Source organism: Bacteroidales bacterium (genome assembly GCA_013314715.1).
Classification (GTDB): Bacteria; Bacteroidota; Bacteroidia; order Bacteroidales; family GWA2-32-17; genus Ch61.
This window is the reverse complement of the sequence record JABUFC010000020.1, coordinates 1-56,230: the sequence shown is the minus strand read 5'-3', so window position 1 is coordinate 56,230 and position 56,230 is coordinate 1. Positions and strand designations below refer to the sequence as shown.

General features: G+C 33.6%; 37 protein-coding genes, 1 tRNA gene and 1 CRISPR repeat array. Of the genes, 18 read left to right on the top strand and 20 right to left on the bottom strand.

Translation table 11 applies throughout. The features are described 5' to 3' along the window. Nucleotides 1–23: 23 nt before the first annotated feature. From HPY79_06360 to rnr, 9 genes are all read left to right on the top strand, one after another. Entirely contained in the window at nt 24–6,557 is a 6,534-nt protein-coding gene (locus HPY79_06360) for a T9SS type A sorting domain-containing protein (protein ID NSW45417.1), read from the top strand. Between the two features lie 93 nt (nt 6,558–6,650). Further along, nucleotides 6,651–7,637 (top strand): NAD-dependent epimerase/dehydratase family protein, encoded by a 987-nt coding sequence (locus tag HPY79_06355; protein NSW45416.1) that lies wholly within the window; start codon nt 6,651–6,653, stop codon nt 7,635–7,637. 3 nt (nt 7,638–7,640) lie between these two features. Then, nucleotides 7,641–8,747 (top strand): DegT/DnrJ/EryC1/StrS family aminotransferase, encoded by a 1,107-nt coding sequence (locus HPY79_06350; protein NSW45415.1) that lies wholly within the window; start codon nt 7,641–7,643, stop codon nt 8,745–8,747. Then, on the top strand, nt 8,744–9,343 hold the full coding sequence (locus tag HPY79_06345; protein ID NSW45414.1) for a hypothetical protein: 600 nt from the start codon (nt 8,744–8,746) through the stop codon (nt 9,341–9,343). The genes HPY79_06350 and HPY79_06345 overlap by 4 nt, the downstream gene beginning before the upstream one ends. Nucleotides 9,344–9,504: 161 nt before the next feature. After that, entirely contained in the window at nt 9,505–10,701 is a 1,197-nt protein-coding gene (locus tag HPY79_06340) for an MFS transporter (protein NSW45413.1), read from the top strand. Nucleotides 10,702–10,765: 64 nt separating this feature from the next. Next, nucleotides 10,766–12,772 (top strand): urocanate hydratase, encoded by a 2,007-nt coding sequence (locus tag HPY79_06335; protein NSW45412.1) that lies wholly within the window; start codon nt 10,766–10,768, stop codon nt 12,770–12,772. Nucleotides 12,773–12,779: 7 nt separating this feature from the next. Next, a complete protein-coding gene (locus tag HPY79_06330) occupies nt 12,780–13,802 on the top strand; it encodes an FAD:protein FMN transferase (protein ID NSW45411.1) in 1,023 nt (340 codons plus the stop codon). A gap of 2 nt (nt 13,803–13,804) precedes the next feature. After that, nucleotides 13,805–14,233, top strand: coding sequence for a hypothetical protein (locus tag HPY79_06325; GenBank protein ID NSW45410.1), 429 nt, complete (start codon nt 13,805–13,807; stop codon nt 14,231–14,233). A 133-nt stretch (nt 14,234–14,366) separates the two neighbouring features. Further along, complete coding sequence (gene rnr / locus HPY79_06320) at nt 14,367–16,499, top strand: ribonuclease R (protein ID NSW45409.1); 2,133 nt, start codon at nt 14,367–14,369, stop codon at nt 16,497–16,499. Here rnr and HPY79_06315 read toward each other — a convergent pair. Beyond that, a complete protein-coding gene (locus HPY79_06315) occupies nt 16,471–17,913 on the bottom strand; it encodes a leucyl aminopeptidase (GenBank protein NSW45408.1) in 1,443 nt (480 codons plus the stop codon). The genes rnr and HPY79_06315 overlap by 29 nt on opposite strands. 244 nt (nt 17,914–18,157) lie before the next feature. Here HPY79_06315 and HPY79_06310 point away from each other — a divergent pair, with 244 nt between their 5' ends. Next, nucleotides 18,158–19,114, top strand: coding sequence for a glucosaminidase domain-containing protein (locus HPY79_06310; GenBank protein NSW45407.1), 957 nt, complete (start codon nt 18,158–18,160; stop codon nt 19,112–19,114). Nucleotides 19,115–19,116: 2 nt separating this feature from the next. After that, complete coding sequence (glmM, locus tag HPY79_06305) at nt 19,117–20,493, top strand: phosphoglucosamine mutase (protein ID NSW45406.1); 1,377 nt, start codon at nt 19,117–19,119, stop codon at nt 20,491–20,493. Nucleotides 20,494–20,496: 3 nt separating this feature from the next. On the opposite strand, the gene HPY79_06300 is transcribed toward glmM, so the two are convergent. Then, entirely contained in the window at nt 20,497–22,623 is a 2,127-nt protein-coding gene (locus HPY79_06300) for a cation:proton antiporter (protein ID NSW45405.1), read from the bottom strand. 263 nt (nt 22,624–22,886) lie between these two features. Beyond that, nucleotides 22,887–22,960 (bottom strand) — tRNA-Pro (locus HPY79_06295). Nucleotides 22,961–23,081: 121 nt separating this feature from the next. Between HPY79_06295 and HPY79_06290 the strand changes: the two genes are divergently transcribed. From HPY79_06290 to trxB, 3 genes are all read left to right on the top strand, one after another. Beyond that, nucleotides 23,082–25,439: a TonB-dependent receptor gene (locus HPY79_06290; GenBank protein NSW45404.1), complete on the top strand. Its 2,358-nt coding sequence runs from the start codon at nt 23,082–23,084 to the stop codon at nt 25,437–25,439. Between the two features lie 123 nt (nt 25,440–25,562). Further along, the gene (locus HPY79_06285) at nt 25,563–26,459 is read left to right on the top strand and encodes a DUF4249 domain-containing protein (GenBank protein NSW45403.1); all 897 of its coding nucleotides are present in this window, start codon (nt 25,563–25,565) and stop codon (nt 26,457–26,459) included. Between the two features lie 60 nt (nt 26,460–26,519). Continuing rightward, the gene (gene trxB / locus HPY79_06280) at nt 26,520–27,512 is read left to right on the top strand and encodes a thioredoxin-disulfide reductase (protein ID NSW45402.1); all 993 of its coding nucleotides are present in this window, start codon (nt 26,520–26,522) and stop codon (nt 27,510–27,512) included. Between the two features lie 97 nt (nt 27,513–27,609). Here the strand turns inward: trxB and HPY79_06275 are convergent, their stop codons facing one another. From HPY79_06275 to HPY79_06265, 3 genes are all read right to left on the bottom strand, one after another. Beyond that, nucleotides 27,610–33,690: a hypothetical protein gene (locus HPY79_06275; protein NSW45401.1), complete on the bottom strand. Its 6,081-nt coding sequence runs from the start codon at nt 33,688–33,690 to the stop codon at nt 27,610–27,612. Between the two features lie 103 nt (nt 33,691–33,793). Beyond that, nucleotides 33,794–34,198: a hypothetical protein gene (locus HPY79_06270; GenBank protein NSW45400.1), complete on the bottom strand. Its 405-nt coding sequence runs from the start codon at nt 34,196–34,198 to the stop codon at nt 33,794–33,796. Nucleotide 34,199: 1 nt separating this feature from the next. Then, nucleotides 34,200–34,838 carry an orotate phosphoribosyltransferase gene (locus tag HPY79_06265; protein ID NSW45399.1) on the bottom strand — a complete coding sequence of 213 codons (639 nt, stop codon included), beginning with the start codon at nt 34,836–34,838 and terminating at the stop codon, nt 34,200–34,202. Between HPY79_06265 and HPY79_06260 the strand changes: the two genes are divergently transcribed. Next, nucleotides 34,837–35,445: an NUDIX domain-containing protein gene (locus HPY79_06260; protein ID NSW45398.1), complete on the top strand. Its 609-nt coding sequence runs from the start codon at nt 34,837–34,839 to the stop codon at nt 35,443–35,445. The two genes, HPY79_06265 and HPY79_06260, sit on opposite strands and share 2 nt — an antisense overlap. A 7-nt stretch (nt 35,446–35,452) precedes the next feature. On the opposite strand, the gene mscL is transcribed toward HPY79_06260, so the two are convergent. The 14 genes from mscL to HPY79_06190 form a co-directional block, all read right to left on the bottom strand. Continuing rightward, nucleotides 35,453–35,878, bottom strand: a complete 426-nt coding sequence (gene mscL / locus HPY79_06255; protein NSW45397.1) for a large-conductance mechanosensitive channel protein MscL — start codon at nt 35,876–35,878, stop codon at nt 35,453–35,455. A 184-nt stretch (nt 35,879–36,062) separates the two neighbouring features. Beyond that, on the bottom strand, nt 36,063–36,431 hold the full coding sequence (locus HPY79_06250) for a CRISPR-associated protein (protein ID NSW45396.1): 369 nt from the start codon (nt 36,429–36,431) through the stop codon (nt 36,063–36,065). Further along, nucleotides 36,425–37,744, bottom strand: a complete 1,320-nt coding sequence (locus HPY79_06245) for a TIGR02221 family CRISPR-associated protein (GenBank protein NSW45395.1) — start codon at nt 37,742–37,744, stop codon at nt 36,425–36,427. The genes HPY79_06250 and HPY79_06245 overlap by 7 nt, the downstream gene beginning before the upstream one ends. A gap of 4 nt (nt 37,745–37,748) precedes the next feature. Beyond that, nucleotides 37,749–38,330 (bottom strand): NUDIX domain-containing protein, encoded by a 582-nt coding sequence (locus HPY79_06240; GenBank protein NSW45394.1) that lies wholly within the window; start codon nt 38,328–38,330, stop codon nt 37,749–37,751. Continuing rightward, a complete protein-coding gene (locus HPY79_06235; GenBank protein ID NSW45393.1) occupies nt 38,323–40,410 on the bottom strand; it encodes a hypothetical protein in 2,088 nt (695 codons plus the stop codon). The genes HPY79_06240 and HPY79_06235 overlap by 8 nt, the downstream gene beginning before the upstream one ends. Beyond that, nucleotides 40,386–41,498, bottom strand: coding sequence for a DUF1887 family protein (locus HPY79_06230; GenBank protein ID NSW45392.1), 1,113 nt, complete (start codon nt 41,496–41,498; stop codon nt 40,386–40,388). The genes HPY79_06235 and HPY79_06230 overlap by 25 nt, the downstream gene beginning before the upstream one ends. Continuing rightward, nucleotides 41,495–42,685, bottom strand: coding sequence for an ATP-binding protein (locus HPY79_06225; protein ID NSW45391.1), 1,191 nt, complete (start codon nt 42,683–42,685; stop codon nt 41,495–41,497). Before HPY79_06225 ends, HPY79_06230 begins: the two co-directional genes overlap by 4 nt. A 93-nt stretch (nt 42,686–42,778) precedes the next feature. Beyond that, nucleotides 42,779–44,353 carry a type III-A CRISPR-associated RAMP protein Csm5 gene (gene csm5 / locus HPY79_06220; GenBank protein NSW45390.1) on the bottom strand — a complete coding sequence of 525 codons (1,575 nt, stop codon included), beginning with the start codon at nt 44,351–44,353 and terminating at the stop codon, nt 42,779–42,781. A gap of 10 nt (nt 44,354–44,363) precedes the next feature. Continuing rightward, on the bottom strand, nt 44,364–45,359 hold the full coding sequence (gene csm4, locus HPY79_06215; protein ID NSW45389.1) for a type III-A CRISPR-associated RAMP protein Csm4: 996 nt from the start codon (nt 45,357–45,359) through the stop codon (nt 44,364–44,366). Between the two features lie 19 nt (nt 45,360–45,378). Then, nucleotides 45,379–46,074: a type III-A CRISPR-associated RAMP protein Csm3 gene (gene csm3 / locus HPY79_06210; protein NSW45388.1), complete on the bottom strand. Its 696-nt coding sequence runs from the start codon at nt 46,072–46,074 to the stop codon at nt 45,379–45,381. A 47-nt stretch (nt 46,075–46,121) separates the two neighbouring features. Further along, nucleotides 46,122–46,607 carry a type III-A CRISPR-associated protein Csm2 gene (gene csm2, locus HPY79_06205; GenBank protein ID NSW45387.1) on the bottom strand — a complete coding sequence of 162 codons (486 nt, stop codon included), beginning with the start codon at nt 46,605–46,607 and terminating at the stop codon, nt 46,122–46,124. A gap of 20 nt (nt 46,608–46,627) precedes the next feature. Then, nucleotides 46,628–47,365: a Fic family protein gene (locus HPY79_06200; protein ID NSW45386.1), complete on the bottom strand. Its 738-nt coding sequence runs from the start codon at nt 47,363–47,365 to the stop codon at nt 46,628–46,630. Beyond that, a complete protein-coding gene (gene cas10, locus HPY79_06195; GenBank protein ID NSW45385.1) occupies nt 47,355–50,012 on the bottom strand; it encodes a type III-A CRISPR-associated protein Cas10/Csm1 in 2,658 nt (885 codons plus the stop codon). The genes HPY79_06200 and cas10 overlap by 11 nt, the downstream gene beginning before the upstream one ends. After that, on the bottom strand, nt 50,005–50,688 hold the full coding sequence (locus HPY79_06190) for a hypothetical protein (protein NSW45384.1): 684 nt from the start codon (nt 50,686–50,688) through the stop codon (nt 50,005–50,007). The genes cas10 and HPY79_06190 overlap by 8 nt, the downstream gene beginning before the upstream one ends. A gap of 55 nt (nt 50,689–50,743) precedes the next feature. Between HPY79_06190 and cas1 the strand changes: the two genes are divergently transcribed. From cas1 to cas2, 3 genes are read left to right on the top strand one after another with little or no spacing between them, the layout of a single operon-like run. Next, entirely contained in the window at nt 50,744–51,739 is a 996-nt protein-coding gene (cas1, locus tag HPY79_06185) for a CRISPR-associated endonuclease Cas1 (GenBank protein NSW45383.1), read from the top strand. 23 nt (nt 51,740–51,762) lie between these two features. After that, complete coding sequence (locus HPY79_06180) at nt 51,763–52,755, top strand: hypothetical protein (protein ID NSW45382.1); 993 nt, start codon at nt 51,763–51,765, stop codon at nt 52,753–52,755. 2 nt (nt 52,756–52,757) lie between these two features. Beyond that, nucleotides 52,758–53,210 carry a CRISPR-associated endonuclease Cas2 gene (cas2, locus tag HPY79_06175; GenBank protein ID NSW45381.1) on the top strand — a complete coding sequence of 151 codons (453 nt, stop codon included), beginning with the start codon at nt 52,758–52,760 and terminating at the stop codon, nt 53,208–53,210. A 246-nt stretch (nt 53,211–53,456) separates the two neighbouring features. Then, nucleotides 53,457–56,179: direct repeats of the CRISPR family, unit length 37 nt; unit sequence GTCGTAGTACATTGTCCATTAAAACAAGGATTAAGAC. Nucleotides 56,180–56,230 lie beyond the last annotated feature (51 nt).

Below are 56,230 nucleotides of genomic sequence, written 5' to 3'. Positions count from 1 at the left end.
ATTATTAACTAAACTAAATGAATATGAAACGTTTATTTTTTACAACCATGATGTTGCTCTGGGTAACCTTTACCTTTGGGCAGCTTACGGGAACCAAAACAATTCCCGGCGATTATGCAACCCTTGCGGATGCGATTACCGATTTAAACACTCAGGGTGTAGGTCCTGGCGGAGTTACTATTGAGCTTACTGCAGGCAATCCCGAAACCGCTCCATCGGGCGGGTATTCAATTACTGCTTCCGGTACTCCTAACAGTCCTATTTTAATTAAAGGTAATGGGAATACCATTACATCGTCTGCCTCATTAACTGTAGGTGCTTTAAACGATGCTTTCTTTAAGATTATTGGTGGCGACTACATTACCATCGATGGTTTTGTTATGCAAGAAAACGCTGCTAATACAACAACAACAGCATCAAGCAATAACATGACTGAATTTGGTGTTGCATTGTTTTATGCATCGACAACCGATGGTCCTCAACACTGTACCATTCAAAACAACGACATTACACTTGGTGCAGCCTATCAAAATGCTTTTGGTATTTATGCTAACAGCCGCCATACATCAACAAATATGACAAGTACAGCTGACATTACAGCTCAAACAGGTGCTTTTAGCTATTTGAATATTAATCATAATACCATTTCAAGCGTAAACCTTGGTATTGTTTTAGTAGGCTCTCCAACAACAGCATACATGGCTACTGATGTTCAAGTAAATAATAATACTATTACCTTTGGTAGAACAGGAACATTTTCTTCTTATGTTTCAGTTAGTGGATCGGTTAATGGTATTTATATTAATAATTGCTTAAATGTAACTGTAAACACCAATACCATTACTTGCAATGGTACAAGTACGGCTGGTACACTTCGTGGTATTTATCATAATAATACCGGAACTTTACCTACAACCGGAACTTATGTAAATACCTACAATTATAATACTATAAGTTTAACAAATGGAACAAGCACAGCCACTTATGGTATTCATTTAGACAACTTAAATGCACAGTTCACTACCAATGTAAATGGAAATACTATAAATTACTTAAACAGTACTGTTGCAAGTTCAGCTGTTGCTTATGGTATTTATCAACAAAGTGCTTCGCTTAATGAATATTTCAATGGAAATATTTTTCAACTAACTCCTAATACAACCGGTACTGTAGCTGCTATTTATGCTAACAATACCATGCCAACCTCCGGTACTGTAACTGCCAATAACAACGATATTCAAATAAACAAAAACGTTGCAGGTGGTACGGTATATGGCTATTACAGTAATGCCTCAAGCCCTGCAGGTGTGGTAAAAACATTCGATCATAATATATTTCATAATATAAGCTTAACAGGAGCTACGAGCTTTTATGGCTTTTACGACGCTGATGGAGGCGCTCCCACAAAAATCTATTCGAACAATTCATTTCAGAACATAACCGGTGGAACAAGTGCTATTACTTGTATTTATACCGCTTATGGCATTCACCATATTTTCAACAATATTTTACAAACCATTAGCAATGGTGCTGCGATTACTGGGATCACAGCAGGTGGTACAAATTCTACATTAGCAAATACTTACAATAACTTTATTGCTGCATTATCTACATCATCAGGCTCCATTAACGCTATTAACATTACTGCTTCGGGAACCAATGCTGTTTCTAATGTTTATAATAACATCATATCGGGTATAAGTGCTGGTGGTACAAGTTCAACAGTAGGCGGTATTTCAATTTCAGCAGGTACAAATATTAGTGTATATAACAATGTAATTACCGAATTATATACTCCCAGTGCTTCATCTACTACACCTTCGGTAGCCGGTATTGCTGCTATTAATGGTACTAATGTAAATTTATATTACAATACTATTTATTTAGATGCAACCTCAACCGGAGTAGATTTTTCAACTGCTGCCTTGTATGTTTCAACTACCCCTGCCAATGTAAAACTTGTTAATAATATATTTGTAAATAATAGTACTCCTAACGGTACTGGACGCTGTGTAGCTCTCCAAAGAGCCGAAACGGCTTTGGCTAAATACGTTCCTCAAAGTAACAACAACTTGTTTTATGCAGGTACTCCCTCTGCCAATAATTTAATATATTACGATGGGACCAATGCTTACCAAACCATTGGCGATTTTCAAACAGCCGTATCACCTAGAGAAACAGCTTCAATAAGCAATATGCCACCATTTGTAAATACCATTACTCATCCTTACGATCTACATATTCAAACAACTGTAAGTACGGGGATTGAAAGTGGTGGTCAACCCATTCCAGGTATTGATACCGATGCAGAAGGTGATATTCGTCAAGGTAGTACTGGATATGCAGGTACGGGTATTGCTCCCGATATGGGTGCTGATGAGTTTAACGGAGTAGCTAATTTTACATGTACCACTCCCACACCCGGCAACACTGTAGCTAGCAATACCAGTGTTTGTTTTAACGACGCTATTAACTTAAGTTTAGAAAATGCAGTTCCCGGAACAGGCATTACTTATCAATGGAAAAAATCGACTGATGGTACAAATTATACCGATATGCCATCAGCCACAAGTGCTACCGTAAACAACTATACCATTACCGAACCCACCTATTTTATGTGCGATGTAACTTGTGCTAACGGACCGGTTACAGTAAGTTCGACCCCTATTTTTGTCGATTTTGCTAACAAAATTTTAACCACAACCCCCGATGCTATATGCGGAGCAGGTCAAGCCAATTTAGAAGCAACTGCCACAGCAGGCTCAACGATCAATTGGTACGATGCACCAACCGGAGGCAACTTAGTAGGAACTGGTTCGCCCTTTACTACTCCTATTATTGCTTCAACAACCAATTATTATGTAGCTGCTGAAACCACAAATCCAGCAGTTGCTACTGTTGGTACTGGCTCTACAACTAGTACAAGTTATGAAAGTCCATTTTATCATTTTTATGGTGGTCTAAAATCGCAATATTTAATTCTCGCTTCAGAACTACAAGCTGCTGGATTTTCTGCTGGAACTATTAATTCATTAGCTTTCGATGTAGTAGCCAATGGCACAACCTATCAAGATTTTAATTTTAGCATCGGTGCTACCAGCAATAATGCTTTAACAACTACATTCGAAAGTGGCTTAACCAATGTATATTCAAACCCGGCTTATACGCTTAATACTGGCATTAATACAATAACTTTTACAACTCCTTACAATTGGGATGGTATATCTAATTTAGTAGTAGAATTTTGCTGGAGTAATAATAATGCTGGAGGCACAAGTGCTACTGTAAAATACGATAATACTACTTATGCTGCTCAAGCTTATTATAGAGTTGATAATACCCCTGCAAGCACACTTTGTGCTACAACATTAGCAACTGCAACGCAAAACAAGAGACCTAAATTTATAATTAACGGTCAAGCAATTTGTTCTAGTCCACGCATTGCTGTTACAGCAACTGTAAGTTCTTCTACTCCAATTACCATTACATCCGATGCTACGGTATGTAATAACGAAGTAAAATTACTTGAAGTAACTGCCGGTGCAAGCAATTATAACCAATTTACATGGTTACCTAACACCAATCTATTTACTGATGCAGCTTGTACAAGTCCTTATACGGGTGGCAATAACCAACAAGTTTACATGAAAACTAATGTAGCAGGTACCTATCAATTTGTTTGCAATGCTTACAACACAACTACCGAATGTGGTGCTACCGATACGGTTTACATTACCGTTTTACCTGCCAGTGTAACTTTAACCGCGAGTCCCTCTAATATTTGTCTATCCGGAAGTACCGTATTAACTGTAACGCCCACCACAGGTTTTGGAACTGCAACTTTCCAATTTGCTGAATCTGCCGATGGCAACTCCTATACTGACATATCAGGTGCAAATGGATTTACTTATAGTTCAGGCATTTTAAATAGTAATACTTATTACCAATGGACCGCTTCGGTTGGTGGTAATACTTGTATTCAAGAACAAACACTCGTAATGGTAAATAATCCGACCATTACCTCAACCACACCTGGAAGTGCTTGTGGACAAGGTACCATTACGCTTAGCGCAACTGCCAATAGTGGAAGTACTATTTTATGGTACGATTCATTAAATGCAGTATATCCAATCGCTTCAGGAAATTCATTTATTACTCCTTTATTAACCGCAACTGAAGATTATTATGTAGAACCTATTATTGAAAATTTAACCTTCAATTTAGGTCCTATCAGCGATATACCTTCTGCTTTTGCTTCTTATGGAAATTATGGAATGTACTTTGCTACAACAAGTGCTGCTGTTATTAATTCAGTTGATATTTATCCTTCAACTGCCGGCACACTTAATGTTGTGCTTGTTAATAATCTAGGGCAAGTAGTAAACGGTCGTTCGTTTACTATTACAAGCGGTGATATTTCTACAACAACTAAAAAGACATTAAATTTAGATTTCTTTGTTCCAGCTAATGCAACAGGATGGATGCTCTATTACGATTTAGCTATATACAGAGGATCTGGTACATATGCATATCCATATAGCGCTAACGGTTTTAGCATAACAGGTAATACTTTTAACGGCAACAACATTACTGGCGGTACACGTATGTATTTTTATAATTGGGATGTAACTACATTCTGTTCTGGTTCACGCGATCAGATTGTAGCAACCATTACTCCTGCACCGCCTGTTTCTATTAACAGCTCAGCAAGTGATGTTTGTGCAAACAGTGCGGTTACCCTAACAGCCAATAGCTCAAACAACGATTATACTTATGCATGGAGTACAGGCGACAATGGTCAAATAATAACCGTAAATCCTCCATCGTCTGCTACTTTTGTAGTTACTGCTACCGACCCAAATACCGGATGTATTACTACTGCTGAAACTTTTGTTAATGTTTATCCGTTACCTGTTGCCACAGCCACTGTTGATAATGCAACCATCACCTGTGGACAAACGGTGCAACTAACTGCTGGTGACTTATATTCACCTGAAATATTATTAGAAAACTATAATGGTACAACTCACAGCATGACTACAGTTAATACTTCTACTGGCGGTAATCCTGCTGCTGCTGCTTGGACGTTAAGACCCGATGGTTATGTTTATAGTTCAAATACTTTCCATAGCCCTGACAATAGTCAATTTATAATGTCTAACTCCGATGCTCAAGGAAGTGGTGGAACTACTCATACCGAATTAATTTCTATGCCTTTCAGTTCTGTTGGTGTTGATTCTGTTACTATTATGATGGATCATTTTTATAGACATTATACAAATGGTACAGCTAAGGTTGAAATATTTGATGGTACACAATGGACAACACTCCAAACATGGACATCAGATCAAGGCAATTTTACAAACTTTGCACACGTAGTTCTTCCTTTAAATAATTCTTATTTAAACAATCCTAACTTACAAATTCGTTTTGTTTACGATCAGTCTTTTGGTTATTATTGGGCTATTGATAATGCCGGTATTAACTTGTACCATGCTAATACTTTAACCTGGACATCAACCCCACTAGGCTTTAGCTCAAACATATATAACCCAACCGACGCTCCTACAGCAACAACCGAATACAACGTTGTAGTAACCTCATCTAATAACTGTACCAACACAGCGTCTGTAACAGTTACGGTAAATAATCTTCCTGCTCCAATAGTTACAGTTAACAATCTATGTGGCGTATCAGAACTCATTGCTTCCAATTATACAGGAACATTATTATGGAGCACCAATGAAACAACTGATACCATTACAGTTACAACCAACAACCCCATTACAGTAACCTATACCGATGGTGCTTGCACCAGCGATGCTGCCACCGCAACTCCTGCTCCTATCGAAATTCCAACTATTCCAACTGTTGCTCCCGTTACTGCTTGCTTTGGCGAAACCGTTGATGCTTTTGTGGCAAGTTCAAACTATAACGATTTTGTATGGTATGCCGATGCTGGTCTCACTATTCCTATTGGAAACGGAAACACCTTCCAAAGCCAAGAAACCAATCCAGGCACTTATACTTACTATGTTGTTGCCTTGAATGGAACTTGTGCTAGCGACGCTGCCACAGCTATGCTAACCATTTTTGCTACTCCTACAGTTACCATTACTCAAAATGCAGACACATTATACTCTTCGTCCAATAGTGGTAACCAGTGGCACAATTCACAAGGTCCCATTGCAGGAGCAACTGATACATCTTATGTTGTAACTACAGAAGATGATTATTATGTAGTTGTAACCGATGCCAATGGTTGCTCGGCTATGTCGAACTCCATCCATGTAATTCCAACGGCTATTGCACAAAATCAGTTTGCTTCAATGATTTCTGTAAGCCCGAACCCTGCTCATAACTACACTGTGGTTAATTTGGGATCGTTGAACAACGCAAAAATTGAAATTGTAGCTGCTGACGGAAAAGTAGTTTACAACGCTTCTGTTAAAAAGAATATCGAAACCATTTCGCTTAATGGCTTTGCTACCGGCTTATATACTGTAAAAGTAACTACAGACGGAAAAACCATTCAAAAGAAATTAGTTGTTGAATAATAACTTACATCCCTTTACAAAGAAAGCTGTCAATTTTTGACAGCTTTTTTTGTTTTTATCGAAAATAACTACCTTTGATAAAATAATGGAAAAATGAAAGCATTGGTAATGGGTGGCTTAGGCTTTATGGGCTACCATCTCGCAAAAAAATTAAAAAACCAAGGACATGACGTAGTTGTGGTTGATGCTATGATCAACTATCTTCCAAATAATTTTGACACATGGAATTTTTACATTCAATATCGGAAAAACGAATTAGAAAAGATGAGCGTTTCCTTTATTATTGAAGACATCCATACTGCCAATTTAAAACAAATCATTCATCAAACCAACCCTGAATGGATTATAAACCTGGCCTCTATGCCCATCGCTCTTTTGGCAGACCTTAATCCTCAACATGCCAAAAAAGATATTTTCGATTCGAATTTTAATCTTTTAGAAGTATTAAAAAGCTTCAATAAAAATATACTTCGTTATGTTTACATTAGCTCATCCATGGTTTATGGAAATTTTGAACGAGACGAAAAAGGGGATATTATTCCTGCTACCGAAAATCAAGCATGTAAGCCCATTGATACCTACGGAGCATTTAAAGCCGCCAATGAGCTTTTAATTCAACAATATGCGTATCGCTATCAAATCCCATTTACCATTATCAGACCTTCGGCAGTATATGGTCCTACCGATGCAAATCTAAGAGTAACCGAGATATTTATTAAAAAAGCCATAAAGGGTGAAAGCCTTACCCTGGATAATGGAGGACAGCACCAACTCGATTTTACCTATATCGACGATTTAATCGAAGGAATCTGGCTCGCACTCATTTCAGCAAAAGCAAATAACGAAATCTTTAATATAACCTATGGCGAAGGACGAAAAATTGCCGATTTGGCCCATATTGTAAAACAATACTTTCCAAACATAACCATTCAAAATAACGAGTGTAAACCTTATAGACCGAATAGAGGAGCATTAAATATTCACAAAGCTCGAACATTATTAGGTTATTCGCCTCAATACTCACTCGAAAAAGGGATTGCTAAGTATATCGATTTCATTAAACAAATTGAAACCGTTTAAATTATGAACTTACCTATTTCGTTTTACGGTTTAGAACGTTTTTATCAAGAACATAAAGAAATTATTTTAAATTTAACCGATAGGGCTTATGCAAAAGGTTATTTTCTCGACTCAGACGAAGTAAAACAATTTGAGCAAGAATTAGCACAATATATTGGAAGAAAATATGCAATTGCCGTTTCGAGTTGTACCGATGCTTTGTTTTTTTCTCTAAAGGCTTTAGGCATAAAAAAAGGCGACGAAGTTATTGTGCCAGCATTTTCGTTTATCGCTTCGTTGAGTCCTATTTTACATTGTGAAGCCATACCGGTTTTTGTCGACATCCATCCCAATAACCTAAGTCTCTTTGTTGAAGAAATTGAACAAAAAATAACATCAAAAACAAGAGCTATTGTTGTGGTTCAACTTTTTGGAAGTGTAAATCAGTTTGATTCGTTAGAAGCGATTTCGAAAAAACATCACATTCCTATTATCGAAGATGCTGCACAGGCTTTAGGTGCTGCTTATCAACAACGCAAAGCAGGAACTTTGGGTGAACTAAGTTGTTTCAGCTTTGACCCTTCTAAAATTGTTCAGGCTTTTGGCACCGGTGGAGCCATCCTTACCGATGACGAATGGCTTTATCAACAAATAAAACGCATGCATTATCATGGCAAAGAAAAAAACAATTTTGTCGAAGCCGGATATAATAGCCGCATTTCGTCATCACAAGCTGCATTACTACGTTGGCAAATGGCTCAAATCGATAAAATAATTGAAAAACGAACTCAAATAGCTCATCTTTATCAAGAAAAATTATCCGAAGTTTCGTCCATTACATTACCTCAATATCCATTATCGGTTGTTTCCAATTATCATAAGTTTGCCATATTTGCTGAAAGACGAAACGAATTGAAAAAATATCTAACCGAAAAAGGTATTCAAACCAACATTCATTATGACCGACTTTTATTTGAATACGAACTTATTAAAGATAAACCTTATAAAGCAGAAAATATAAAACATGCCCATTTGATAAAGCAAAAAGAACTCACATTGCCTCTTTATCCACAGCTAACTAACGAAGAAATACATTATATTTGCCAAACCATAAAATCGTTTTATGTATGATTATTGTAGGTGCAGCTAATTTAGGTTTAGAGGTTTTATCCATTCTTTTAGCTAATCAATATGCGGGCAAGATTGTTTTCTTTGATACCGACAAGTCAAAAGAAGGACTGCTTTTTAATCAATTCCCCGTTATTACCGACGAAGAACGCATAAAAAACGAGTTGAAGCAAAACAACGATTTTGTGGTAGCCATTGGTCATCCTCGTTTACGCGAACGCATGTACAAAAAAATGCTTCACTGGGGAGGAACTCCTACCAACGTTATTTCAAACCATGCTCATTTATTCACTTTTCTTAAACCCTTCAACGGTTGTATTATTGAGCCGGGAGCTGGTATCTCACACAGTACCGAACTTGGCGACGGTTGTGCTATTCATATCAACTGCACCATTGGACATGCTGTAAAACTAGGCAAATTCGTAAATGTAGGTCCCGGAGCCAATATAGTAGGTCCCTGTATCATTGACGATTATGCCTATATTGCAGTAGGTGCCATTGTATTACCCCATTTGCATATTGGCAAAAATGCTATTATTTCGGCCGGTGCTTTGGTTAAAAATAATATTCCTGACAATGACACTTTTGGTTGGATTTAAATCATTGAACCTCCGATAATAATTTTTTCTTTTTTTAGTCTCTACAAAATATTTTTACTTTTGCAGCCAAAAGCTATTACAACTTTTCAAATTTAAAAGCAATTGTTTTATCTACTAAAATTATATTGTTTAAAAAGTTATATCTAAATAACTAATTTAGCATGAATATTTCGAGCCGAAACTTTTATTTACTTTCTCTGATTAAGGTATCCCATTGGTTCATGCTCGTAATGCCCATAATCGTTCTATTTTATCAAAGCAACCATCTTAGTATGCACGAAATATTTATTCTTCAAAGTATTTATTCTATATCGATTGTTGTTTTTGAAATACCTTCTGGTTACATTGCCGATGTGATTGGCCGAAAAAAAACCATCCTCATTGGTGCATGGCTCGGCTTATTAGGTTACATTATTTATTCCTTTACAGAAGGTTTTTGGAGTTTTGTTTTTGCTGAAATAACTCTTGGTATTGGACAAAGCATGATATCCGGAGCCGATTCTGCAATGCTTTACGACAGCTTAAGAGATGACCAGAATGAAAAAGCATACCTAAAGCTCGAAGGGCGTATTATTTCTATAGGCAATTTTGCCGAAGCTATAGCTGGAATAATCGGAGGTTTGCTGGCTATATATAGCCTTCGATATCCGTATTACGGTCAAGTAATAATTTCTGCAATAGCAATACCTGCTGCTATTTTATTAAAAGAACCTCATTGTAGTAATATCCGAATTGCATTAGGATGGAAACAAATATTTAATGTTGTTAAATACTCTATTAAAACACAAGTCTTATTTTGGAATATCCTTTATTCTTCGTTTATAGGAGTATCAACATTAACTATGGCTTGGTTTGTCCAGCCTTGGTTTATTATGAATACTGTTCCTGCTGCTTATTTTGGTATTTTGTGGACGTTACTGAATCTAACTGTTGGCATAGCATCGTTATTCTCATATAAAATACAACATACTTTTGGTGAAAAAAAGGTACATTTATTTTTTAATTTTATTATCATTATCGGATTTTTAGCTTTAGGCTGGTTACCTTTTTGGTCAGGAATAATTTTATTGTTTATTTTTTATATCGCCCGTGGAATAGCCACACCTATTTTAAAAAATAACATAAATCAATTTACGCCATCTAATATTCGGGCTACAGTACTTTCAATTCGCAACTTTTTTATTCGTATTGTTTTCTCAGTTGTAGGACCCATATTAGGCTATTTATCAGACAAACTTAGCTTAAAATATTCGCTCACCATCGGAGGTATTATTTTAGGATTTGTCATTATCTTAAGCTTTATTTTCTTTTTAAAAAACATTTATTTAAAACTTACTAAAGAAGTTTTTGAATATTGACAAAATATCTTCAAAAACAATATTTGTTTTTTATATCTTTACACCCAAAATTGAAGAAATTATGATTTCAAAAGAAGAATTTAAAAGACTTATTCGTCAAGGAATACCAGACAACCTACCAGAACCAAAACCCTACGATCCTAGCATCAATCACGCTCCTAAACGTAAAGATATTTTAACTAAAGATGAAAAAAAATTAGCCCTTCGAAATGCTCTTCGATATTTTCCTGAAAAATTTCATGCCATTTTAGCCCCCGAATTTCTAAATGAATTGAACACCTATGGGCGAATTTATATGTATCGTTTTCGACCCGATTACGAAATGTATGCACGCCCTATCGACGAATATCCTCACAATTCAAAACAAGCTGCAGCCATCATGCTCATGATTCAGAATAATCTCGATAAACGCGTAGCGCAACATCCACATGAGCTTATTACCTATGGTGGCAATGGAGCTGTTTTTCAGAACTGGGCACAATATCTGCTTACCATGAAATATTTAAGCGAGATGACCGACGAACAAACATTAGTAATGTATTCGGGACATCCTATGGGATTGTTTCCATCACACAAAGACGCTCCCCGTGTAGTGGTTACAAATGGCATGATGATTCCAAATTATTCTTCAAAAGACGATTACGAAAAATTCAATGCACTTGGTGTAACTCAATACGGACAAATGACAGCAGGTTCGTATATGTATATAGGTCCTCAAGGTATTGTTCATGGCACCACCATTACCATATTAAATGCAGGTAGAATTATAAGCAAACATGGCGAAAATTTATCGGGTAAACTTTTTGTTTCTAGTGGTTTAGGTGGCATGTCGGGAGCTCAACCCAAAGCGGCTGTTATTGCAGGCGCTGTTGGAGTAATTGCAGAAGTAAATCCAAAAGCAATTGAAACCCGCTACACTCAAGGATGGGTCGATGAAGTTTACGACAATTTAGATAACTTAATCCCTCGAATTGTAAAAGCTAAAAAAAATAAAGAAGCTATTTCGATTGCTTACCATGGCAACATTGTTGATTTGTGGGAACGTTTGGTTAACGAAAATATTGATGTTGAACTAGGTAGCGACCAAACTTCATTACATAATCCTTTTGCAGGAGGCTATTATCCTGTAGGCTTATCGTTCGAAGAATCGAACGAAATGATGGCAAAAGAACCCGAACAATTCAAAGAAATGGTATATGCGTCGCTGCGTAGGCATGTGGCAGCCATCAATACACTCAGTCAACGAGGCATGTATTTCTTCGATTATGGTAACGCATTTTTGCTCGAAGCCAGCAGAGCCGGTGCCGATATTTTAAAAAGCGATGGTTTGTTTAAATATCCTTCTTATGTTCAAGATATTATGGGACCTATGTGCTTCGATTACGGATTTGGACCATTCCGCTGGGTATGTACATCGGGCAATCCCGACGACTTAGATAAATCAGACCAAATAGCGGGCGACGTCATCGAAAAACTTGCTAAAACTGCCCCACAAGAAATTAAACAACAAATGCTCGATAACCTTAAATGGATACGCGAAGCGAAGAAAAACAAATTAGTGGTAGGTAGTCAAGCCCGCATTTTATATGCCGATGCCGATGGACGCATCGAAATAGCTAAAGCATTTAACGAAGCAATTAAAAACGGTATAATTTCAGCTCCTATTGTTTTAGGTCGCGATCATCACGATGTTTCTGGTACGGATTCTCCATTCCGCGAAACATCGAACATATACGATGGTTCTTCGTTCACCGCTGATATGGCTATTCAAAATGTTATTGGCGACTCATTCCGTGGAGCTACCTGGGTTTCTATTCACAACGGAGGTGGCGTTGGATGGGGTGAAGTAATAAATGGCGGATTTGGAATGGTGCTCGATGGTACACCCGATGCCGACCGCCGTTTAAAAATGATGCTTCACTGGGATGTTAACAACGGTATTGCACGCAGAAACTGGGCTCGTAATAAAGGAGCTATTTTTGCTATAAAACGTGCAATGGAAAAAGAACCCCTTTTAAAAGTTACTTTACCTAATTTTACCAACGATCAACTCATTGATAGCTTATTTTAACATATTTATGCGCAAACTCATAACGTTTTGTATTTTTGGTTTAACATTCATTATTATTGGTTGTAAACAGCCCAATAAAGAGTATATTTTTATCGAGGGCTTTACACAAGGCGGAAGTTTTCATATAAAATACCAACCTAACCCCGATAGCATTCCTGTTCAAGAAATTTATAAATTATTAAATGCTATTTCGGCTTCGCTTTCTATTTACGACTCATCATCTATAATTAGCCGTATCAATAGAAATGATTCTACCGTTGAACCCGACCGATATTTTATTGAAATATTCAGAAATTCATATAAAATATATCAACAAACCGATGGAGCTTTCGATATTACCGTTGCCCCTTTGGTTCGATATTGGGGATTTTTACCCAAAGATACCATGATAAAAAATAGCCAAACTATTGATAGCCTACTGCAATATGTAGGTATGCACAAAGTTCATTTAAAAGAAAACAAAATCATCAAAGACTACCCACAAATTCAGTTCGATGTTAATGCTATTGCCCAAGGTTATACCGTCGATAAATTAGCCATGCTTCTAGAATCAAAAAAAATTAAAAATTATATGGTTGAAGTAGGTGGCGAGGTTAAAGTAAAGGGCGTTAACCCCAATGGCGAAAAGTGGAAAGTTGGCGTTGATAAACCCATTGAAAATAGCGATGAAACCAATCGCGAATTACAAACAATTTTATCCATAACCGACATATCATTAGCTACAAGTGGTAGTTATCGCAAATTTGTTGAATTAAATGGTACCAAGTACTCTCATACCATTAACCCTCATACAGGATACCCAACGCATCATCACTTATTAAGTGCAACAATCCTATCTAAGTCTTGCACCGATGCCGACGCCTTAGCGACTGCTATCATGGTTATGGGATTAGAAAAAGGCAAACAATTTATTTTAGAAAATAAACTTAGTGCATTTTTGATTTATTCTGAAGATTCTGGAAAACTCAAAACTTGGATGACAAACGATTTAAAAAATAACATAGCTTCCATAGAATCACAAAAACCATAAATATGAGAACCATTATTTTAACACTATTCGTAATATTGATTATTCAATCGGTACTAGCTCAAAAAACACCAGACGAAGTAGCAGATTCGTTTTTTATTTATTTTAAAACCAAAGGAGTAGAACGCAGTTTAGAATATGTCTTTGCTACAAATAAATACTTAAAACAGAATCCTGAAATCGTTACCAGTTTAAAAGCTAAGTTCGATAAGGCTTTGCCCATTATCGGCAATTTTTATCGTTACGAAAAATACATGCACAAAGAGGTCAACAATACATTGGTACATATGGGATATTTGATGGTTTTTGACCGACAACCTATTAAAATTGTTTTTACTCTATACTTCGCAACCGACCATTGGCAAATACAAGATTTACGTTTTGACGATAAAATTGATGATGTTATAAAAGAATTACCCAATAAAATCAACTAATCAACAAAAAAACAGCAAATTATTCCTATTTCAACTTTATATTAAATAAAAGTTAATATCCCTTATTTAGCGGAATAAACATTTCTTTCTGTTACTTAAAACAGTTATCTTTGTTAAATTAATAATCATATCAATGGCATCAAAAAAACGACAGAATTCTAATATCATAAATATAGTTAAAGGATTCTTTATTAACAACCCTGGACGTAGTTTAAATTACAAGCAAGTTAGCAAACAGCTTCAAATAACAAATGTTGTCGAAAAACACGAAATATTACACGCATTAGAAGAGCTCGCTCGTCAGGATTTTCTTGAAGAGGCTCAACGTGGCAAATATCGCTTAAAATCTGAAACAGGAACCGTAATTGGCATTATGCAAATTAACCCACATGGCATTGGAACTGTTATTGACGAAAATACAGGCAAAGAAATTACTATTTACCCACGTTATTTAAACAAAGCTCTACCGGGCGATAAAGTTAAGCTTCGCCTTTTTGCTCAAAAAAAATCGGACTTTTTAGAAGGAGTAGTAGTTGAAATAATCGAACGTTCGCAACGTACCATCGTTGGAACCATTGAAATATCACATTCTTTTGCATTTTTAGTTACTGATGCCAAAATTTATCCTTACGATATTTTTATACCACTCGAAAACTTGCACGGAGCTAAAAATGGTCAAAAGGTAATTGTTAAAATAGTAGAATGGGCAGAACGAAGCAAAAATCCATTAGGCGAAGTTGTTGAAATATTAGGTAAAGCTGGCGAACATCAAACCGAAATGCATGCTATTTTAGCCGAATTCAATTTACCCATTCGATTTAACGAAGAAGTAGAAAAAGCTGCCGAACAAATTCCAGACGAAATTCCAGCTGAAGAATATAAAAAACGTCGCGATTTCAGAAATATACTCACTTTTACCATCGACCCTGCCGATGCCAAAGATTTTGACGACGCTCTCTCAATACAAAAAGTAGAAAATAATCTTTGGGAAATAGGAGTCCATATCGCCGACGTCAGTTATTATGTTCAGGAAGGCTCAGTTCTTGATTTAGAAGCATACAAGCGTGCTACATCTATTTACTTGGTCGATAGAGTGGTCCCCATGTTACCCGAAAAACTCTCTAATAAAGTTTGCTCATTACGCCCTAACGAAGAAAAACTCTGCTTTTCGGCTGTTTTTATAGTTGACGACGAAATGAACATCAAAGACGAATGGTTCGGTAAAACAATTATTAAAAGCAATCGCCGATTTAATTATGACGAAGCACAAGAAATAATCGAAAAACAAGAAGGCGAATTTGCTACAGAATTATTAACCCTCGATCGCTTTGCCAAAATCTTACGCCAACAACGTATGAAAAAAGGTGCAATGGCTTTCGACAAAATAGAAGTAAAATTTAAGCTCGACGAAAAAGGGAAACCCATTGGTGTTTATTTTAAAGAAACAAAAGATTCGAATAAACTAATCGAAGAATTTATGCTCCTTGCCAATCGGAAGGTAGCTGAATATGTCGGAAAACGCAAAGGTCAAGAAAGTGCCAAAGCTTTTGTTTACCGAATCCACGATAAACCCAATCCCGAAAAACTTCGTCAATTTAGTATTTTTGCTAAACAATGGGGCTTTGAAATTAAAACCCGCTCACAACAGCAAATTTCAAACTCGGTAAATCAAATGCTCGAACAAATTAGACTTAAACCCGAACGCGATATTCTTGAAAACATGGCCATTCGAGCAATGGCTAAAGCTGTTTACTCTTCTAAAAACATTGGACACTATGGCTTAGCTTTCGATTATTATACACATTTTACATCGCCTATTCGACGTTATCCCGACCTTATGGTTCATCGGCTACTCGAACGATATTTGAATAAAGAAAAATCGGTACATGCCGAACAATTAGAAGTTAAATGTAAACATTCGTCAGAAATGGAACAATTAGCCGCCGATGCAGAACGTGCTTCTATTAAATATAAACAAATTGAATACATGTCTGATAAAATAGGTCAACGATTCAAAGGATTTATTTCAGGCATGACAGAATGGGGAATTTTTGTTCAATTACCCGAAACTAAAGCAGAAGGCATGATTGCCCTCCGCGACATGGATGACGACTTTTATATCTACGACGAAGAACGAATGGAAGTGTACGGTAGAAAATATAAAAAACGCTACCGCATGGGCGATACTGTTACTATCGAAGTACTAAAAATCAACCTCGAAAAACGTCACCTCGATTTTAAAATGATTCACTCATCATTTTCTTAAAAAAGTCATAAACAAGCCGTACACCAACCGCAGTGCCTCCTACTCCACGATAACTATCTTTTTTATCGAGAAATGCGGGACCTGCAATATCTAAATGTATCCATGGATATTGAGTAAAGCGTTCTAAAAACTTAGCTGCTGTTATAGCTCCAGCATGGCGATTACCAATATTTTTGCAATCGGCAATTTCAGATTTTAACATCTCAGCATAATCGTCCCATAATGGAAATCGAACTATACGTTCCCATGTATTAAATGCCGATTGTTCTAGTATTTCATAAGTTTTTTCATTAGTTTTAGCAAATGCAACCGTCGCATTTCTTCCAACAGCAGCGCTGGCTGAACCAGTAAGCGTAGCTATATCGACAACTAATTTGGGCTCAAATTGCTTGGCAAAGTGAAGCGCATCGGCAAGTATCATTCTACCTTCGGCATCGGAATTAAGCATTTCAACCGTACTACCATCCATCATGCGAATAATATCGCCTGGTGCAAAAGCATTAAACCCCGGACGATTATCGGTCGAAGGAATTAAACCTATAACATAAACCGGAACTTGGTTTTTGGCTAATGCCATTAAACAACCTAATACAGCAGCAGCTCCACTCATATCGCTTTTCATACCATCCATACTATCGCCAGGCTTAAGATTTAAGCCTCCCGAATCGAAAGTAATTCCTTTACCCACAAAAACAAAAGGCTGAGTATTTCTAGCATTCTGAGGCTTATACGTTAAATGCATAAAAATAGGAGGATCGACACTACCACGATTTACAGCAAGTAATCCTCCCATACCCATGGCTTCAATTTCTTTTTTATCGAAAACTTTTATTTCGATGCCGTTTTCGTTTGCCATTTTTTTTGCTTGTTCGGCTAAATATATAGTGTTTAAAGTGTTAGGAGGTTCGTTTATCAAGTCACGAGAAAAATAAACAGCCTCGGAAATATTTTTTAGCTCGTTTATGCTTCCCCATTCAATATTTTCATCGTAAACCATAATTTTTTGGAGCATCCAAGCCGATTCCTGTTTCTGGGTAAGATATTTTGTAAAAGAATATTGTCCAAGTAGAAGCCCTTCGATGAATGCAAGTGTGTGCTGAGCATTATTTGTAACATTAATGAGTTGAATCGTACTAATTCTTTGTTCTTTAAGAATATTAAGCAAAGAAGCTGCTTCTCGACGTATTTTTTCTTTAATTTCATTTTTTTCGATATCAGACTCAATAACCCTAAAGAACATCCATCGATAAAAGGCGTTGATATTAATTGACCTTTGTTTAGATTTAATTTGTTGCTGAAAATAAGTTTGTTCGGTTTTTGTCAACGAAACTTGTTCTATTTCACTATGTTCGTTCATTAGGAATACCAAATGAACATCTGGTAAAATACTGGTTATTTTATCTATTTGTGTCATATTTTTTTCTGCAAACCTAATCATTTTTATGAAATAATTGAAAGATAGAAAAAATGAAATTTCTATAAACTTAAAAATTTGAATTTAATATTTTTACTACCTCATATTAAAATTTATGGATTCGTTAAATCATAGCGTTACTTCTACAACTTAATGCAAAAGCCCCAATTGTTTCATTTCTTTTACTAATTCTATATAAAACCTAAAATTTTTCATGTAAATTTGAAGGCAAAAAAATATTTATATGAAGACGTTAGTTACACTTGTATTTATAACACTATCATTATTTGTTTACAACCAAAATAAACGAACAACACGCCTTGAATACATTGAAAAATATAAACAAGCTGCTATCGACGAAATGCGGAAAACGGGCATTCCGGCTAGTATAACACTTGCTCAGGCATGCCTCGAAAGCGACGACGGCAATAGTTGGCTAGCAAAAGAAGCCAACAATCATTTTGGCATTAAATGTGGTATGAATTGGAACGGCGAAAAAGTTTATAAAGACGATGATAATCCCAACGATTGCTTTCGCAAATACAACTCAGTAAAAGAAAGCTTCGATGATCATTCTTCATATTTAACCACAACCAAGCGATATGCAGGTTTATTTCAACTCGACACACGAGATTATAAAGGATGGGCAAAAGGGCTCAAAGATGCCGGTTACGCAACCAACCCACAATATGCCGACTTGCTCATAAAGATTATCGAAGATTTTCAGTTGTTCCAATACGACGAAGACATAAAACTTAATGCGCACAACAATAATCAAACTGCTTCTCAAGGCAAAACAGCTTCTGACGACTGGAATATTCAGCTTAATAAACACGAAGTCAAGAAAAATAACGACGTGCTATACATTATTGTCAAAAACAATGATAGCTTCGAAGGAATTGCCAAAGAATTCGATATGTGGGAAAAACAATTATATAAATATAACGATTTAACGAAAGATAGCACTTTACATGTTGGACAGGTACTTTACATTCAACCCAAACGCAACAAAGCAGAAGTCGGTAAAGAAAAACATATCGTAAAACCTGGCGAAACACTTTATAGTATTTCGCAATATTATGCAGTAAAGCTAAAAAAACTGCGTTATCGAAACAATCTCATGTCTGACGAAGAAGTAAAGCTCGGTGACGTAATCTATTTAAGAACTAGACGACCATTAACTCCTGAAACTATAAAATAAATATGACTTTAATAAAATCTATTTCGGGTATTAGAGGTACCATTGGAGGCAAAATCAACGAAAACCTCACACCCCTCGATGTAGTTCTTTTTACAGCATCGTATGCAGCATGGTGCAAACAACATGTTAATAAAGAAAATATTATTGTAGTAGTAGGACGCGATGCTCGCATATCAGGCGAGATGATAAAAAATCTCATTATTAACACGCTGGTTGCTTGTGGTGCAAATGTTATTGATATCGGTTTAGCCACTACACCTACCACCGAAATGGCCGTCATGGGCGAACATGCCGATGGAGGCATAATTGTTACAGCAAGCCATAACCCTGCACAATGGAATGCGCTAAAACTACTCAACCATCGTGGAGAATTTTTGAGTGCTGCTGACGGAGCCTCGGTACTTGAACTTAGCAACAATTTATCGTTTGAATTTGCCAAAATACATCAACTTGGTCAAATAATTACTAAAGATTATCTCGATTATCATATTCAAAAAATACTTGCACTTCCTCTTGTTACGCCTACAGAAATAAAATCAGCCAACCTAAAAGTAGTAGTCGATGCCATTAATTCTGTGGGTGCAATGGCTATCCCTGCTTTACTCAAGCAACTCGGCGTTAACGATATAATTTTACTAAACAGCGAAATCAATGGACAATTTGCTCATAATCCTGAACCGCTCGATGAACATTTAAGTCAAATAAAACAGACAGTAGTAGAAAACCATGCACATCTTGGCATTGTGGTTGATCCCGATGTAGATCGACTTGCTTTTATTTGCGAAGATGGTACCATGTTCGGCGAAGAATATACCTTAGTTGCTGTTGCCGATTATGTTTTATCTCACACCCAAGGCAACACTGTTTCTAACCTCAGTTCTTCGCGTGCATTAGATGATATTAGTGCTAAATTCAACAGTCAATGCTTTCATTCGGCTGTTGGCGAAGTAAATGTCGTTCAAATGATGAAAGAAAAAAATGCAGTAATTGGAGGCGAAGGAAACGGTGGCGTCATTTACCCTGACTTACATTATGGCCGCGACGCTTTAGTCGGTGTCGCCTTGTTTTTAAGCTATTTCACAAAAAAAGGACTTTCAATGTCGCAATTAAAAGCTACATATCCACAATATTATATGGTTAAACATAAAATAAACCTTCAACCCGGTTTTAATTTCAACATCATCAAAGAAAAAATCGAAACCACTATTCCCTATCAATCAAAATCAACCATTGACGGTCTTCGCTTAGATTTTGCCGATGGTTGGGTACACATTCGACCTTCAAATACCGAACCCATTATTCGCCTTTATGCCGAAGCTCCTAACAAAGAAAAGGCATGGAACCATGTAAATAAAATTTTAAAAATTATTTCCAATTGATACTTATTTTTGCTTTTTAAAAATATAACTAATTCCTTTCCCCACAAGCCGTACAGTTTTCATTCCTGTTGGAATATTTTCGTAACTTAAATTTAAATAATTATTCGACGATTGTTGTGGAAAAACAACTATCTTGTTGTTTTCATTAAAATATTTATCCATTTTAACAGGAATATTTTCTAATTCGTTAATATAAGAAACACTTCTTTTTCTTGCCGACACTAATACTATTAAATCATTATTTTTGATATATTTTGAAAGTATTAAAAAATCTTCCCATTCATTAAAAGGAATAAATGTAATTGGTAATGAACTATTTTTCTTTTTATATTCATCAGAAATCGCATCATAGGTTTTTATATCGCCAAAATGAACAATAGAAACAGTTAGTTCGTTAGCAATTTTCAAAATTTTTGTTCTCCAAAGATTAAAACCATATTCTTTTTCCGCTAATGGTGGAGTAATAAGTATAATCCGCTTTATACTAGTAAAAGGTTTTTCGAAATGAGCTAAAAAAATATTTTTATCAAGTTCAGTAATAAGTTTTTCTATATTATCGCCTAATATTTTATCAAAAATATCTGCTTTCTTTGGCCAACCTATTAAGAGCATATTGGCCATAATTTCTTTTGATGTTCGTAGTATGCCGGCTATAGCATTATGGTCAATACTTACGATAATATTAACTGGAGTTTCTGTCGACGAAGCAGTTTCTAAATATTCTTCCAATTTTTTTCTCGATTTGATAATATTTACCTCTGCTTCTAAATCATTTGGAACAATCGTTAGTAAAGAAATCGGGTTCGGCGATTTTTTATCTTTTAGCAAAATAGCAAAACGTAAAATCTTTTCTAAATTCGTCCAATTTACAATTGGAATAAGAATATATTCCCAAACATTTAAACCTAAATTATGTATTTTTGAATCACCTTGAATAACTAATTGTTTGGCTGCTTTCTCGGTAACAAATGATGAGACTATGCAAGTAATCAAAATTAATATAATCGTTCCATTAAAAACGGTATCGTCAATAATATGAGCCTTATAACCAACCAAAATAAAAGCTAATATGGCAGCCGCATGAGCACTACTTAAACCAAAAATAAGTTGTCGTTGAGTAGCTGTATATTTAAAAATAAATTGAGTGAATAATGCAGCAAGATATTTACTAAATAAAGCAATAATAATAAGAATTGCCGATATCAATATAGTTGTAGGACCTTGAAAAATGACGCTGACGTCTATTATCATACCTACCGAAATTAAAAAAAACGGAATAAAAAGAGAATTGCCAATAAATTCTATTCTGTTCATAAGAGCACTGGAGTGCGGAATAACCAAATTCATAGCTATTCCAGCCGCAAAAGCACCAATAATAGGCTCTAAACCCGATAATTGAGATAAAAATGCAGATAAAAAAAGAATAAATAATACATATATGTAATGCGAATATTTTTCACTCTCTAACTTCTGAAAAAACCACTTTGTAATACGCGGAATAATAAAAAACATTATTATTAAAAAAATGATCAATGAGATGGTTAAGGCAATCCAAAAGGTATTGTCAGTAGTAGCTGCGTTAATATTTTTTATAATGGCCAAATTTATTAAAACAGCCGTATCGGTAAAAATTGTTCCACCTATAGTTATAGCTACGGCTTCATTTTTTGCTACACCAAGCTTACTCACAATGGGGTATGCCACTAATGTTTGAGTTGCAAACATGCTTGAAATTAAAAAACTTGCAATTATATTATAACCAAGCCAATAATAACAAATTGGGAAGCCTATTCCAATAGGTATAGCAAAAGTAAGAAAACCAAAAATTATACTCTTTTTCCTATTGGCTATAAATTCATTCAAATCTAACTCTAAGCCTGCAATAAACATAATATATAACAATCCGATAGTTGAAAATAAATCAACTGCAAAATTTTTTTCAAGTAAATTGAGCCCATGAGGTCCAATAATAACACCAGAAATAATTAAACCAATGAGCGAAGGTATATTTAGTTTTTTAAGAATTATGGGAGAAAACAAGATTATTAACAGTATAAGCGCAAAAACTAAAATCGGATTTTGTAAAGGAATTTTAAATTCCTGCAACAAAAGCTCATTTATGGGCAACATAAAAGTTTTTTCAGTAATGCAAAGATACGATATTTAATATATAAAACACTGCATATCCATTCAAAATAAATTTAAACATAAAACATCGTTTCTTAAACAAACTAATATTATCTGTTAAACCTAAGTTACATTTTTTTTATGCGTAATTGATAAATTAAATGAAGTTTATTCAAAATTGTGCAACTTAAACAATCAATAAACTAATTTTCAAAACATTGAAAAAAAAAGACTGACTCACATTTGAGACAGCCCTTTTCATATTGTCGGGGCGAGAAGACTCGAACTTCCGACCCCTTGCACCCCATGCAAGTGCGCTAGCCAACTGCGCCACGCCCCGAATATTAAAAATTTTACAGTGCAAAGTTAATTTAACATTTTTACATTTGCAAGATATTTTTATGTAATTATCTTTGAGCAGATGAAAATTGAGCAAACTTTTTATTTAATTAATTGATTTTATGATATATTTTAAATACATCATTGTATTAATTTTGGTAGGCTTAAATATATGGAGTATAGGACAAAAATATACAATAAGTGGCTATGTTCGCGATAAAAAATCGGGAGAAGATTTACCTGCAGCAAATGTTTTCGTTGAAGAATTAAAAAAAGGCACTTCTACTAATAATTATGGCTTCTTTTCGCTAACACTCTCCAAAGGCACTTACACATTAAAAGTATCGTATATTGGCTATAGCGATGTTACCAAAAAAATAACCCTCGATAAAGATCAAAAATTAAACTTCACACTCGATCCAACTGTTATTCAAGCATCAGAAATTGTAGTAACCGGTGAACGTACTAATAAAAACGTCGAAAGTGTTGAAATGAGCACCTATAAATTGCCAGTCGAAACCATAAAAGAAATACCTTCGTTTATGGGCGAAGTAGATGTGTTAAAATCAATACAATTATTACCAGGTGTACAATCATCGGGCGAAGGCAATAGTGGCTTTTACGTTCGAGGAGGAGGTCCCGATCAAAATTTAATTCTGCTCGACAATGCCGTTGTTTACAATGCCGGACATTTATTTGGCTTTTTCTCTATTTTCAATGCCGATGCGATTAAAGATTTAAACCTTATTAAAGGTGGTGCACCTGCTAATTACGGAGGTAGGTTATCATCTGTATTAGACATTAGCATGAAAGAGGGCAACAATCAAACCTATCATATCGATGGCGGTATTGGTGTTATTGCATCGAGAGCTACTGTACAAGGTCCTATTAAAAAAGACACCTCATCTTTTTTAATATCGGGTCGTAGAACTTATATCGATATACTAACTAAACCTTTTATTAAAGGTAAATTGAAAGGAAGTGGCTACTATTTCTATGATTTAAATGCAAAAATAAATTATCGTTTTTCAGAAAACAATCGACTATTTTTAAGTGGCTATTTTGGACGCGATGTATTTTCGTTTAAAAACAGCCAAGATGGTTTTGGTGTCAAATTCCCTTGGGGAAACACAACTTTATCGACCCGGTGGAATCATGTTTTTAACCAAAAGTTATTTCAAAATTTAACCGCAACTTTTAGCGATTATCATTTTATATTCGATGCCGAACAAGACGATTTTGAATTTAAAATGTACTCGGGAGTTAAAGATTACTCTCTATCGCTCGATTATACCTTTTTGCCCAATGTTTTACATACTATAAAATTCGGAACTCAATATACCTTTCACGACTTTGAACCAGGAAGCGCCTCTGCCCGTATTGGAAACACTCACTTCGATACAGGCAAAATTATTCATTATTACGCCAACGATGCAGCTATTTATATCAATGACGAATTTGATATAAGCGAAAAAATAAAGCTCTCAGCCGGAATCCGTCCTACTCTTTTTCAACATGTAGGTCCTTTTACACGCTACGAGTTAGATCAAAATCGACAAGCAAGAGATACTTTAACTTATGCGTCTATGGAAAATATTGCAACCTATAAAAACATAGAACCACGAATTTCATTCCGATATTCTATCAATAAAAGTACATCGATTAAAGCATCGTATTCTCAAAACTATCAATATATTCAATTAGCAAGCATGTCGTCAGCTACACTACCAACCGACGCATGGATTCCTTGCACCGATAAAATAAAACCACAATTTGCTGTTCAATATGCTGTTGGTTTCTTTAAAAACTTTAAAAACGACACTTACGAAACCTCTGTAGAGTTGTATTATAAAACAATGGATAATTTAATTGACTACAAAGAAGGTTTAACGAGCGACGATAACATGGCAAATAACCCCGATAATAACTTTACATTTGGCTCTGGAAAATCGTTTGGCGCAGAATTTTTTGTCAAACGACGATTCGGCAAACTCAATGGATGGATAGGATATACCCTTTCTAAAACAACACGACTTTTCGAAGAAATAAACAATGGTAAAGAATACCCTGCCAAATACGACCGACGTCACGATTTATCAGTTGTTTTAACTTACGATTTAAACGAAAAATGGAACTTCGGAGCAGTATTTGTTTATGCAACCGGCGATGCAACCACACTCCCCATATCACGATATTTTATTGATGGAAGAATAGTTAGCGAATATGGCGAACGTAATTCGTTTCGATTAGCACCTTATCATCGAGCCGATATTTCAGTCAATTATAACTTTCCCCAAAAAAACAAAAAATGGAAATCGTCGCTCAACTTTTCGGTTTATAATGTTTACAACCGCATGAACCCTTACTTTATCTATTTCGACACTAAAACCGATCTCGAAAACTATTCTATTACCACTAAAGCCAAACAAGTATCTTTATTTTCAATTTTACCATCGATTACCTACAATTTTAATTTTTAAAACAATACAATAGCCATGAGAACAAATCTACATCAACACAAAATGAATTTATTCGTTACTAATATTGATTTCTATTTGTTCAAAAAGCTTATTCCATGTAACATTTATTTAATAAAAATACAGATGAAAAAGTTTGTTAACATTGTTTTAATTAGCTTACTATTCATTTCATGTGAAAAAGAAATTACAGTAAATATGCCTACCCCCGAAAATAAAATTGTAATTGAAGCAGCCATTGAAGATGGGCAATACGCATGGGCTTTTATTACTCGAACTGCTGCTTACTTTGCCCCCGTCGATTCTGAAATTATTATGAATATGATAGTTAAAAATGCTACCATTGTCGTATCAGACGGTATCGAAACAGATACCATGCAATTAAGCTTAGACCCTTACACTTTTCCTTATCTTAAATATATAGGAACAAAAATTAAAGGACAAGCAGGCAAACAATACTATTTAACCGTTATGGTTGACGGCAAAACCTACACCGCCCGTACTACTATCCCTCATCCCGTTGCATTCGATAGCTTAAAATTCAAACCAGATGTCAATAAAGATACTTTAGGTTTTATTTGGATATATTTAAAAGACCCCGATACCCTCGGAAATTATTACCGTGCTTTTACAAAAATTATTGGAAAAGATAGCGTATTTCTACATCCCTATCCATCTGTAGCAGACGACCGATATTTTAACGGACAAAAGGCAGAATATCAACTATTTAGAGGACGAAATCCCCTTGAAGATAATTTATACGACGACCAAGGTTTAGATTCAGCTGGGGTTGCACGTTGGTATTTCAGAACCGGACAAACAGTTGTAGTTAAACTCTGCCAAATTGATGTACAACATTACCGTTTTTGGTACTCAGTAGAACAACAATTTATGACCGATGGAAATCCATTTGCAACACCCACATCGCTAAAAACTAACATTGAAGGAGGTGCTATTGGCATTTGGGGAGGATATGGAGTATTTATCGACACGTTAAAAATTCCTAAATATGTAAAATATTAGATATTTTCATATAACTTTGCAAAATAGTTATTTAAGCGAAAAACATTAAAATTTTATTATATGGGATTATTTTCAACATTTAACTCAAACGAAAAAAACGATTCAAATTTAAACAAAGAATTACCCAAAGAACAAGTAAAATGTTTAATTATTGGCAGCGGACCTGCAGGGCTTACAGCAGCTATTTATGCTGCTAGAGCAAATCTTAAGCCTGTTTTATACGAAGGATTACAACCTGGTGGCCAGCTTACAACAACTACCGAAGTTGAGAATTTTCCAGGCTACCCCGAAGGTGTTACCGGTCCGGTTTTAATGGAAGATATAAAAAAACAAGCACAACGCTTCGGAGCCGACATTCGGTTTGGCATGGCAACCAAAGTAGATTTTACCGGACCCATTCATAAAGTTTGGATCGACGACGAAAAAATAATCGAAGCAGAATCGGTTATTATTGCGACAGGAGCTACTGCCAAATATCTAGGGCTACCCTCCGAAGAAAAGTTCAAAGGACAAGGCGTATCGGCATGTGCCACATGCGATGGATTTTTCTATCGCGGACAAGACGTTGCAGTAGTTGGTGGTGGCGATACAGCTTGCGAAGAAGCTACCTATTTAGCTGGAATTTGTCGCAAAGTATATTTAATTGTACGTAAAAATTATTTAAGAGCATCCAAAGCTATGCAACAAAAAGCAATGAATACTCCTAATATCGAAATTTTATTTGAACACCAAACAAAAGAAATAGTGGGAGATGATAACGGCGTTAATGGGGTCATTCTTACCGATAAAAATGGTAACGAAAAAAGAATAGATATTTCAGGATTCTTTGTCGCAATCGGACATCATCCAAATTCTGAAATTTTTAAACCATATATCGAAACCGACGAAGTTGGTTACATTATTACAAAACCAGGTAGTACACAAACCAATGTTGCAGGTGTATTTGCTTGTGGTGATGTACAAGATAAACTTTTTAGACAAGCCATTACAGCAGCAGGTTCAGGTTGTATGGCAGCTATCGAAGCTGAACGATATTTGTCAAATAGAGAATAAAATATAAAAATACACCACCCATTTTTATTGATCCGCAATAATTTTTTTTTTCTTTAAAAAATGAAATTCTTGTATTTCCCGAAAAAATATTCTTGTTTTACTTTACTTTTATCAACATGCCTTGTGCGTGGGCATTAAATTCGGGAGCATACATACATTGCAGTGTAGATATTCCTGTCGAGAATTTGCCTTTCTGCGATACGCGTAAACTATATTCCAACACATATTTGCCCCGTGGCATATAATCAAAGAAAAAGTTGTACGATGCATCTTTGGTTTCGCCATAATATCCTAAGCCATCTTTATAAAAATATCCCGATAGAGTTTGCATAGGCTCAAACGACGAGGGACGCATATCTTTCAAGTGTACATATTCTAAATTACGGTCGCATTCAAGAACCAAACGGACAATAACTACATCGCCAATTTTTAGGGTACTTCCGGGATTGATGGGTTCCAAAACTTTTCCCGATGGCGTTATTTTTTCGAGGTAATATTCGCGTTTTAGCGACATATAATTGCTTTCGTAACCCGAAATTTTATCGAGGTTTTCAAAATATTGCCAATGAATGGCACCCCACGAAATGTCGTTCCCTTTATTTTCAACATTGATTTGAGCATACGAGTCGCTGATTTTATCTCGTTCAATTTTTTCTTTGATATGACCCGTAGCTACTTCAACATTAGACTTAGATATTTTTACAGGCTTATTACCCCAGATAATTTCTGCATCAAAAGTAGTAGTCATTTCAGTGGTTCCTGTAAATAGTAAAGCGTGAATAGCATCGGCAGTGGCAGTTGTAGTTTTCCAGTTTTGTGTTTGCTTTTGGAGTAACAACCACAATTTAAGCTCATTAACTACTTTATAGTCTTTTGAAATTTCATTAAACGCTTCGATCAATAGCGAGTGAGCTTCGATAGGCGATTCGTACCACGATAACCCACGACTGATGGTCTTCCAATACATTCCTTGTTCTTCGCTTTCGACCGTGCGTTCTTGCAATGACTTGATAATAGTTTTTGCCGTTTCAATGTCGTTGCTTCTGTTCATTGCTAAAGCAATCATTCCTTGCATGTATTCCGACATATTTATCCAGTATTTCTTAGCCTGCCCATAGAAATATTGATACGCTTCCGATTGCAAAAAGCCTTTATTCTTATTTAAATAAAAGCTTCGGGCATATAAATAATGAACTTGAAAATAGCTGATATGATACTTATCCAGATCTTCTTTTCGGGTATATCGTTTCAATTCGTTATAGTCCTTTTCTATTTGTCGGTCGAGGTAAACAATCGCCTTACTCATAGCATTTTGTAAATCAGAATCGATTTGATACGACTTTTCGAGACGTCCATTCGAAGCTACGATGTATTGTGTAATGTAACGACTTTCGGGCATACCGGGGAACCAACTCCACGAACCATTGGGATATTGATTCTTTATTAGTTTTGATGCAGCTTGCCTCAATTCGTTGTTGATTCTTTTTTTGTCGAAGTACAAAGCAATATCGTGTCGTTGAGATGTTTCGTCCATGCTTTCTTCAACCCAAGGTGTTTCGGCTAAAACAACCGATTTTAATTCTTGGTTTTTGCTTAACGGTGAGTTGAGCGGATTATTTACGGTGTCTTTGAGCCATTCGTTAAAAACATTGTTGAAGTTAGGAATGGCATTTACAATATATTGCGAAAGCTTATTGGCATAATAACGATTAAACAACTGTTCGTTGCATTCGTAAGGGAATGAACGTAAATATGGAATTGCCATAACGGCATACCAAATAGGGTTAGCGGTATATTCTAATGTTAATGATTCATGGGTTAAAGTCGAGCTTTGTGATGCTTCTTTTATGCGTTTAAAATCAATTTGTTTTTGTTGTTTACCCCGTACATAAAAAGGCAACGATTCGGTAACAAGCATTCTGTTGGGCAATACAGGTAACATTACTTCTTCGCCATCGCTAAAGTTGACTCCCTGTGCCAACGATGTAACTTTTACTAAAGCTAAATGAGAGGGTACATTAAAGGTAAACGAAACCACATCGCTGCGTTTAGGTTTTATCACAATATCTTTTTCGTCTTTTAGCACAAGATTGTTTTGGTTGGCTAAAGCATTTTCGATATGCAGACGAACCTTTATTTTTTGTTCGTTATCGCTTAAATTATCAACTTTTATGAATATTTGTAAGCTATCACCTTCTCTAAAAAATCGTGGTAACTGTGGTGTAACCATCATTTCTTTTTGAGTGATACACTCATTTTGATAGAATCCATATTTCAAATCTTTTGAAACGGCAAAAGACATAAATTTCCAGGTAGTTAGTGCTTCGGGTGCATCAAACGAAAAAACAACATTTCCATCAACATCTGTTTTTAAATCTGGTAAAAAGAAAGCTGTTTCATTTAGGTTTTTACGAATTGTTGGGAGTGTTGTATTATTTTCTATATCTGACATCATTCCGCCCTTTTCTTCTTGTTTTTTGCTATTGTCTTTTTCTGTTGCAACCGTTTGTTCTGAAAGGGATTTAGCTGTTGCAGGCAACATAGCATCTACGACTTCTTCAGCTTCTTTTGTATCTGCTTTACCAGGGCTATCCATTAAACGTGAAGTTGTATAGCGTGCACTTTTATGACCACCATTGCGGTAAGAACCATAAGAATAATAAAAACCAAACCAATCTAATTGAGGATAGGTAATAGATGGAATATTGGTATAGTTTTTATAGCTTTGATAACAATTCCCCGATAATAGCGAAAATTGGTCTGCTGCAAAATACATATTTTGATAGAAATATGGATAAGGATTAAAAGACCAATTGTGACCGATAAAAGCATCTAACGATTTATCGTACATCGAAGCCAGTAATTCTGCATTTACTTTTTCGCCTTGTGGTCCGGTAATTTTTAATCTCCAAGTTTCTTTTTGACCTGGGTATATTTTAGAACGGAAAGTCTCGGTGGTGATTTTAAGTTCCTTGTTGTCGAATGGTACATAAATAGAAATATTTTGCTGATATACGCGGTTGTTTTGAATCATAAGGAAAGATAAATATACATTACCGCGATGTTTTTCTTCAATTGGTATTTCAATTACGGTTTGTTGTTTATTTTTTAATGTAATCCAACGATAGGTTTCGGGGCTATCAAAATATGACATTCCCATTAAAACCTGAGCTTCATCAAAAGCACTACCTAAAGTTATATTAGCCGTTTCGCCAGGTTTGTATTGTTGCTTAGAGGCTTTAATAAATAAGGGCACAGCCTGTGGAACTTGCTTGCCTTGTTCGGGAGCAAAAAGGGTAAAATATTCTTTATGATGAACATCTTTGCCTTTGCTGTCTTTGGCGGTTAATTCAATTACATAGGCTCCGGGAAGCCAAGTGCTTGCCAATGGAAAAGCTAAAACGGTATCGGTTTTTGTGTCGAAGGTGCCACTATAAAGCGTTTGCAGTTCTTTGTATTGATAAATAGTAAGAGGGTTATCGTATTCATTATGAGGGAATATTTTTTCCCATTCTTCGCGTGTATAAAGTTTTTTATCGGGTACCGTCCACAAACGATTTCGATTAAGTGTAACAGGGTCTTGAAGTTTAGTTATTTTATAGCTCCCATTAGCCTGAATTTTTATTCCATTTGAATTTTCAACTTTAAATAATATTTTTTCAATCTCTTTATGAGTCATTATATCGCTAACTGCAAGATTGAAAAACAAGCTAACTGCACCTGCCGATACGGTAACCGAAGAGGATTGGGTTTCGTTATTGATATCAGTGGCATCTACGGTTACTTGGTAATTGTAAAAGCTCGATTCGTTGATCGGATAATGATTATCAGGAATTGCTTTAAATGTAATAAATACAAAACCACTATCGTTGGTCTTAATGGTTCCGCTAGCGATTTCTGTGGGTGGAGTTTGTGGACGATACCAATACCAATAGCCCCTCCAACGTGGAACACGAATTACACGAAACTTGACGGGAATACCTTGCAATGGAACACCAGCATAGCTTTTTACACTGGCTTTTACAGTAATCGAATCTCCCAATACATATTCAGTTTCGTTGGGTTCAACAGTAACAAAGAACTTGGGTCGTTTATATTCTTCTACTCGAATATTAATGCTTCCTTCGTTGGTATGCAAAGTAAACATTCCATTAAGCAAACCTTCAGGAATCTTAAATGAACCGCTAAAAGTGCCAAAATCATTAGAAATTTTTTGTATTTCATCAACCACTTGATAGTTAACATCTCGTAACGAAATATTCACAGGATAGTTCGGGGCAATTTCTCTGCTTTTACCTTTGCTTGTAATTACGATACCTTTAAAATAGACAGTTTGCCCTGGGCGGTAAATAGCTCTATCGGTAAAGAGTGTAATTTGTTGGCGAGCCATATCATCACGTTGATTGTAGTAATAGGAGTAAAAGCTTTGATTGGACATCAAACTTTCGTTGTCGGTTTTGATTTCGATATATAGACTGCCGTCGTTTTTCTTTCTAAAGGGATCGTCTGGTGTTAGAACAGTTACCATACCATTGTTGTCGGTAATATAGGTATTCCCTTTAACATAATGATCTTTAGTTTGACCATAAACATATTTGTACAAAATGACCTGAGTATTGGGAATAGGTTTTCCACTTTCGCGATTGGTAACAACAATTTTGTAAGAACCATCTTCTTGGCGGTTGGATATCATTGCCAAATTGGTAACCACTAATTTCTGATAGCATCGAGTAGCATTATTGTCCATTAAATTTTCGGAGCCCGAAACAATAACAACATAATAACCTTGGGGTAGTCCGCTTAATATTTCTTCTACGCTATGGGTATTAAAGTCTTTGTCGTCGGGGAAAACCGTTGTTTTTTTATACACCTCTTTTGATTCCTGAACCAGGGTATTGATAAGTTTCTCGCCATATTCTTTGTAAACAAGCTCTTGGTATTTATTTTTATCAATGGAGCGAACCGAAATAAATGCTTTTGTAATGTTGGTATAAGTTAATTTTATAGCAAAGGGTTTATTGGGAATGGCCGTTTCTTCTACTTCAAAAATAAGAGTTTGATTTTCCAATCCTTCCATAAAATTTTTTAGATGTTGACTGTATAAAGCTTTGGGATGTCGGTTGATGCATTCTTGGGCAAATTGATAGGCTTTGGTTTTATAGGTTTTGAACATATAAGTGCTGCTGTCGAAGGCATTGTATTGTTGCGACATAAGCGACCATTGTAAGCACAACTGATATGCAATGGCATTGGAATATGGAAATGTTTTATAGTTTTCAAATAATTGTTGCAGTGCATTGATATAGAGTTGGTCTTTGTTTTCGAGAATGGTGTTTTTGTACACAAAATCGAGGCGGTTTAAATCGGCATCAATAAAAGCATCGGGTTGAGCATCGTTGATATGAAAGGCTAATATATCTTGCAGTATTTTTATTCCATAAAATTGGAGCGATAACGTGTCGTTTGATTTAATTTTTTGTTGTATAAACGATTGGGCATTGGTAAAATAGGTGCTGTCATCAAGTTCAAATGCATCGATCGGTCGCGACAAGGTTAATTCTTTATTGGTAAAAAAGGTAACAGCTCTAAATGCTAAAAAGTCGTATAACGTTGGTCGAAGATTTTCAGAATTTTCTCCATAAGTTAATATCTCCTGAAAATTTTTTAATGGCGTTTTTTGAAGTTTTTCTTTTTCTTCAAGCGATTTTAAATAATGCTTAATAGCTACATCGGTAAGATGTGTCAAGCTCCATGTCCGCATATCGTTGCTTTCGTCGGACGAATAGGTTCGATTGTAAAAACGATAACGGTTATTTTGGTAATATTGCCAGTATAATTCGGCACACAAACTATGATATAAAGACGAATAAGGAAAGGGTGCTTGGTACGATTCGTTGCTCATTTCGGTTAATATTTTTTCGAAAGCATCTTCTTCGATGATGTTTCGATACTTCAACTGATAAATGCGTGTTTTGACAACCTGTGCCACATTGTTTTCTGCTTTTGCGTTTTTTTGAATTTGTAAAACCAATTCTAAAGCAGATTTTACCATGCCTTTGTTTTCGAGACTATCTACTTTTCGCCATTGATTTTTGTAAAAAGATGGTTTAGGTTGCGAAAACGAAAAACCAGCCAACAAAACAATTGTCAGCAACGAAAAAACATGTTTATGTGTCATAATGAATAATTTTTGGCAAAGCAAGTTAACACAAATTGTGCCAATATAAAAATATTTAAAAAATTATTGCATAAAATAGGGTAAAAACACTCTTGTTAAATAATTAATTATTCCCCATAGAAGAGATACGTTCCATCATTTCGTTGAGAGCTTTTTCAATTTTCCCTTTTACAAAAGGTTGAGCTATAAGCGGAATGTCGAGATGAATGGTTAACTTTATTTTAGTTACATAAGGCTCTACTTCTTTCATTTGAATCCAGAAAAAGAACTTTACAGGACTTAATTCGCCACTGCCAAATTTGATAAAGTTTTGAGGCTCTTTATCAATAATAATGATCTCCATTTTTTGTCCTTCTACGGTAAACGAACACCGATCTTTTTCAACTAATAAATCTTTAATTTGATCTTGAGGAATATAAGAAATAAAGTTTTCAAAATTACTTAAAAGTTCGTATAATTCCATTGAACTTCGACGAACCGTTCCTATTTTACTTTCTATTTTTAGCATATTACTCTTGTTTCCAAGTTCCGGGTGATTTTCTCCATTCCGATAATGTTTCGAGATGATGTTGCTCTACATAGTTCATCTCAATAGCAATATTTATGAGCGTTTCGTAGTTGCTTAATGTATAATAATCGCATTGTTTTTCGTTAAAAGCATTGATGGCAGTATCGAATTGATATGTAAAAATTGCAGTAAGACCAAGTACATTGGCTTGGGCATCGCGTAAAGCCTGAACAACTTTTAAACTGCTGCCGCCGGTCGAAATTAAGTCTTCAATCACCACCACTTTTTTGCCTTGTGGATTTTCGCCCTCGATAAGATTTTCTAAACCATGCTTTTTGGGCTCACTGCGTACATATACATAGGGTAAATTCATAGCTTCGGCAACTAATGCACCATATCCAATCGCACCGGTTGCCACTCCGGCAATAACTTCAACATGGGGAAATTTTTCTTGTATAGTCTTAACAAAGCCTTGAGTAATGAGTTTTCGCAATTCGGGATAGAAATAGGTTTTACGGTTATCGCAATAAATAGGCGACTTCCAACCCGAAGCCCAGGTAAAAGGTTGTTCTACATTCAATTTTATTGCTTTAATTTGTAACAAATTTTTAGCAATTTCCATTTTTAATTCTTGACTCATGAAATATTCAATTTATAATGTTAACCATGAACTTTTGATTACCGATCATTTACCGTTATCTGGCGACAAAGATATATTTTTTTACGAACCTTTCGATTGGAATAAAATCATTTCGTTGTTCAATGAAAAATCGATCGTTCTTATAACTAAAAAACCTGAAGTTGCTTTCAACGAATTTCAATCGAACTATGAACCCATAGAAGCATCCGGGTGTTTAATTGTAAACGAGCAGCAACAATGGTTAATGATTTACCGATTAGGTTATTGGGATTTACCCAAAGGAAAAATTGATGAGGGTGAAAGCCCATTGCAAACTGCAGTGAGGGAGATAAAAGAAGAGTGCAACATAACTATAAATCCCGATGATTGTACTTTTTTTGAGCACACCTACCATGTTTATAATTTAAATAATAAACCTATTTTAAAGCGTACTCATTGGTATTTATGTAATTATAGAGAACAATATACTTTACTCATTCCTCAAATCGAAGAAAATATTGAAAAAGTAGAATGGGTAAGTCGCGAACAATGGAAAAAACGTAAGCAATTGTCCTATCCTTCTATTGTTCAGGTCGTTGAAAAGTTTTTATCTTATAAATCTAAGTGAAATATTCTTATTTTTTTAACAAATCGCGTATTTCTGTAAGCAGCAATTCTTGTTTTGTTGGCTGAGCCGGAGGTTCTGGTGTTTCGTCTTCCTTCTTTTTCAATCGATTCATCATTTTTATCATCATAAAAATAACAAATGCAATTATTAAAAAATCAAAAACGACTTGAACAAAGTTACCATAATTAATCGTTACAGCAGGCACTTCAGGAATGGTTTGCCCTAAATTATTAACGCTAGCAGGAACAGCATCTTTAATTACAATGCTTAAATCGGTAAATTTAACCCCACCGATTAAAACACCGATAGGGGGCATAATAATATCATTAACAAGTGAGCTTACTATTTTACCAAATGCGCCACCAATAATAATACCAACCGCCATGTCTATTACATTTCCTCTCATGGCAAATGTTTTAAATTCTTTAATAATACCCATAATCATGATTTTTCATTAGTTGTTTTTAAATATGTTATAATATACAAAATTAACTTTTTTTATCAATTTATGGTAGTCAAATAATGTTAGACTTGTTTTCAATCCAAATTTATCAGAAGAAGGCGCTGTAAGAGCCGAACTACTTAATTTATTTGGGTTTAATATTTTTTTGCAAAAATTATATATACTCGCGAAAACGAACAAAAGAAAAGGTTTTTACTATTGTATTTTTCGAAGTTGTATCAACCATACGCTTAGTAGTAGATGCAACACATTTGATGTTATAGCCCTGTAATTTCTTAACTAACGCAAAGCAAAATGTTAGTTCACCCATAAGATGAACTATAACAGTATTTGAAGTTCTATTTTTAATTTCGATTATTTTATTTAAGTAAAGTTCTGCTAAATTTTCAATATACTCCTCATCGCCATTAGGGTCAACCTCAGGAAAAGAAAGATCAATAATTTCCTGATATAGTTCATGGGCCTTCTGCTTTTGCGATTCAGGCCAACTATCAGATGGATGATTGGAGAGGTTAATTAGCATAATCGGTTAATTTTAAAACTTTCAATTTCTTCTAAAGCTTTTTCATAAAAGGAATTTAATCCATCAACTAAAGTTCTTGAATTTATTGCATTATCCCGATACCCGGCGTGGTTTATATCATTTCTGAAATCACTTAAATCCGTAAATAATTTTGCTAGTTCATATAATTTATCTTTTTGGTCAACATAATACTTTATTGAATCTTTATTTTCTGCTCCCCATTCATTTTCAGGTATATTTTTACTAATTATATTAAGTGCCTTTGATAAATTTTCCCGCTCATCTCTATTATTATAATCTTTATTAAATACAGTCATAATAAAACTACGCAAATTTTCTTGCAGTAGCGTATATCCTTGTTGAATCCAATTAAAATCTATGCACCATTGAACTATTTTAATAGAACTTATTAGTGTTTTTTCATCGTTTATTGAAATAACTTTTTCTTTAATCTTTTTGAATGGTTCGTTTAATTGTGGAAGTAAGTCATTATTGTTTAAGATATAATCTAAATCTTCTAATAGTGTATCTAATTTGCTTTTATTATTGTTTTTATTTTTTAAGAATATTTCAAGTATAGTTTTAGATCTGCAAGTATAAATAGCTGTTAATAGATCGTTTAATGTATAAACGATGTTCCTGATTTTACTTGCAAATTGATCTTGTCCTTTTGTTTTTGTTAATATGGGTTTAATGGTTGTTTCACTTAATTGTTTTAGTTTTGATATATTACCAAATTTTAAGAAGTGATCAACGGCTGTGGTCCAATCCTGAATGGCGCTTAGGTAGGTAATATCGAGCATTGGTGCGACTCTTTCTTCTATAGGTTTTCCTTGAAGGTCTTTTGGATTTCCGAGTACTTCAAAAGCACCATAGTAAATGTGTTGAATGTTTACATTTTTTACTTTTTTTAGAAATTCCAATACTGAACTAAGCGTGATAGGTAAAGAACGAAATGAATGGGTTACATCTATTACTAAGTTAGCCTGCTCAGGTGTGCTAATTGTTAATTTTGTAAATATATTAAGCAAATCATCGTTATTAAATCCATTGGGTATATCAACGGTTTTAATTTTACTTTCATCAATATTCAGTTTGTTTAATTCAGATTTTAAATTAGTTTCGCCTTCCCAATTCAGTTTTTTTGCATCTTCTGTTAAAAAGAAGATAAACTCGTTTATTTCATTGATATGTTTTTGAATAACTGCAATTTGAGTGTATTTGGTTTGCACTGATTGATTATCGGGGAATTGATAAATACACTCTAAGTAATTATTGGTGCCTAAAAATGATAGGAATATTGTTTTGCCCATAAGATTAATTTTTAGTTAATAATTCCATGGTCATTTGAGACCATAATTCAAATTCTGAAAGATTAATGTTGTGAAAATTTATCCAATCTATATTACCGATTTCTTTAGATAGAATATACTCATTTTTTTTTACCCGAGTTTTAAATACAAATCCCAAGTGGTTTTTACCAACATCTGTAATTTCTTCATTAATAATTCCTTTAAATATTAATTCATAGTTTACTTTATCCGAAAACTCTTCTTTTAATTCCCGAATAGCAGCTTTTTTTATTGTTTCTGTGCAGAAATTATTTTCAACATCAGTATGTTCTATATGACCACCAAATCCAATAGACCATAAATGATGCAATCGCAATTCGTTACCTTTTCTTTTGTAAGCAGCAATTTGATTAAATTCATTTTCAAGAACGATATAGGGTATTATTTGCTTGTAATCTATAATTTTTTCCACTTTTTCACGTGGTAGAAACTCAACTTTAGTAAGAAAAGTTTCTATTTTTTCAACATCCAAAAATAATATGGCCTTTTCCTGTAAAACATTTTTGGGTAAATAATCCCTATGTATAGTAGCAATTAATTTATTCATTAGTCAAGATTTTGTAAATTTCTTCTTCAAATTGAAGTATAAGTTTCTTTTTTTCATTTTTGGGTAAAAAAGTTCCTTGAATACTATTTCGTATTAACTGTATTATCTGTATTTTATTTAAATCTGCAATTTTTGATGCAAAGTAGTATTCGTTTGTGATGTTGGTTCTTGATATACCTGGATTGTCGGTATTAATTGTAATTTTTAAACCTTCCTCAAAATATTTTTTTAGGGGATATTCATTATTTTCAAAATCGCAGATTTGATAATTACTTGATGGGCATAGTTCGATAAAAATATTTTTGTCGCGAAATCTATCTAGTAATTCTTTATTTTTCAGTAAGGTTAAACCATGACCTATTCGATCGGCATTTAACTCATAAACTGCCTCCCAAATATTTTCTACAGGTTGATTTTCACCAGCATGTATGGTGAATCGAACACATTCTTTCATCAATGGGAGTAATTCTTCACGCAATTGTTTCGGTGATTTTTTGGCTTCGTTCCCCGCAACATCGAAACCAACGATGAAATTTTTATACCTTACATCCCTTAAGAAATTCTGAGTTAGGGTAACATGTCTTCTGAAAACATTTGCATCCCCATGTCGTGAACCGATAATAATTAAACGAATGTCAACAATATTTCTACATTTTTCAAACTCATTATGCAGTATTAAAACAATTTCATCCTCTTTTAATCCCCCCATTGTATAATTTACTGGAGAACAACGTAACTCGAGATATTTAATGTTATGTTGTTTACAATAATCAATTAGATAATGGCATGCTTCAACAATTGATTCTTTTGATTGTAGTAATCCACTACCTTGTAAATCGCCTAAACGTTCGTATGATTCTATGCCAATATTTCTATATTTGTTGGATTGTTGGTACTCTCCAAAAATTATTTTTTCTAGTAAATCTGTTTTCTTTTTGAAACAAATAATGAAGGATGCCAAAGGTAAAGGACGAGGTAAGTTGTATTTTTCTGGAATTTCTTGTCTAAGATAATCTTTGTGATTTAAAATTTTTTTTAACTCATCAATATTGGCTTGTTCAACCAAATGATAAATACTGTTATACCATTGTTTAAATTGAATATTTTGCGATAGTGCTTCAAGAATTTTATTTTCATTGGCTTTAGCAACTTTTATCAATCCTTGTATGTCTAATATTCCCCCAAAATGACAATGTAAATCGGTTTTGGGTAATTTATTTATCCATTCTATGTCGGGTTTTTCGGTATTAAGTTGGTTTAAAATTATTGGGTTTAATTGATGTAAACCTTGAAATATACTCATTTTAAAATCACTAGTTCTTAGTTTATATGCATTAAAACTTATACTTTGGGCATTAATGAGTCTATTGTTTATTTCATCTAATAAAATTGTTGAAGCTATATTTTCTCGGTTAAACTCTATAGGATAATCTGATGATATTAGTTTTGTGGGTATTTCGGTTAATGGACTTGTTGGAATTTTTTCCTGAATAATCACAGGAAAAACAGCATTTGCCATTTTTTCATTAAGAGTGTCTAATAATTTATTAGGTTCTGCTCCTAGTGGGCTTCCACTATCAGCAATGTGAAACAAGATGTCACATCCGAAGAAGAATGCAGCGCGTTGCATATCGGAACTCATAGTCTTGCGACCTCCGGCCAACGACAATAGTAATTTGCCGTTTCTTTTTTCTTCATAGGCCTTTAAAACTACTCGAAAAATAAAATCGGCCATTTGTTTACATACAGCTTCAGTAGTCAAATCCGATATATCTTTGAGTCCGATAAACTTGCATTCTGGTATGTTTATTCCTTTTTCGCTTACTTGTTTATACCATAAATTAAAATTTTCAATTGCTTTATTAGATGTTTCTCCGTGTGTACAGATTACCCACAATTCATCGATTGTGGTAACATTGTTATTTTTTAAGGTTTGAATAAATGAATCATATATATCGTTTTTACAAAAAATAGTTACATTATCACAGCAAAATCCTATTATTTCCGGTAAAATAAGCCAGGTGCCTCCAAATGTGGTTACAATGATGTTCTTGTCTATCTTGGATTTATATTCAGCCATTCGCTCTCTAATTTTAGGTATAACATTTGTTCGGGCGAAAACATGTAATTACCCTGGTTTAAACAAAAGGTAAGTAATCCATTATCCTCACATTTCTCAAGCACATTTTTATTAATATCAACCTCGGTTATCAAAATTCCTTTTGTCCCTAATCCACCGTAATTGCGAATTACCGAAGCAAATTTATCAATATCGGTAGAGTTATAAACCTGGGTTTTGCATTCAACAAAAAGCAGTTTTTTGCCGGTATTGACAATTACATCAACTTCATTTTTTAAAGCCCCTTCTTTAGTTTGAAAATCACAATTCAAAATTATTTGTTTTGCATGATTCCATTTCGATAAAATGTTTGCCACTTTAAACTCAAACCAACCTGTATTGAGTAATAAATAGCGAATATTGGGCGATTTTAGTTTGCATTCCTTGCTTGTTCCACTTTTTTTGATCAATTTCAGGTAAAACGATTTTTCTTCAGTATCATATTTTATTAACGACCCTTGTGTAGTTGAATATTCATTTAAATTTGAATGATTCGAAAGGGATTGGGTTAAAGCATTAAACTCAACATAATCAAATTTTCTTATCTCCTCTATTGTTTTGACGGCTTGGATATCGCTTGCATCAAAATTCTCAATCTTCTTGAAATTATTTACTTTACTGCCCAGAATAATCAAATAGTTTTGAATATCGGTAATAAACTCATGATCGGAACATTGTTTTGTCTTAAAATTCCATATTTTATTGTTTTGATCAATATAAATTATCTTAGCCTTTTCAATATTTTTGAAATAATCGTAAAACAATATACTCCATATTTTTGTGCCACTTGAAATATTTATGGTTATACGTTCATAATTTTGAATGATAGATTTTAAAAAATCTAAATACTCCTCAACATCTTTAATATCAACAGGTGAAAGAGATTTTAATTCGTATGGAATAGAAGTTGCAGAAGCAATAAGTTCTATAGAACTATTGGTCTGTTCGGAGCAGATATAAATTACATAATCGGGCTGGTCGTAAATAATGCCCTGATAAACCGGGACAGTTTGCCCTCCAACGAGGGTGATATGTAGGTGGCGATTCATTTATTAAGAAAATTTAAAATATTTAAGTGTTCAACCCCCTCATAATTTGATATTGTAAAATCATCCGCTGAAATCACTAATTTGGGATAATTATCTTTTATTTTAAGTAAATTACCAAATTCTCTTTCCACAGTTTTATCGTCTGATAATAAGTAGGTGCTTTGTATGTATATTTTTTCATTACCTCGTATGGCCACAAAATCTATTTCGAGGTCATATAGTTTGCCGGTATAAACGGTATATCCGTTAAAAATTAGTTGATTGTAAATTAAATTTTCTAATATTTTAGCTATATCATTGGGTTTATAAGGCACTACAGAATGCTTTAATCCTAAATCTCGAAAATAATATTTTTCGTTTATTTCAAAAATTCGTTTCCCTGTTATATCATATCGTCTAACTTTATCAATAAAGAAGGCATTTTGCAGATATTGTAAGTAATTCATTACGGTATTGACAGATAAACTAACTTTCTGTGATTTTAGATAATCGGTAATTTTTTTGCTTGATATGTAACTTCCAAGATTATCGGATGTATATTCTATTAATCTTTGTAAAAAATCTATGTCGCGAATATTGTATCGTGTAACTACATCTTTTAAAATAATTGTATTGTATATATTTGAAAGATAATCATATACAATTTCGTCGTTTAATTCAAGGTTTATAAGATAAGGTAACCCTCCATATTTGATATATTTTGTCAGAGAATTTTTTGTGTTTTTAAGATTATGAAATTTTAAAAATTCTTTGTATGATAAACTATACACAGGTATTTCGATATATCTACCGCTTAAGTAGGTTGCAATATCAGAAGATAACATATGAGCATTACTGCCGGTGCAGTAAATATCAAAATCATCCACAAGTAATGCTCTTAAAGCCTTTTCAAAATACTTTATTTCCTGTACTTCATCAATAAAAACATAGTTTTTTTTATTAGTTTTTGACTTACTTACGACGTAACTGTATAGATTTTCATCGTTATCAATGAATCGAAATTCGTATTGTTCTTTATTGATGTAAATGATATTGGCTTGTGAATCTATTTTTTTAATTTCTTCGATAATTTGAAATAGGAGATAAGTTTTACCCGTTCGTCGTGCACCCACTAAAACTTTAATGATATTTTTACCAATGTGCGGTTTAATTTTTTCGAGATATCTTGGGCGTTTGATTATTTTCATTATAGTGATAATATTTATGCAAATATAATAAAGTTTTCAATAAAATGAAAACTTTTGACATAATTTATTATACTTTTCCTTAGAGTGAAAATTTTATTTAAAATGAGATACAAAGGCTACCATATTAATTTTTTCGCTTCCCTTATTATCTTTTATCTCAGCAATAACTTTATCACCTATCTTTAAATTAGCATTTTTAACATTTGATATAATTGTTTCAAAAATCTTATTTTCTAATACAATTTTAACTTTATGCGATGGTTTTCCTAATTGTGAAATTTCAGCTACAACATATTTTCCTTTTGCAATTTCATTTAAACGGGTAATGGTTTTAAAGGATTGCCTTGGTTGTGTGTGCTCAATTATATTTTGATTTGTTTTATTTATTTCGTTAGTTTTTGATATTTCTACTTTAGGTATATTACTCTTAACTTTACTATCAGATACTTTTTCAGCAGAAAAAGGCGAAAGGTTGTCGGGTCTATCATCTAACAATATAAGTTCTATAAATCCTAATGGATAGGTGTCGTCAATAATTCGGCGGGATTTAGCAGTTTTTCTTTTATTTAAGTATGCTACAGATTTATAATCTTCATCTGTTTTATTTTTTTCCAATTTAATAGTATCTATTGAATGGTCATCAAATAACCAATCACCGGTTATTCCATGAAATCCTGAGCCATAGCTCATTCTAAGAACACAACTTTTTTTGTGGTCTTTAGTTTTATCTTGAATTTCTTTCAATTTTTTAATAATGTTTTCTTCTATATTGCTGGTGTGAGTGTACTTTTCAAAGAACTTTATTTCTTTTTCTATATGTTGATAGGTATATTCGTTGATGATTTTGAATAAGTGATGAATGGTTTCTTTTTCTCTATTTTTAAAAACATCATTTTTGTATTTTGGCAGGTTATATTGTCGGTTATATTTATTATTGATTACATTTATAAAGGGCTCTGCAATGTTGAGTTGAAAGTCGAAAGAGGGAATATTTTCAAATGGGTACAAACATTCGATAGTAACAATATTTTTGGTCTCAGATTTTGAGTTATTTTGAGGATGTTTTACATTGTATAAATTAACGTTGTATATGGATAAATAATCATCTAATCCATAGATATCGTTAGGTTTGATGAATCGCATTATACTTTTATCATAATTACCTAATGCATATTCAATATATTCCCTTTTTTCTATTGGTACTTCTGAATTTGTCCTTCTATCGTATTTAGTTATTGAGGTTATCTCCTTGTTATGATTTTTGAGTATATAACTAAATAACACACTTCTAATCGCCCCTTTTATCGAACTTCCTGGAATATATGCTTTTCCCATTCCATCACGAATAAAATATTTAATTTCGGTATTGATATTATTAATATTTTCATAGGTTGATTGTGAGATAGATTTAATATCTTCTTTTAAATTTTCTCTAAAAAATTTTTCGATTTCTGAATAATGATTTTTTGAAATTAAGTTTATGTATTTTTCAAGAAGTTGTTTGTTATTTAGGTATTCAAATAACTTTTTTTGGTTAAGAATATACAAATAACCATTATGAATTATATAATCAATCCCTTTTATCCAATCTTTTTCTTTGCCTGCCCCAATATGCAAAGGGGTTAAAACCTTTAGTTTTAGTTTGTAATTATAATTTAATTCACTCATAGATTCAAATTTAAACCTTAACAGTTAGAAATAATGATTTACCAACTCTATACACTGGATGTATATTTTGGGCAGTTTCAGGAAGCGTAGTTTTGTCGGGGGTTATATCAACAATACGACCATCTGTTGTATAGTTGATTTTTAGAATACTTGCTTCTTTGAACATTCGTATATATTTTTTTCTTAGGGTATTGTAACCAGGGGTTGTTATCCAGCCTCCTCGTGTAATGATGTCGTAAGCAATATGGTCATCATTCATGATTTCTTTAACACGTTCTGCTGATGGGCAATAAAGAGAAAGATTGAAGGCATAATCAGAAGGGATGGTTTCAAAATCTATGGTATCTTCTTCAAATTGAAAGAAACCGTTACCCACATGACGGTCTGTCCCGATACCTTCATCGCATAAATAATGGAGTGCTGAAATGACATGATTTTTTATCTCATCATTATCAAACTGTGCAATAAAAAACAAACCAGAGTTTTCTTTAAAGAAAATTCGTTCAATATAGTAGGGTGTAGCATCTCCTCCCTGTCGTGGAATAGTTACACGCGGAAAAACCTCTGATGATATAAAGTTTGTATCTATACATCCCTCAGTAAGATATTTTCCTTTTACTAAGTTATAATCTTCATCAATCAGTTCTCTGTATCCATTTCTATATTTTTCTAAAAAATTTTTATCAACATATTGAATTTTTTTAATGTCTTTATGTTTTTTTTCGCTAACTTTTGCATAGCTCAGATTTAATGGCTTAGGAAAAAAGTAAACATATTCCTTAGTTTTATTATCCATAGTAAAAGGGAATAAACTTGAAAGGGTAAATTGTAATTGATTGATTTGTTTTTCGATTTGTTGGGTTAGTCCATGTTTAATCCATGCTTCAAAAAAAGCAGAATACAACGTATCGCTATGGATAATAGTTTCGCTTTGTGCATAGTCACTCCTTACATTACTGATATGAAGTGGAGTAGAAAATTTTAACCTAAACAGAACAAATGACATAGTTAAAGAATTAATCCAATTAGTTATTTATAATTTTTTCTTCAATTTCTATTTGACCATTCACTTGCACTTTATAAAGTTTTTCTTTTCTTTCTTTTATTTCAATTTGTACTTGGCCATACCCTCTTGAACCGCTGCCGCCTAAGTAATCATCTTGAAGTAATTGTATCCCTTTATAAAACAAATCCAACAAATCGCTTTCTTTATCATCTTTGAAAATGTTAATAATAAAGTTTACTTCAAATTCAGCACCAGCCGGTACTCTTTCTATTTGTCGTGGATGTTCGGCGGTTCCTTTAACCCGATTGATAACATTTTCAAATTTTATTTCGGTATAAGGCATGTCTGTAAATTCACTATTTTTTAGTTTTTCTGCCCATTCTTCCGTTAAATAAGCATCTCTGACAATTAAACGAGATGGATTACCATTATCACCCGATGCTCCGAATAAATCAGCAATAATTTTTGCATCATTGGTATAGTTTTCAGATTTACATTTGCCATCAGGATTTACTCCATAAATTTGGTCTAACAAGCATCTCATTTTGCCTTTCAGCGAGCTACCTGGTATGTATGGTTCATTATTATCTTTTCTTCTGACTACTGGATTATCTACCCCGCCGATTTCGATGCTTTCTTTGTTATCGCCGATATGAAGGCCTGTTAATAGATTTAATGTTGCTGATATAAAAATTTTCTTTTCCAGTTGTTTCATAGTTTTTAATTTTTATGTTATACAAATTACATTTTAAAAAATTTAGATTATTCGCCTCCTGCTGCTTTATGAAAAGCAACAATGGCTTCTACTATATTTGCAAAGTTTTTGAAGTGTTCTTTTGTTTGAACTTGGTCAATCGCCTCAAACAACATCTCTGCAAAATGGCAAATTTTTGTTTTGTTTTGTCCTCCCTCTTTTTTATCTCTTCCATTGGCATAAGCAAGCTGTGCTTTTAGCATATACAAGTCCGTTTTGTTGTTTTCATCAAAACCAATAGCCTGCATACGTTTTAAATGACTAAAGAACTTTCTCAACTGAGATGTTGTTAATTTTTTTATTTTATTTTTATCTACTGCTAAGTATTTTCCAAAATCTTCAGCCCATTTAATGGCTTCTTTTGTAATTCCATAAGAGGATGTTATCCAATCGTTTTGCCATCCATTTTTAATTTCCTCCCAACTTTTTATTTTATCTTGATTCTCTGCTTGATTGTTGGGATTTGCCTGATTTTGATGTTGAGAATAATTCATAATTTATTTTTTTAAAGGTTTTACATTATCAGTCTTAAATATTCCAGTTGTGCCTGCTTAACGCAATTGGCAATAAACTCCATAAAGGGTTCAACGTCATGATGCGATTTTTCGAGCAAAGCTATGTATTCAGAACGATATACGGGCGGTATTATGGTAACAGGTAACTGGTTTTTAATTAAATGCAGGTTCATTAATAACCTTGCAACACGACCATTTCCATCAACAAAAGGATGAATTATTACTAATTTTTGGTGTAAAAGTGCTGCTGTTACTACAGGATGTTCGTTGGATGAATTATACCATTTAATCAAATTGGCCATAAGTTCGTGCACTTCTTTAGGTTTTGGGGGTATGTGTTCGGAACCTGTAATATAAACCTGTATTTTACGGTACTTACCGGCATTTTTTTCATCTATTTTTTGGTAAAAGATTTTGTGTAGTTTTTTAATATTGTTTTCAGTGAGTTCTCTTTGTTTAAGAAAAGAATATATATAATCGTATGCAGCGGCATGACCAACCGCTTCGAGATGATGTTTGAGTGGTTTTCCGGAAACTGTGATACCTTCTTCGATTACAATTTTGGTTTCGCTTTCGTTCAAGGTATTACCTTCTATTGCATTGGAACTATAGGTTATACCAATTTTATAATAATTACGCAAATCTTTTATTTGGGTTTGCGAAAGCGGCTTTATGCCAGCAATTTGCTGTTGTATTTTATCTATCTCGGTTAATATTTTTGATAGATTATTCAGCATTTTTTTCACTTCTAAGTTTCAATTCGGCCCAGCGGGCTGCAATTGCAAGTATATCTATAGCCCTATCTCCAAACTTATAATCTTTATTATTCAGATTTATTGCACCTGTAATAAAATAATTTTTGAGTTTTTCAATACAATCTTTATTTTTTTCATTTTTATGACGCGCAAAAGTATATGCCGATACCCAATGCCATCCAAGATTATTTGACTTCTTCATGTTTCTGAATATGAATATTTTTTGCAATAATCCTTTAGATAGTTTCTGATTTTTTAAAGTATCATACAAAAAATCCTTCATCGCTTTAACTCCATCAAATTCTTTATGCCAGTTTATATTTTCACCAAATAAATTTACAGCATTTTTTATAGCTTCTACTTCTTCATATACTTTACAATTAGCTTCATCATATTTTTTTATTTCTCCAAATTTTTTAGCCTTTTTTTCAGCTTCATCAGCCCATTCAGCTGCTTTGCTGATGGGAAATTTTTTATCGACTAGCACAATCCCACCCGATAGCGAAATATCTTCACGATTGCATACATAGTTTCTGAATTCGTTGCGAACATCCTCAGCAAAATTGATAATAGCTTGCCAATCGCCTACAGCAAATAAATCGTCTCCGCCTGAATAAACAATTATTATTTTATCTCTATAATTTTCATGTATCTTATTGATGTAGCCACTAAAAAATAAATCTAATTGAAATGATAAAGTTGATAATCTTGAAAAATTACTTCCATCTTTAATGATATTTCCCTTATCGTCTTTTTGTTTGAAACCATTTATAAATATCTGACTTAAGTTATCCACATCCATTCGCAAAATAGCAAGACGCTTAAAAGCAGCTTCTTTATCAACAAGTTCTTCGAATGTTTTCATTCTTTCATTTATCTCAGGAACACGGTTTCCTCCATAAAACCTATATGCGTTTGAACTTTTTTCGCCCTTTGTATTAGATAAAAAATCAAAATTATTTTCGTAGTATATTATTCCATCATCAATAGATGTAACGTTGTTATATCCATTATTATCAAATATATACCAATAAGAATTAAATATTTCAAAAGAATACTTACTTGATTTAAAAATATTATCAGGTTGTTTTTGCTTGCTGTAAAGAAGGTATTTATGGTTAACTAAATTTTCTCCTATTTCAATTTGCGTTTTTACAATAGGTAATATTTTTATCTCTTCTTCGTAATTATTTTTTTCAAGATTTTTTAAGTTATTCGATTCAATACCAGTAATAGCACAAATATCTATATCACCTCCTTGACCAAAAGGATCAAAAAAACTTGTGTCATTTTTTATTATAGATTTAAATTTCCTGTTTTTGCATTTTGCAGTTTTATCTACAACTTCCTTCCATAAATCTCCTAAGTAATAATAATTATTCTTTCCTTCAATTAGCAAATTCTGGCCTTTTTCATCTCGGTGATCCATATCATAAGCAAAAGCTACATAATCTAAACTTATATAAATATCACCATTAAATTCTTTCCATATCCAATTTTCTAAATTTTCTCTGTAATTTGATATAGTTTCACGAATATTTTGAGTATTGGGAAGAAGCATAAACATTTTCCCACCACTGGAATAAATAACATTAGAACGGAATGTATCTGTTTTTTCAAGTAATTGATTGGTAATAGTTTCTACTAATATTTGCAAATAAAAAGACCGACCTCTTAAACTTTTTGCAGCTCTTTTACTCGAGATATTATATATAAAATTTTGAATGCCTGATAAATCAACACATAGTAAAATAACAGGATAATATTTATGTTCTTTTTCATTTTTTAATTTAATTCTGAATCTAGAATTATCATAATTAAATGCATCTGAGTTTTCTACGTAGAATCTAAATAAACAGTCTGCAAAAGCTGCTACCATTTTAGAATGTTCAAATAAACTTGAATCAGGATAATCTTTTGTGGAAGCAGGAATACACCAGGTATATTTTTTTAATAGAAAATATAAACTTTCAATAAAAACTTTAAAATTTCCTGTGGGTAAATTTTGAAATTCGGTATTAAATTGTTTCCATATAGTATTATATTTTTCTTGATGAGAGGTTAGTTGATTTTCTTTTAATGCATTAGGAAATATAGTTTCTTTGTTAATTTCTAACGTTTTTAAATTAAAATACCATTCATTTTCCCTATTGGGTCTTTTGTTATTTACATACAAATTTTGAAAAATGGCCGATAAGGGTACTTTTTTGTATTTTTCTTTTCCCCAGTTAATAAAGTGGTTTGAATATTCTTCAGACTGACTTCTGTCTATTCCACTAGCCCACCAATCGGCAAGTTGAACTATTGCTTGATTAAGCGAAGCAGGTTTATGATGATAAATTGAAAAATTAATAAAATTATCTATTTTATTTTCTGAAGTATTTAGAATTTTATTGAAATTTTCTTTATTATTCTTAAAAAATTGAGCTGTCCACAATACATGCTGATAACCGTAGTATCCATTTTGATTGATTGGACAGATATAATTGGCGAGTTTTTTTGTATCTTCTGATAAATTACTATCATTTGAGTCAAAATCTCCACTTGCTCTTTGATAAAACTTCCCTATATCGTGCAGCAATGCACCCAGATATATTTCTTCGCGTATTTTATCTTTATCGTTATTCATTTTTCTTACCTTTTAACTGTTTTACTATTCCAAATCCAAGTGAGGCATGTTTCCCTAAACCAATATAATTGGGCAGAAAAACATTGCTTTTAAATTGCACATCGAAACATGCTAATTTATTTTGTTTGTAGCGTAACCATTTTACATCAGAAACATAATTAAGTTCTACTTTTATTTCTTTGTCAATAGTCCATTCAATACCTTTGGCAAAAGATAGTATATTACCGATCAAAATTTTTTGTAACATTTGTTTTTGGTGGTCGCTATTTTGTAATTCTTTAAATTTTACATAATTATTTTGACTTAATGGATTCCATCGGTAAAGGTTATAAACAAATACATGGTCCCATACTTGCATGGTAAACTGATTGACTTGTAATTTTCTAACTTTTACCTCATAAGTTCGGTTGTATAATTGCAAATCCCAACTCGGCTTAATAAAAAAATGATGTATTTCGTCTATACCTTTTTCGAGGCATAATAACGATGGTTTATTATTTATTATTTTATATTGTATTTGCGGATAGCGATAGAGATATTTTTCTGCATCGAGATGATTATGAAATAATATATGATTTCGTCCTGCTTTTTCGATAATAGCCGACCTAAATGCATACAATTCGTTGATTTTTATTTCATTCTCAAAAGAAATATAGAGAGTTTTTAATTTTTTCATAAATTTGTTGCATCGATGCAAATGTAAAAATATTTTTTTAAATTTTAATAAAATTATGGAAATTTTTTTAAATAATTTTGGAAGCTCGCTGCATGTAGAGAATCGGCAATTTTTAATTATACATAGCGAAGGAAAACAATATATCGACCCCCAAAAAGTAAAAAATATTTATATAAGTAAAGGAGCCAAAATAACAAGCGATGCAGTAATGCTTGCCATTGAACACGAAATAGACGTATTATTTCTCGATAACACAGGAACCCCCAAGGGACGTATATGGAGTGTTAACTATGGTTCTATTTCTACCATTCGCCAAAAACAAGCCGATTTTATATACTCACAAAAGGCTATATCATGGATTAAAGAAATATTGATTGAGAAAATAAAAAATCAAACGGCGTTACTCTATTCTTTAGTAAGCAAACAAGATATCGATAAAAATTTTTGGCAAAACAATCCTAACTTTTTACAAACCATTACCGCCTTAAAAGACTATATTCAAAAAATTGAACAAATTGAAGGTGAAACCATTAGCGATATAGCACCAAGCATAAGAGGATGGGAAGGCATAGCTAGTAAACGTTATTTCGAAACATTATCGCAACTTTTACCAGAACCTTATCGGTTCGAACAACGTAGCCAACATCCCGCATTCGATATGTTTAACTGCCTGCTCAATTACGGCTACGGTATTTTATATGGTAAAATAGAAAGCGCTTTAATAAAAGCCGGCATAGACCCCTATCTAGGAGTTTTTCATCGCGAAAATTATAACCGCCCCGTCTTGGTTTTTGACATTATAGAATTATTCCGACAATGGATCGATTATATTGTATGCGACTTATGTCTGCAAGAAGCACCTACCGAAGATTGGTTTAGTATTCAAGATAATGGTTCCTATTGGTTAGAAGCTGCTGGAAAAAGAATACTTATACAATCGATAAACGATTATCTTAACGAGATTATTACCATCAATAATCTCGAACGTTCTCGACTAACACATATTAATATATATGCACAACAACTTGCTCAATATTTTTTAAATTTATAATTTAAAATATTGCTACCATGTTCATGTTAGGAAAAAATATTCAACAAAGCGGCGACTTACTGGCTAAAATAAGTTTTGATCAACTTATTAATATTATTAAGGGCGAATATAAACCCTTAATACATCAAATAGAAGAATTGCGTCGAATACAAACCATCGATGTACAAGCATATCGAAAACTCAAAACCATGTTACCTTATTTTACTGTATCTATTTTTAATCCACCACATCGAAGAACCGAAAATTTTGCATACAGCCATTATCTTATTATCGATATCGATCATTTATCAAAACAAAACCTTACACCTAATCAAGTAAAAAAACAAATAGCATCCAACACAAATGTATTGTGTGCTTTTACATCGCCAAGCAACGAGGGACTAAAAATATTATTTAAACTTCAACCACGAATAAACGATATAGCACTTTATAAAAACTTTTATAAACTTTTTGCTATTAAATTTGCACAACAGTATCAATTCGAAGAACTTATCGATTTAAAAACTTGCGATGCCACACGCGCTACTTTTTTAAGCTTTGACCCAGAAGTTTTTGTCAATTATCAAAGCCTGGCTATTAACTATAACGAATTTATAAATTTAGATAATACACTCGAAATAGAACAATTGCAAAAACAAATTATTGCATACGAAAAAAATCATCCTACAACTCAAACCCAACAAACTACCCTATCTGACGACATCCTTTTAAATATCAAGCAAAAACTGAATCCAAACTATAAACAACCTCAAAAAATACCTTATGTGCCCGAAAAGCTAAACGCAATTATACCCTCCATCGTAACTCAACTCGAACAACAAGGTTTATTCATAGAAAAAATAGAAAATATTCAATATGGCAAAAAACTTAAAATTTGCTTGCAACATCGATGGTGCGAAATTAATATTTTCTATGGCAAAAAAGGATTCTCTGCTGTTAGAACTCCCAAAAACGGAAGCGATGGAGAATTAGGACTTATTGTACTTCAATTTATTCAACAACTATTATCAATTTAATAATGAAAACACTAAATGTAGAAAAATTTAAAAAATTAATTATTCAAGCTTCAAAAAATAAAGAACAATCTAATAATAAAAATTTTGAAGAACTTAACCAACTTATAGATAGAATAAATCAATTGCAATCGTTAATAAAACAAAACAAACAAAGAAATATGCTTTATTTTGTAATGTACGATATTGAAAACAACCGTGTACGTAACCTCATTGCTAAATATTTAGAACGAAAAGGCTTAATTCGAATACAAAAAAGCATTTTTATAGCCGATACTCCCCATGCCATATACCATGAAATAAAACAAACACTGCAAGAAGTTCAAGAAGCATACGAAAATAACGATAGTATTTTAATAGTACCTATTTCGACCGACGAAATTAAAGCCATGAAAATAATAGGAAAAAACATCGATATAGAAATAATTACAGGCAATAAAGATATTTTATTTTTTTAAATGATTTTTTTGGAATTTATCTGATATATTTATATATTTGTACCAAGTTCTTTGACCGATTGTGATTGTTAAAATACGTTAACAAATGTTAAAAATTTGTTAAAACGATATTATTGCAAATTGTTGAAATGTTAAAAAAGTGTTAAAATCGCTAAATGCGTGCAGGGTGTTGAAATGTTAACAAATGTTAATTTTAACTTAAATTTTCTTAAACGATACTGATTATCAAATCATTAAAAATCTGCTGTCGTAGTACATTGTCCATTAAAACAAGGATTAAGACTCGATATCTATATCTTTGCTCGACGTCTTGGCAAGTGTCGTAGTACATTGTCCATTAAAACAAGGATTAAGACTTGTAGTAAAATATTTTTTTAACTCTTTAATAATGTATGGGTCGTAGTACATTGTCCATTAAAACAAGGATTAAGACCCATTCATCCACTTCATCTATAATTTTATTTTTTATAAGGTCGTAGTACATTGTCCATTAAAACAAGGATTAAGACCCGTATCGGTTGCCATACGTTCGGCAAATTCACGCTTTGTCGTAGTACATTGTCCATTAAAACAAGGATTAAGACTCAAACAATCGGTCGAGTAGGCGTTCTGTTATGTATAGTCGTAGTACATTGTCCATTAAAACAAGGATTAAGACTGCTCCTTCACCCAAGATTGCTTGGGCTGATGGCTGAGGTCGTAGTACATTGTCCATTAAAACAAGGATTAAGACAGAAACTTATCAATATCAAACGGCTTAGCTATATATTGTCGTAGTACATTGTCCATTAAAACAAGGATTAAGACTCGCCTGCCTTGTAATAGTTCATAAAGCCTTTTTGGTCGTCGTAGTACATTGTCCATTAAAACAAGGATTAAGACAGTCCACCTCCTTCTTTTCTTCTTGTTTCTTTTCGTCGTAGTACATTGTCCATTAAAACAAGGATTAAGACACTTCTTTCACCGTTATAGTTATCCTGTAAGTATCTGTCGTAGTACATTGTCCATTAAAACAAGGATTAAGACAAACTTTCGAGTTTATACATTTCGTATATTCTATGTCGTAGTACATTGTCCATTAAAACAAGGATTAAGACTAGCATTGCTACAATGCTACCGTTATCAACAAATATAAGTCGTAGTACATTGTCCATTAAAACAAGGATTAAGACTACGACAGGAAAGATAACTCCTGTCGTTTTTCTGATAAAGTCGTAGTACATTGTCCATTAAAACAAGGATTAAGACCACGGTTATACTGATTTCTTCCTTTTTGAATCTCAAGTCGTAGTACATTGTCCATTAAAACAAGGATTAAGACTATTTTATTTTTTTTATTAATACTCCCTAACTTGTTGTCGTAGTACATTGTCCATTAAAACAAGGATTAAGACAAAATCTATATTGTTTTCAAAGTAATTTAACATTTCTGTCGTAGTACATTGTCCATTAAAACAAGGATTAAGACAGATGAGTCGTCCGTTTCGTCTGAGCGACAAATAAGTGTCGTAGTACATTGTCCATTAAAACAAGGATTAAGACTGAGCTTGCCGTTTCGTCTGAGCGACAAATAAGTATGTCGTAGTACATTGTCCATTAAAACAAGGATTAAGACGATCAATTTCCCGTTACGTCGAACGGACAAATATGTCCGGTCGTAGTACATTGTCCATTAAAACAAGGATTAAGACTGTGATGCAATTTCTTGCATCACATCTTCGAGTTGTCGTAGTACATTGTCCATTAAAACAAGGATTAAGACTATAGCCATGTGGCAACGTTGCTGGCGTCTTTATGGCGTCGTAGTACATTGTCCATTAAAACAAGGATTAAGACATTGTCGCCTTTTTGGTAAGTGCTGATTTTTATAATTTGTCGTAGTACATTGTCCATTAAAACAAGGATTAAGACGGTTTTCTCGAATGGCGACATTGTCACCATTTGAGACGTCGTAGTACATTGTCCATTAAAACAAGGATTAAGACTATTGCCATCTTCAATGAAAATGAATATCTCACTTCCGTCGTAGTACATTGTCCATTAAAACAAGGATTAAGACAACGAGATTAGTCGTCCATTACGTCGAACGGACAAGTCGTAGTACATTGTCCATTAAAACAAGGATTAAGACCCTGAAACTCTGGAGCATTGAGAATTTCTTCCAGTGATGTCGTAGTACATTGTCCATTAAAACAAGGATTAAGACTTATAAGACGGGTCTCCAGAGTAATAATCAACATTAAAAGTCGTAGTACATTGTCCATTAAAACAAGGATTAAGACAATTTTTGCTAATTCTTTTGTTTCCATAATAACGTCGTAGTACATTGTCCATTAAAACAAGGATTAAGACTGACTTTTATCATACTTTACAAATTATTTTCCTGTTGTCGTAGTACATTGTCCATTAAAACAAGGATTAAGACTTTTCTTTGTCTGCCTGAAACTCTGGAGCTGACATTAGTCGTAGTACATTGTCCATTAAAACAAGGATTAAGACTCCTAATTAAGAGTTGTTCGTCTGTAAGATAACCCTGTCGTAGTACATTGTCCATTAAAACAAGGATTAAGACTATACCATAATCAAAATAGTATGGCAAATTCTCATAATCGTCGTAGTACATTGTCCATTAAAACAAGGATTAAGACAACTCTGGAGCGTTAAGAATGTCCTGCAGTGACGGCGTCGTAGTACATTGTCCATTAAAACAAGGATTAAGACCTTGAATAACTATTACCGTTTACTACACAAAACCACTAGTCGTAGTACATTGTCCATTAAAACAAGGATTAAGACCCTGTAACAGGTTCAGACGATATAAAACAATCGCCAACGTCGTAGTACATTGTCCATTAAAATTCTACCAACAACTAGCGTTGTTTGGAAGAACTTCGCAAGGATTAAGACATGGTAATGTGGAAATTAGGAAATTTGAAAATGTGGGTGTCGTAGTGCATAGTCCATTAAAATTCTACCAACAACTAGCGTTGTTTGGAAAAACTTTGCAAGGATTAAGACAT

What these genes read in the sequence shown, in the direction of transcription:
- HPY79_06360 (NSW45417.1), top strand. Translation starts at nt 24, where the DNA reads ATGAAACGTTTATTTTTTACAACCATGATGTTGCTCTGGGTAACCTTT.
- HPY79_06355 (NSW45416.1), top strand. Translation starts at nt 6,651, where the DNA reads ATGAAAGCATTGGTAATGGGTGGCTTAGGCTTTATGGGCTACCATCTC.
- HPY79_06350 (NSW45415.1), top strand. Translation starts at nt 7,641, where the DNA reads ATGAACTTACCTATTTCGTTTTACGGTTTAGAACGTTTTTATCAAGAA.
- HPY79_06345 (NSW45414.1), top strand. Translation starts at nt 8,744, where the DNA reads ATGATTATTGTAGGTGCAGCTAATTTAGGTTTAGAGGTTTTATCCATT.
- HPY79_06340 (NSW45413.1), top strand. Translation starts at nt 9,505, where the DNA reads ATGAATATTTCGAGCCGAAACTTTTATTTACTTTCTCTGATTAAGGTA.
- HPY79_06330 (NSW45411.1), top strand. Translation starts at nt 12,780, where the DNA reads ATGCGCAAACTCATAACGTTTTGTATTTTTGGTTTAACATTCATTATT.
- HPY79_06325 (NSW45410.1), top strand. Translation starts at nt 13,805, where the DNA reads ATGAGAACCATTATTTTAACACTATTCGTAATATTGATTATTCAATCG.
- rnr (NSW45409.1), top strand. Translation starts at nt 14,367, where the DNA reads ATGGCATCAAAAAAACGACAGAATTCTAATATCATAAATATAGTTAAA.
- HPY79_06315 (NSW45408.1), bottom strand. Translation starts at nt 17,913, where the DNA reads ATGACACAAATAGATAAAATAACCAGTATTTTACCAGATGTTCATTTG.
- HPY79_06310 (NSW45407.1), top strand. Translation starts at nt 18,158, where the DNA reads ATGAAGACGTTAGTTACACTTGTATTTATAACACTATCATTATTTGTT.
- glmM (NSW45406.1), top strand. Translation starts at nt 19,117, where the DNA reads ATGACTTTAATAAAATCTATTTCGGGTATTAGAGGTACCATTGGAGGC.
- HPY79_06300 (NSW45405.1), bottom strand. Translation starts at nt 22,623, where the DNA reads ATGTTGCCCATAAATGAGCTTTTGTTGCAGGAATTTAAAATTCCTTTA.
- HPY79_06290 (NSW45404.1), top strand. Translation starts at nt 23,082, where the DNA reads ATGATATATTTTAAATACATCATTGTATTAATTTTGGTAGGCTTAAAT.
- HPY79_06285 (NSW45403.1), top strand. Translation starts at nt 25,563, where the DNA reads ATGAAAAAGTTTGTTAACATTGTTTTAATTAGCTTACTATTCATTTCA.
- trxB (NSW45402.1), top strand. Translation starts at nt 26,520, where the DNA reads ATGGGATTATTTTCAACATTTAACTCAAACGAAAAAAACGATTCAAAT.
- HPY79_06275 (NSW45401.1), bottom strand. Translation starts at nt 33,690, where the DNA reads ATGACACATAAACATGTTTTTTCGTTGCTGACAATTGTTTTGTTGGCT.
- HPY79_06270 (NSW45400.1), bottom strand. Translation starts at nt 34,198, where the DNA reads ATGCTAAAAATAGAAAGTAAAATAGGAACGGTTCGTCGAAGTTCAATG.
- HPY79_06260 (NSW45398.1), top strand. Translation starts at nt 34,837, where the DNA reads ATGAAATATTCAATTTATAATGTTAACCATGAACTTTTGATTACCGAT.
- HPY79_06265 (NSW45399.1), bottom strand. Translation starts at nt 34,838, where the DNA reads ATGAGTCAAGAATTAAAAATGGAAATTGCTAAAAATTTGTTACAAATT.
- HPY79_06250 (NSW45396.1), bottom strand. Translation starts at nt 36,431, where the DNA reads ATGCTAATTAACCTCTCCAATCATCCATCTGATAGTTGGCCTGAATCG.
- HPY79_06245 (NSW45395.1), bottom strand. Translation starts at nt 37,744, where the DNA reads ATGGGCAAAACAATATTCCTATCATTTTTAGGCACCAATAATTACTTA.
- HPY79_06240 (NSW45394.1), bottom strand. Translation starts at nt 38,330, where the DNA reads ATGAATAAATTAATTGCTACTATACATAGGGATTATTTACCCAAAAAT.
- HPY79_06235 (NSW45393.1), bottom strand. Translation starts at nt 40,410, where the DNA reads ATGGCTGAATATAAATCCAAGATAGACAAGAACATCATTGTAACCACA.
- HPY79_06230 (NSW45392.1), bottom strand. Translation starts at nt 41,498, where the DNA reads ATGAATCGCCACCTACATATCACCCTCGTTGGAGGGCAAACTGTCCCG.
- HPY79_06225 (NSW45391.1), bottom strand. Translation starts at nt 42,685, where the DNA reads ATGAAAATAATCAAACGCCCAAGATATCTCGAAAAAATTAAACCGCAC.
- csm5 (NSW45390.1), bottom strand. Translation starts at nt 44,353, where the DNA reads ATGAGTGAATTAAATTATAATTACAAACTAAAACTAAAGGTTTTAACC.
- csm4 (NSW45389.1), bottom strand. Translation starts at nt 45,359, where the DNA reads ATGTCATTTGTTCTGTTTAGGTTAAAATTTTCTACTCCACTTCATATC.
- csm3 (NSW45388.1), bottom strand. Translation starts at nt 46,074, where the DNA reads ATGAAACAACTGGAAAAGAAAATTTTTATATCAGCAACATTAAATCTA.
- csm2 (NSW45387.1), bottom strand. Translation starts at nt 46,607, where the DNA reads ATGAATTATTCTCAACATCAAAATCAGGCAAATCCCAACAATCAAGCA.
- HPY79_06200 (NSW45386.1), bottom strand. Translation starts at nt 47,365, where the DNA reads ATGCTGAATAATCTATCAAAAATATTAACCGAGATAGATAAAATACAA.
- cas10 (NSW45385.1), bottom strand. Translation starts at nt 50,012, where the DNA reads ATGAATAACGATAAAGATAAAATACGCGAAGAAATATATCTGGGTGCA.
- HPY79_06190 (NSW45384.1), bottom strand. Translation starts at nt 50,688, where the DNA reads ATGAAAAAATTAAAAACTCTCTATATTTCTTTTGAGAATGAAATAAAA.
- cas1 (NSW45383.1), top strand. Translation starts at nt 50,744, where the DNA reads ATGGAAATTTTTTTAAATAATTTTGGAAGCTCGCTGCATGTAGAGAAT.
- HPY79_06180 (NSW45382.1), top strand. Translation starts at nt 51,763, where the DNA reads ATGTTAGGAAAAAATATTCAACAAAGCGGCGACTTACTGGCTAAAATA.
- cas2 (NSW45381.1), top strand. Translation starts at nt 52,758, where the DNA reads ATGAAAACACTAAATGTAGAAAAATTTAAAAAATTAATTATTCAAGCT.